Origin of the sequence: Gimesia aquarii (genome assembly GCF_007748175.1) — a bacterium.
In the GTDB taxonomy this organism is placed as follows: Bacteria; Planctomycetota; Planctomycetia; order Planctomycetales; family Planctomycetaceae; genus Gimesia; species Gimesia aquarii_A.
In genome coordinates this window covers 2297916-2355586 of sequence record NZ_CP037422.1, presented here as the reverse complement: position 1 = coordinate 2355586, position 57671 = coordinate 2297916, and the positions used below count along the sequence as shown (strand labels likewise).

Genomic DNA, 57671 nt, shown 5'->3' with positions numbered 1-57671 from the left:
TATTGCGGCCGTACCGCTCACGGAGTTGATCATCTTCAAGGGCGATATCAAACGACTTCGCTGCTTCGGGGCTGGTTAACATTTGGAATGCGATGTTGCGGAACTTTTCGTTGCCTTCCAGATCACCGGAAAGATCGAGATCATTTCGTAGACGATCAAACTGCTCAAGCAGTTGTCGGCGTTCCAATAAGTGTTTCCCGTCCATGCCCGCATTCAGTTTCAGTGAAGGAGGACGATAATTTTTCGAGGAAGGTTCACTCGATTCAAAGGGGCCATGCTGCATGCCGAGGTAAGTCGGCTGAACCATGTAGAACTTCGAAGGAATTGAGACATAAGGAGGTGTGCCAGCTTTCGACAAGCCACGAACTTTACTCGTGATCGATCCGAAATCAGGATGTTCGCTTTTCGATCGGGACGAGGGATCCAGCTTGGAAGGTCGTTTTCCGGTAAGAACAATGATACCCCCGTCACTATGTATTCCTACATCGTGATGCAGTGAGCGAACTAAAGAGAATTTGTCGGCAATTTTGGCCTGCTTCGGAAATAACTCGCAAATATCCATTCCCGGAACATTAGTGGAAATGGGCTGGAATACAGAACGATAGGAGGAAGGAGCATCAGGTTTGAGGTCGTATGTTTCCAGCTGTGAAGGGCCCCCATGCAGAAACAGCAAAATCACAGAAGTATCCTGCTTGGGTTGTCCGGCTTCGCTACGTAGAGACATCAACTGCGAAAGCGTGAGTCCTCCCAAACTGAGAGAACCAATTCGCATAAACTCGCGTCGATTTACTGGTCCGTTACAAACCTTACCTGCCATACGGTTTCTTTCCATTCCGTATTCGTAGGGTACGCTTTCAAGACTGATTACATATCAGTGGTTGATTATATGTTGTAGGTTAAAAAATTGCCAGATGAAATCGCTGCAAAAGGAAAGGCAGACCCCAAACTTTTGCGACTAGTATTTTGAAACTATTGATAGATAGCGTTCAGAACTTGTTTAACCCCTCTCATCCTCAGGTGGAATGGGGCGCCCGTGTGGATCTTGATCAGTGTCTAATGTGTCTTTATTCAATTTTTCGCGCAACTGGCGATCAGTGAAGTGTTCCAGTTGTTCGGCCTGTTTGTGAATGTTTTCAGCAGACATACCTGCGTGTTCAACTAAGTAATGTTCCCATAGTCGATGAGAGCGAACTAATTGTCGTGCGCGATCACGGCCAGTTTCTGTTAACTCGTAGGTTCCATTTGAATCGATAACTTGACCATGTCTGGCCAGGAAGTGGAGACTCCAATCGGTAGGCAGCGGACTCGAAAAAAGAATTTCTCTCAGGTAAGCCGCATCAGGTTTTAGTTGAGGATCACGTTCTTCGATCCGGTACATCAAAGCGATAATGTCTTCAGCAAGAATTTTCCAGGCAAGGATCTGCCTTCGCACAAAGACGACAATGATTCCATGCCGTGGTGCAAATAACGCTGCGATGATAAACAGCAATCCTGCGGCGACTGCCATCATTCCCGCTGTGGATGTGCTCTGAAATCCAAACCAGCGAGGAACTGTCATCGCGCTGATATGGCCGAGGACTGCTGCGATGATTGCCAGAATGACACTGAGAACAATCATGCGTACCAGGCGATCTGTTAACATATAAGCGGCAGCCGGCGGTACGACAAACATTGCCACCACTAGGATATTTCCAACCGTTTCAAAACTGGCGACTGCGGTAACGGCAACGAGTGTCATCAAAGTGTAATGAATGAGTGTGGCATTAAAACCTGTCGTGGTTGCCAGGGCCGGGTCAAATGAGCTGAGTTTCAATTCTTTTAGAAACAGGACCACAAATAAAAGATTGACCAGTAACACAACAGACAGCACCACGACAACACGCGGTATTTCCCAACCGGAAATGAGGATTGTATCAAGGGGGGTCAGTTCGATCGCTCCATATAGAACACACCCCGGATCCAGATCAACATGATCTGCTGCTTGCACGATCATCACCAGACCTAAAGCAAATAGAGAAGTGAAGACTACACCCATCGAGGCCCCTTCGTCTACTTTCCCAAAGCTCCGAATCCATTCTGTAAATAACGCCGTTAAGATACCTGCTAAAACTGCCCCAGCAAACATTGGAATACTGCTGCGGCTATCGCTGAGAAAGAACGCTGCTGCCAGACCAGGCAAAATGGCATGCGTAATAGCATCACCGAGCATGCTCATTTTCCGCAGGACGAGAAAATTTCCCAACAGTGCCGACGAGACAGCACACAAAATACCAGCGGCGATGATCCACCCATCAAGAGACCAGTTCCACTGTTCCAATCCACTCATTAGCGTAACCTTCGAGCATGAGGATTTTGTGAATTGGTTTTGTTTCGATCAATATCTATCGTGTGTGGACTTTGAAGTACCCCTTCAGATGTTTGTTGAATCAGCAACGATTCTAATTCTGAGATCACTTCTGGTTCCAGGACATGTTCGATCGCATCGGCATCCTGATCGACTTTACTCGGAGCAACATCGGCATATGTGATCAAATACAGTTCCCACAAACGATGTTCGTGTACGAGTCGAATTGCTTCTTTGAGCCCTGCTTCCGTGAGTTGCATCTGGTTTTCATGAACTAGTTCGACAAGTTGTTCTAGTTGGGCGCGTTTTATGATTTTTTTGAGTTTCGGTCGAGACCAGCTTCGCATTTGAAAGACTGCGTCAATGGGGACCTGCATGGATTCCAATTTCTGTTTTTCATTGAGAAGTCCACGCGCTTCAAGGTATTCATAAATGCCACGTAGCAGGTGTTGTCGATTGATTTTTGTGTTCAATTCGTGTCGTCGTAGTTTACGGATCAAGATGCCGCGTGGAATACCAAAGACCATGCTGAACAAGAACATCGCCGTCGAGACCAGCACAATCATTGCACCCGAGGGAAGATTGGGAAAGATGGCACTCATGGCTGAGCCGATCATACTACTAAGGGCTCCGAGCACGATGGCCACGATTGTCATGTTGACCATTTTTTCGGTCCAGAAACGTGCTGCAGCGGGAGGAATGACCAGTAGAGAAATCATCAGAATCAATCCCACCGCTTGCAGTCCAATAATGGTAACCACAACCACGAGCCCCATCAGCATCATGTCCAGAAAAACGACGGGGAAGCCACGCGAGTCGGCAAAACCTTCATCAAAACAAAGGAGTGTCAATTCTTTAAACAACAGAATGGAAATCAGCATGCAAGTCATACCAGCACTCCCGATAAGCCAGGCATCGCTGGCGACCATCGAGGCGGTCTTCCCATAAATGAATGATTCCAGGCCAGCAGCATGACCGGTTTCCATTTGTTGTACGATTCCCAGGAGCGCGATTCCAGCGCCAAAAAATACGCTCAACACAATTCCTAATGCGGCATCTTCTTTTAAACGTGTCAGGTTTCGGATGAGGAGAATGGTGGCGATTCCCATTAAGCCACTTAAAGCGGCTCCCACGAGTAAAACTGGCAGTGATTTTCCATCCAGACCCAATGTCGTAGCGACAATAAAGGCAATCGCAATACCGGGAAGAGTGGCGTGACTTAATGCGTCTCCCATCAGTGCTCGTTTGCGTAATAAGGCAAAGCTCCCAACCATACCGGCTGACATTCCCAAGAGTGTAGTGCCCAGGATGACGATCCTTGTGTTATAATCCTGTAAAAATAAAACGCGTTTCCAATCCGACCATGTGGGCATTGTGATGCTACGGTTCGTGATGGACTGTTGTGACTGAATTTCTCTCGCATTATTTTCCGCAATGACTAACGATTGCGGAACAAAACTGGCAAGTAGAAACACCAGAAAGAACGGCCTCATAAAGACTGCTCCCGGCGTCGCATGGTTTCTGTCGCTTCTTCCAATAACGTCAAGCGTCCGCCATAGGTCTTTTGAAGATTCTCTGGGGTGAACACGTCGGCGGTTAAACCGTGATCGATGACTCTCATATTGAGTAAGATCACATAGTCAAAATACTCGGGTACGGTTTGCAGATCATGGTGAATGACCAGTGCCGTTTTTCCTGCCTCTTTCATTTCCTGCAGGATCTGGACAATCGCTTTTTCGGTAGCGGCATCAACGGCCGCGAATGGCTCGTCCATCAAATACAAATCAGCATTCTGAACCAGGGCTCTTGCTAAAAATGTCCGCTGTTGTTGACCACCAGAAAGCTGACTGATTTGCCGCCGAGCATAATCGGCGATACCAACCCGTTCTAACGCATCCATCGCCAGGACGCGGTACTTTTTACGAACGGGAAGACACCAGCCGATCTCTTTGTAAAGCCCCATTGTCACGACATCCAGGGCATCCACGGGAAAATCCCAGTCAACGCTTTCTCTTTGCGGGACATACCCAACGCGTTGTCGATTTTTTTGATAGGGTTTACCAAATATTTGCACTCGTCCGGAAGCTTTGGGGATGAGTTCCATGATGGCTTTGATCAATGTACTTTTCCCGGCACCGTTGGGACCGACTATCCCGACTAATTTGCCCGGCGGAATTTCAAAACTCACATCCCAGATTACGGGCTTTCGATGATAGGCCACTGTCAAGTCATAGACGGAGAGCGGAGTTTCTTCGAGCGGGAGTTCTGGTTTTGTAGTCGTAGTGGAACTCTCTCTAATATTCATAAGGTAGAAATCGATTCATAAAATATTTGAGGTTCTAAATGTTATTTTATCTCTTATGGAAATCAATTCATGGGTGATGAGCCGTGCGGTGCTTGATTTCATTAGTGCGAGAGTTTGTCTTGCATACCTCTTTCCGGAGCCGTTCCACCTAAGGCACGCGTGACAGTTGTGAAATTATGATCCAGCATTCCGATATAAGTACCCTCATAGGTGTCCGGTTCACCCATGGCGTCCGAAAATAATTCACCACCGATGATGATGTCATGTCCTTGTGCTTTCGCCCCATCGATGAGTGCGGTGATATTCTTTTTCGAGACACTGCTTTCTACAAATACCGCTTTGATGTTTTTGTTAACCAGCATATTGACGAGTTCGTTAATTCGCTTGAGCCCCGCTTCTGATTCCGTCGAAATTCCCTGAACGCCTTGCACATTCAAGCCGTAAGCGCGACCAAAATAATTGAAAGCGTCATGTGAAGTAACCAGAATGCGACTTTCCTCAGGAATTGACTTTACGATTTTTAAACCATATTGGTGCAGGTTTTCCAATTGTTGTTTGTATGCTTTCGCGTTTTCTTGATAGTCTTTTGCATGAGTCGGGTTGAAATTACTCAAGGCAGTTTGCACCGCATCAACACATTCTGACCAGGCAGCGACGTCCATCCAGACATGCGGATCGTAGTGACCATCGAAGTCGTCTGGTTCGAGTAATGTTTTTTCATCGATCAATTCTGTGACCGCGTAAACAGGTTTGTTTCGCGAAACTTTAATCAATGTATCCGCCATCTTGCCTTCCAGCATCAAGCCTGAGTAAAAGACGATATCGGCGTTCATTATGGTTTGCACGTCATCCCGGGTTGCCTTATGCATATGAGGATCAACGCCCGAACCCATGATTTGAGTCACATTTACATGATCACCACCAACATTCTTGATGAGGTCTGCAACCATGCCAACGGTTGCTGCCGCCTGAATCGGATAGGTTAGTTCTTTTCCTGAATCTTGTGAGTCTGATGCATTACTAGTTGAGGGATTTTCCCCTGAATTACATCCAACCAGAAAACTCAGTAAAAAAGCGAAAGCAAAAAGCCTTCTCATATATAAACTCCCGTTAGAGCGTTGCTATCGATAAAACTAAAATGTAGCCATGGCTACATTTTTCTCTATTCTATCAGAGGTTGGGTTGCTGTCAACTCCAGCGGGACGGGGTAAATCAGGGTTTCAGGTGGCGATCAAAGAATCCGATGACGGGTGGCCGTAAGTCTTTTTGTTTTGGCTGGAGATGAAAGCTATGAGGTGCTCCCTCGATGATGAGCAATTCTACGGGGATATTTCCCTTTTTCAGAGCGGCCGCTAAAATTTCTGATTGCTCAACAGGAACCAGAGCATCTTTGGTACCATGCAGGATCAGGAATGGAGGATCATCATTCGTAATGTGGGTGACTGCCGAGGCCTGTTGACTGATCTGCTTTTCTTCTTCAGAAAATGAAGAGAGTAAGTCCCTTGATCGGGCCAGTGCAATCAGATCATGCGCACCATACATGGGAACAACGGCTTGAATGCGGGAAGAAAATCCGGCATAGGGTTCATGAGGGTCTAGTTTGGGATCATTACCGGTGACAGCCAGCACGGCGACCAGATGACCGCCGGCAGAGCCACCGATGGCTCCGATATGATTGGCGTCAATCTGATACTGGCTTGCATGTTTTCGCAAAAAACGAACTGCTGTTTTACAATCCTGTAGATGCCCAGGCCAAACTTGTTTCAGGTTGTCTGTAAATTTCGATCGTTTCTTGGCCAGCTGATAATTGATACTGGCACAAACGTAACCCGCTTTGGCGAGTGAGTTGCCAATGTTTTGTTCTCGTCGAGCTGCCTTATCACCGCCGTGCCAGCCACCTCCGTGGATAATGACGATTGCGGGGTAAGGTCCTTTCTGAAACTTGGGGTCTGGTAAATACAGGTCGAGTTTTTCAGTGCGTCCTTTACCCAGATAGCTGACATCTTTATTAACGCGAATTTGAGGCAATTCCTGTTTGACGCGATCGCTTGGTTCAATGAATTGGACTTTTTCTGATCCCGCTAGTTCCACAAGTTGTTTGATGTCGAATGCCTTGAGTAATCCGAAACAGAATAATTCAGGTGCCTGGTTGACGGACTTATTTTCTTCAATGATTTGTTTCAGTGAGCCCATCGAATCTTTTAAACTGATACTAGAAAAGGTCTTTGGTTCGATGGCAGCCGCGACAAGAGTATACAGGCTACTACGAGGTCCTTCTGCTTGAACTTTAACGGAATTTTGGTTTTGTTTCTTTTGTAACCAGCGGGCAATTGCCGTTAACTGACTCGCCTGGATTCCCAGCGGACGTTCTCCAACTGAAGCGACTAACAGGCCATACAGGAAATCGCGTTGACTGATTTTTGACTCCCCAAAATAAAAGGGATCGATGGCCAGAACCGTTTCACCTTGCGCAAGCAGTTTTTCAACCGTTGATGCCAGACTTTTGCGACCTTCATCGGCGACAACGATTGTCGTTGATTTAGAGGGGCCTTTCGAAAACTCTGTAGCTGGAACCGTCCAGTCTTCATTGATCCTTAACTTCCAGAATTTAATGGTTGTATTGTCTATCGCCGCTTGACTGTTTTTTTCTCCCGTCGCCAGTGTTTTTTTGTAATTCACAATCTTTTTGAGCAATTTCCTGGGATTCTTTGTAGAAGATAAAGCCGCTTTTCGGGGGAGATCTTTGCATAGCCTTAACGCCAGTGAATGAAATGTCTCATTATTTTTGGGAAGTTCAATTTTGAGTTCGTCTGCCGATTTTATTTCTGAGCTACATTCGAATTCCTTAGTGGGTAGTGGCTTACCTGGTTCGGAAAAGTAGGCTGAGAACATCCGGTACAGCGCTTCGCGATTATCCTGTAAAAAATTGTGATCACCGGGATCGTCGTTGACATGCGACTGTAAATGGTTTTCTTTGTCATATAGTTTGTAAACGGGGAAGGCTGCCTTCAGAAGTGGGGGCTGTGCATAACCGGATTCAAAACAGCAGTTGTCTTTCGAGTTATTGGTCAACAAAGTAGGCCGCGGGGCACGCATGGCTGTGAGATGGGTGTAGTCTGCATACACCGCCAGATCGTTGGGAGTCTGTTCGGAATCTCCCAGATCTTTTGTATGATAGTTGCGCGTCAAAAAGCTGGAATAGCCGGCAACCGGATTGGAAAGTGTCACGCGTTTATCCAGCGAACTGATGAAGATCGTCTGCCAGCCACCGCCTGAAAGGCCGGCGACAGCAACGCGCTCAGGGTCTGCATTGGGGTGTGAAAGCAGGACGTCAAGTCCGCGTTTCATAGAAAGATAAAATGGCGCGAGTCCACTCGTACCACACAGGTCCAATTGATTCATGCGATAATGCATCAGGCCGGGCACATTTAATTGTCCCATTCCCAACCATTCAATGTTCAATGCGATCATGCCGCGTTTGGCCTGATTGATACAGCGTACCTGTTTGTAGTCGGCTGCTTTGCCATTCCGATCGTGCCCATTGACATTCATGACGACGGGAACTTTTCCACTAAGCTGTTTCGGAACATAAAGTAGAGCGGGAATCCAAAGGCCGGGCACTGCTTCGAATCTCAGTTTCTGAATTTTGTAATCGGGACCACCTGAAATGGTTTCGAGCCAGACAACATTCAGTTTTGAATCGCGCCATTTTGCTGCTTCTCCTCGGAATATGACTTTATTTAAAACATTACTACGTACCTTGGAGATATATTTTTCCCATGCATCCACACTGTCAATTTCAGGCATTCCAGGGACCCTAGGTGCGATATATTTTTGGACTTCCTTCCACGGAAGTTCTTTTTCAATAATTGGTTTTGCGAGCCACGTTTTCAGATTTTGCTCTGCGGCATTGAGGTGGTGGGAGGCAGGAATCAGCAGGCAACAAAAAACGAACAAACGGAAAGCGCATAGGTTAAGCATTGTTGTGTCTCCCGATGTTTTCAGGTGGGAATTAATGGAAGTTCCATTTTATTCTGAGAAAACCAGTCAGGTAACGCAAGTTCGTTAAGAAAATTAATGAAATGGGTATGACAAATAATTCGACAGTGATAGAGAGGCTTCTCCACAAGCCCAACAATGGTTTATTGAGTTTTGGATCATTCAGAGCTTTTACCGAGTTCAATCGATCGGTTTGTAGCAGCGCTAACCGCACTCATCAAAGTGTGTCTTAAACCACCGGCTTCTAATTCGTGGATGCCGGCAATAGTAGTGCCGCCGGGACTGGTGACCGCATCTTTTAGGGTACCAGGATGTTCACCCGTTTCAAGAACCATCTCCGCGGCACCTTTCACCGTTTGAGCAGCCAGTTGTGTAGCGATGTGTCGGGGAAGTCCCATCCTTACGCCTCCATCACTGAGCGCTTCAATCACTTGATAAACGTAAGCAGGACCACTTCCAGATAACCCAGTCACGGCATCCAGTTGGGATTCCGGAACTTCAACTGCAGTGCCAACAGTCGAAAGCAATGACTCCACCAGGCACGCATCTTCATCAGTTGCCTGACCTCCTCGTGAGAAGGCAGAGGCCCCCTGCTGAACCATGCAGGGGGTATTAGGCATAACTCGAATCATTCGTACGCCTTTTCCAAGTTCATCCAGAAAGAACGACAGTGGACAGCCTGCAGCGATGGAGACAATCAGGTGTTGGGTATTGAGAGCGCCTTCAATTTCCTGAACAACGTCAATCATTTGCTGTGGTTTCACCGCCAGAATAATGACTTCAGCTTGTTGAACTACGGTCAGATTTGATTCGACGGCTTGCGCACCCGTTTCTTGAGCAAATCCGGTGAGAGCGGTTTCAAACTTATCACTTGCCAATACATGTTCAGCTGTTGTGAACCCAGATGAAATTAACCCTCCTGCCAGAGCTGTCGCCATACGACCCGCCCCGATGAATCCAACCTTTACGCATCTATTTTCTGACATACCTTTGGTGCTTTCTTATGGAAATATAAGATCACGCAGTCTGAAACATCCCGCTGAATTTCGCTTGTCCTTAAATTTTCAAGGGTATAGTCCCTGATTGAGAGGGCACAAACTGCTAGAATATAATAACGGAGATCAAGTTTTATAACGAATTGTAACACCATCGGTCAGGATGTGCATTAGAGTACGTTCTACCTCTGGTCAACCATAGTAGAGCTGATTGCGAGATGAAGATTGCTGGCTATAATAAGTTGGACAATGCAACTGGAAATGAAAGCCAAACGATAATGTCTGACTTGGTTCCACCCCCGATACGTGTGGGGGCGGTCTCCTATCTCAACTCGAAACCTTTAATTGAAGATCTGGAAGGTCTCGCTGAAAATGCTGAACTAATGTTAGATTATCCCAGCCTGCTGGCTGATGATCTGGCAGCAGGGCGGATTGATGTAGGATTAGTTCCTTCGATTGAGGTTTTTCGTAGTTCGAACTACGAAGTGATTTCGAATGCATGCGTGGCGACTCAAGGACCGGTATTGAGTGTGAAAATGTATAGTCGTGTGCCTCTAGGAAAGATCAGGCGACTGGCATTGGATATGGGCTCAAGGACGAGTGCAACTCTTGTCCGAATAATGTTAGCAGAGCAATATGGCGTGATTCCTGAAGTCGAGCCACTACCCATTGAACAGACAATCGAAGCAACAACCGCGGATGCGATTTTATTGATTGGTGATCGTGCCATTCATACACCGTCAACAAAGTTTGTATCGACCTGGGATTTAGGAGAAGAATGGTTACGCTGGACTGGCTTACCTTTTGTGTTTGCCATGTGGGCCGTTCGCAGAGACCAAGAGACAGGTTCACTAGAGACATCGTTATGCCAGTCACGTGATAAAGGGGTGACTCTGTTAGATGAAATTGCGTGTCGTGAGGCACCTAAGTTAGGAATCGATGTTTCTGTGGCGCAGAGTTATCTGAAAAATAATCTGAGTTTTTATCTGGGACCTGCAGAATGTTGTGGGTTACGTTTATTTCAAGAATTAGCTATTAAAACGGGACTTGCTCCCGAGGGGGTTCCTCTTGTCTTCCGAAATTGCATCTCTGCTGGATAAAGCAGTTGCCGGCGAGCGTTTGAATCGTGAAGAGGGACTCCAGTTATTGGAATCTCATGATCTGATTGCGCTGGGGCGTGCTGCCAATGAAGTGACGAAGCGTTTGCACCCGGAGCCTTATCGTACTTATAACATCGATCGTAATATTAACTATTCGAATTCCTGTTCGGCGGTCTGTGATTTTTGTGCCTTTTATCGAACTCCCAATGATCCCGAAGTCTATGTTCTCAAGCCCGAGCAGCTCTATCAGAAAATCGAAGAGACGATTGCTTTAGGAGGCGACCAGATTCTGCTACAGGGAGGTCTGCATCCGACCTTAAAGCTGGAATGGTATGAGGATCTCTTGCGTGATTTACGTGAAAAATTCCCTTCAGTGAATATACATGGTTTTAGTCCACCCGAGATATATCACTTTACCAAAGTCAATAAACTCTCTTTACAGCAAGTGCTTGAACGATTGAAGGCTGCCGGTTTGGGAAGTCTTCCCGGCGGTGGTGGAGAAATTCTCGTTGATCGTGTGCGTAAAAAAATCACGCGAGGAAAAGTGTTGACCGATGGCTGGTTGGAGGTGAATCGTGTCTGGCATGAACTGGGAGGGATTTCGAGTGCAACGATGATGTTTGGCCATGTCGAAACATTGGCTGAGCGAATTGAGCACCTGGATCGCCTACGCGAACTACAGGATGAAACTGGTGGTTTCTCTGCATTTATTTGCTGGACCCTTCAGCCGGATCATACTGATATGGAGTATGTGCCTCCCGCGGGAGCCTTTGAGTATCTGAAAACACAGGCCGTTAGTCGACTTTATCTCGACAACTTCGCCAATATTCAGTCGTCCTGGGTGACTCAGGGTGAAAAGACAGGGCAGATGGCTTTGTTTTTCGGTGCTAATGATATGGGAAGTTTGATGATTGAAGAAAACGTCGTCTCCCAGGCAGGAACGACACATCATCTGACAGTTGATACAATTCGACACTGTATTACGGAATCGGGATACATCCCTCGACAACGCAATGTCTTTTATGAATATATCGATGATCCTGATTCGAATGGTCCTGCCAAAGGTTCAGGTCGCGTTCCTCTGCCAGTGCTCAACTAAGAGAAATTCATTCAGACTCAGACCTCGAACAAGCCGATTCGCGCCCATAGGGTATGCTTGCTATTAAGAATATCGTATAAGTAAGCCTCTTAAGTCAATGTATTGGTGAAAAGCCAATCGCTCATTTCGTAGGCATCAGGGATAACGGACGGCTATGATTCATGTCGAGCAGCTGAGCAAGAGTTTCGATGATTTGCGTCGTGGGAGTATTGTCGCGCTCGATTCTGTGAGTTTTGATGTCCAAGCTGGTGAAATCTTTGGTTTACTGGGACCAAATGGTGCCGGTAAAACGACCTGTCTTCGTATGTTGAGTACTGTTTTGCAGCCATCCGCAGGTTCTGCGACTGTTGCCGGCTATGATGTGGTGACCCAGGCACAGGATGTGCGGACTCATATTGGCTTTATGTCCTGTAATACTGGCATCTATGATCGAATGACTGCCTGGGAGATGGTCGAGTACTTTGGCCGTCTGTATGACATTGAAGAGAATAAACTTCAAGAGCGACTTGATCGTATTTTTACAACTCTGCAAATGCAGGACATCAAGGATCTACTCGGTTCGAAAATGTCGACTGGGATGAAACAAAAAGTTTCTATAGCCCGTACGATCATTCATGATCCGCCGGTTCTGATTTTTGATGAACCAACTTCGGGACTCGATGTATTGGTAGCACGCGCGGTTCTGAAGACCATCGAAGCATTGCGTGAGGAAGGTAAGTGCATCATCTTTTCGACTCACATCATGCGGGAGGTCGAAAAATTATGCGATCGGGTGGCAGTTATCTATAAAGGAAAGATTCTGGCAATCGGTAGTATTCCGGAACTCGAAGAACAGTACCATGAGTCGGATATGGAAGAACTGTTCTTCAGTTTAATTCAAGAGCATGAAGACCAACTGGCGATGAAGGCTCAATAATTCAGATGATACACTGGAAGAATATTAAGCTTATTTTGCTGCGTGAATTGCGGGACCAGATGCGAGATCGACGCACGCTATTCATGGTGGCTATTCTCCCACTGTTACTCTATCCGGCGATGGGCATCGGCATGGTCCAGATGACCGTTCTGTTTTCCGAGCAACCACGTAATGTAGTCATCCTCGGAGCCGATGATCTGCCAAAGCATCCGCAGTTATTAGACGGTGACCGTTTTGTTTCGAATTGGTTTCGAATTCCCGCTGATGCAGATAAGTTACGCGTCTTTACAGACAGTAAGCAATCTGAGGAATCCGAAAATATTCTTGAAAATGAACAACAACAGGAAATCTTGAAACAAGCCTATGCACTGGAAGTGGTGCTAAAGACTCATCAGAAATTACTCGACGAATTAGAGGAAATCGACAGTAAAACTGAAAAACAGAAAGCTGCGCGGCTGATCGTGGAGTTGGAAGAGACCAATGCCAGACTGAGTGCATTGTTTGCTGAAAGTCAGATTCAAGTTTTGATTTTGATTCCCAAGGGACTTTCTCAGGAGATCGAACGAGTTAGTGAGAAACTGGAGCGGCATGAACCGATTGACTTTGATCCCGCTGATTCTCTGCGGCCTTTAATTTTAGAGAACAACGCAGACGAAAAATCGATGATTGCCTATCGTCGTGTGGATGAAGCAATAGAGGCCTGGGAGAAAGAGATACTAAGAGCGCGATTGCATCGAGCTAATCTTCCCGAGTCATTACCAACACCCATCAACCCGGATGTCATCGATTTGGCTCAGGACGAACAATTGGCGGCGAATCTCTGGAGTAAACTTTTTCCGGCTCTATTAATCATTATGGCAGCCACAGGTGCGTTTTATCCGGCGATTGATTTAGGAGCCGGAGAAAAAGAGCGTGGTACGATGGAAACGTTACTGATTTCTCCTGCCAAACGCACAGAAATTGTGTTAGGAAAGTTTTTAACCGTTCTGATTTTCAGTGTCTCCACAGCTCTGCTGAATCTGGCCAGTATGGGGTTTACCGGGAAACATATGGTCAATCTCGCAGGATCAGGGGCGCTTTCCAAGATCGGAGATCTCTCGTTCCCATCTTTCTCAGCTTTATTTTGGATCGTACTGTTGTTGATTCCCCTGTCGGCATTGTTTAGCGCACTATGTCTCGCGTTTGCCACCTTCGCCCGCAGTAGCAAAGAAGGACAATATTATCTAACACCATTATTGATGGTCACACTGGGGCTGACGGTATTCTGCTTATCACCGGCCGTCGAAATCAATGCGTTTTACAGCTTGATGCCTGTTGTCGGTGTCGCATTGCTCTTGAAAGGTATGCTCCTCTCTTCAGTCAATGCCGGAATTCTTTATGTGTATGCGATTCCTGTTTTAGTCACAAGTATCGGTTACAGTCTGTTGGCACTTTGGTGGGCCATCGATCAATTTCAACGTGAAGATGTTCTATTCCGAGAAGCGGAACGGTTTGAACTCGGTTTGTGGCTACGGCACCTGTTGAAAACCAAGGACTCATTACCCAGTTTTGCCGAAGCTGGATTCTGTTTTGTGATCATCATGTTGTTACAGTTCGGTGTGATGAACAGCATGAGTGCTGCAATTCAGTCTGCAACCGAAGCAGAACGCCCCCTGCGGATGATGCAGCTTTTGATGATTCAACAATTGGCGATCATTGCGACTCCCGCTTTGATCATGGGGATCATGTTGACCACTAGTGTCAGAAAAACATTCCGACTCTATTTGCCTAGTCTTGGATTTTTAGCGGTTGGCATTAGTTTGCCTTTCATATTACACCCTTTGTCGCTCGAGTTGGCGGTGAGCTTGGATTGGTTTTTCCCCGCACTTCCTGAAGGCACGGTGGCAGTTCTCAAGGGAATGTCAGATCCAACCCAACCGATCTGGTTAGTGTTGATGGCGTTTGCATTGGCCCCCGCTATTTGTGAAGAATTGGCGTTCCGTGGGTTCATTTTAAGTGGATTTGGCCGTCGTGGTCGGGCCTGGCTGGCGATTATTTTGTCAAGTGTGACTTTTGGTGCCATGCATATGATTCCACAGCAGGTATTCAACGCCACCTTGCTGGGGTTAGTCTTGGGATTAATGGCCGTTCACAGTCGCAGTCTGTTGCCAGGAGTTGTCTTTCACTTTATTTACAACGGTCTTTCCGTGTTCAGAGAACGAATTCCTGAAAATTGGGTTCCCACAAATGGGTTACAGCATTTTGTGCGAATGGAACCGGAAGGTTTACGATATTCCTGGCCTTTACTCTTGATTTGTGGTCTGATTGCGATTGTGTTGTTACGTTGGATTCAAAATCAGTCAGTGACCCCTGCAAACCTTGATACAACTCAGCCTTTGACATTGGACCGCCGTTTAACTGATTCCAAATCATGACCGGTCTGATACAATGCCGTGATTCTTTTCCCTATCTGTACTCAAATTCCGTCTTATCAAAAGTAGAACTTTGGAACGTCAGATCTTAAAAGCACGTTGGGTCTTCCCCGTGGAAAGACCACCGCTTGAACATGCGGTGGTAGAAGTGGAAGGTTCTCACATTTCCGCCGTTTATGCGGGTGATCATCCCCAGGCTGTTGATTTGGGAAATACTGCCATCGTTCCGGGATTGATAAATGCTCACACACATTTGGAATTCAGCGATCTCGAAAATCCGTTAGGCCCGGTCGCTCCTTTTACTGACTGGATTCAGTCGGTCATGAAGTCGCGCTTTGAAAGTTCTACTTCAATAGAGCCAAAAATTCGAAAAGGCATCCAGGAGTGTTTGGAATCGGGAACGACGTGTATCGGGGAAATTGCGACGAGTGTCGCGAGTCTGCATCTGTTCGCACAGAATCAACAGGTACCCCATGCAGTGGTCTTTCGAGAGTGCCTGGGTTTTTCTGTCGATCGTATTTCAGAACAGGAACGTATCGCAGATCAGTTTTTTGAGGAGATTCCAGATCAGGCTGAGTCTCATTTGATACAGTTAGGATTGAGCCCGCATGCGCCTTACAGCGTTCATCCCGATTTATATCTGAGTCTTGTCAACGAGGCTCGAAATCAGGTGGCACCTGTTGCCGTCCATCTGGCAGAGACACAAGCAGAACTGGATTTCCTGGAGCGGAAACAAGGGCCCTTTGTCAAATTGTTAACAGAACTGGGGCTATGGGATCCAAACATCTTGAGAGAGGATGTGCGGATGTTTGACTATCTGGCCCCTTTGGCAGAATTGACGTCTGCCTTAGCCGTTCATGGCAACTATTTTGGTGAAACTGACATCGAATTTCTGAGACAGGCACCACAGATTTCGGTTGTCTATTGTCCAAGAACACACCATTACTTCGGTCACACCCCTCATCCCTGGCTGAGAATGATCGAGCGAGGCATCAATGTGGCAATTGGGACTGATAGCCGAGCGTCCAACCCGGATTTGAGCCTTTGGAATGAGCTGCAATTTCTACGTGAGAACTTTTCAGAGATTTCTCCCGATTTAATCTTGGAATGTGGCACCCTGGCTGGGGCACGCGCTTTAGGTCTGTCTCAAGAAGTCGGTTCATTAACAATTGGAAAAAGGGCTGATTTGGCTTTGGTTCAATTGCCCGACGGTTCAAAATCCTCTACTGGCAGTGATCTTTTGTTAAATGCACAGTCACATGTTGCGCGTGTTATGTTGAATGGGGGCTGGGTCAATTGATTTCATGGGAAATCTGGTTACCCTATATCTTCTAATTGTCGCAGTCTACGTGCTGGGTTTCCATCCCGGTACCTGCTGAGATACATGGTCAGCGTCGGCTTCACCAATCCAGTCTTAAATCAGTGCTCCGAGCGAAAATCGAAAGTATTGTTGGGGAACAATCAATGGAAGAAACAATGTCAATCGTATTTGGTCAATCGGTACCTCAACAGCTGTTTTCGCTGACTGATGAAGAATTCCTGCTGACGGTGAAATGGAAGTCAAAATCAACCAGGGATTTGAAGAAAGCTGCGCAAGTGGGAGATCTGGACCGATTTTCCAGGGGCTTAGGTTCACAACTCAAAGAAATTTCGAAGCAAAAGAGACGGGGTAAACACTCTGAAGGGATGCTCTGGGCTGCTCTCTGGTCTGAAGATGAGACTGAGAATACATGCCGCACAGCGGATTTAATCAATCTTGTCAAGTCGATTCGAGACGTATCTGAAAAGAACATAAAGGGGACAAAGAAAACAAAGCGTAAAAAAACACCTGAATTGAGCTGGGATGAAGTCAGCCGTTTATTAGTGGGCTGGTTGGATCAGGTTTGCATTTCAGAACCATTATTGCCATATGAGTTATTACTTTTAACTGAAGTCGTGGAGAATGTTGGGTATTGTTTAGCTCCCTCTGCTTTGGTTACGGTTTGGCGCCATTGTCTGTTCGCGGCTGCTTCACTTTGTTTCAATCTTGAAGAGACTGATTTTTCAGATACGACAGAAGATCAAGTGATTCTCATTTCCGGTGAGTTGCCCTGGCGATTAGGGTTTCTCTTCCAGGAGATTTCAGGGGCAAAAAACTTTCGACAGTTAGGGCAGCAGAATCTGCGAGATTGCTTTTTTGATCGAACTGATACAGATGGGACACCACATGCGGACTTCCATGCCCGTCTGGATTACTGGTTGGCCGCATTAACACGAGCGTCGTATATCGGTCATGTCTGGGGAAAGTCAGTATGGGATCAGGAGGCTCAGGAACGATTTCAATGGTCGGTTGAAAATTTGATTATGCTTTGTGACGGTTCAGGAAAAATCGCACTTTGTCCTGTGCATGCTGTCGAGCATTATTTCTTGCTTACGCTCGCGACTTATTACACGGATTTACCTGCCAGAGGAGTTGAGCGTCGATATTTAAAGGCGCTGACTTCCGGAAAAAAGCGTCAAAAGTTTTTCTTTCAGACAGATGAAGAACCTTCCAATCAGTCTGACTGGTCTGCTATTGCCACCATGCGCAATTACTGGTCTGACGCGTCAAACTTGCTGGTCACGACCTGGAATAGCGACTTACCTGAATTGAGTTTATCAACAACAGGTAAGTTATTAATCGAAGGTGACTGGGATTTTTCACTCACCGCTGATGAACGGGCAATTTCGGGAGATGGTGAGTGGAGTTGTATCTGCTGGCATTCGGATGAGGATGCAGATTATCTGGAACTGCAAATGGATCTGGAGTCTGGATACAAGTTGGAGCGACAAATTTTATTACCGCGTAATCAACATTTTGTTTTTCTTTCCGATATTGTCACAGGAACAGAAACAGCAAATCTTGAGTACCGTTCTGTGATTCCCATTTCTCTCGGCATTAAAGGTTCTTTGAAGGAAGGGACTCATGAATTACAACTCAAAACCAAAGGCTTGTCTGCCCGTGTCTTTCCGATCGGTTTGCCACAAGAACGTGACTTCTTTCAGCCTGGCAGCCTGACCCTGGACGACCAAAATCAGCTCGTATTACATCAGGCGTCTCTCGGAAATGCCCTGTATGCGCCGTTAATCATCGATTGGGAGCCGGGGTTGAAACGGAAACCTGCAGACTGGGCTAGTCTGACTGTGAGTGAAGGGGGCAAAATTTCGGCTCGGGATGAAGCTTCGGGACATCGATTACGTATTGGTGCACATCAGTTGTTAGTTTATCGCAGCCTCAAGAAAGGCGAGAATTCACGTGCCGTGTTAGGTCATAACACCAATTACGAATCAGTGATCGGCCGGTTTGATAAGAATGGTGATGTATCCCCACTGTTATTTGTCGAATAGCCTGTATCCAGGTTTATTGTAGCGTCTCCAGGACTGTTTGAACCTCATATCATCACTTTAAAATGCTATGGTTAAATTGGACGCGCTATAGCTCACGCGAAATACAGTGAATCTTCTCTTTCTCGATTGGCAGGGTACTCAGAACGATCGAGAATTCTTACAATGGAGTGTACGAAAGATTTCCTACTCTCGTTTGCAGGCTGCACTGGTTTTGTGCAGTATAGTAGGCGTCCAGAACATAGTTTGCTGAATTCCGTAAAACTGAAACGATTTAAAAATAAGAGAAAAATCATGTCTGAAGATGTATTTACAGTCCTGGAAGAATTACAGCAGCAATCTCCCGAAGCTGTGCTCGAACAGTTGATCGAAACGTTAACTGAGCAAAAAAATTATCATCGCCTGTTTGATGCCTTATTGATGAAAAAGAAGCAGTCGCTGGGAATTGAACTCTTACAACCAACCTCATTTGATACTGTTCCCGAAGCGCACAAAAAAGAATTTGAGCAGGCTTACATTGACGCAGCGCGTGAGATTGGTGCTTTATTCCTTGAAGAAAAACAGTATTCCGATGCCTGGTTGTATTATCAGACGATTCAGGAGCCGGAGTTGGTTGCCTCGGCCTTGAATAAGATTAATCCGCGAACGGTACCCGAAGATAAAGTTGAAGAACTGATTCAGGTTTGTGTGTATGAAGGGGCAAACCCGGAGAAGGGGTTTGAGATCATGCTGAATGTTAATGGGATCTGTAACACAATCACCGTCTTTGATCAAATGAATACCCAGCTCAAACCGGAAAGTCGACAGCAAGTCGCACGCCTGTTGGTCGACCAACTTTATGGAGACCTTGTACAGTCTTTGCAGTATCAGGTCCAGCAAAAAGTTCCGATGGCACAGCCGACGGATAACCTGAGAGAACTGATGGCTGGACGGGACTGGATGTTCGAAGGGGGCAGTTATCATATTGATGTATCGCATTTAAACTCAGTTGTACGCTTCGCCAGACTTTTGTCTGACGATGATTCCAATTTACCCAAAGTCATTGAACTCTGCGAATATGGTTCTCGTTTGGATGAGCAGTTTCAGTATCCTGGGGAAACTCCGTTCGAGGATTTTTATCCTGCTCATCTGCATTTTTTCAAAGCGTTAATCGGTGATGAGAATGATCGTAATCTCGGGATCGCTTATTTTGAAAAGAAGCTGGAGCTCGAACCAGATGCTGATGATAAGCAGATGATTGCCTATGTGTTGATCGATCTGCTCACACGCCTGGGGCAGAATGATCAGGCAATTGAACTGGCTGAAACACATTTGAGCCAGTTTGAAGATCCAAATACATTTTCTTTTACCGACTTATGTCGAGAAACGCAGCGCCTTGATATTTTGCAGAAAGTGGCACGTGGAAAAGGTGATTTGGTGACCTTTGCAGGTTCTTTACTGGATGCACAAGGTAAGGAATAATTTCGAAATCTTAAACGCGATCTATATGGAATCGAGGCCTTTCGTATGTCCCACCTGCCTACCAACCGTGCTGCCTGGAATCGGTTGGCAGAAAATCGCAGCCAGTTTACCAAGGTGGCTACCGATGAAGAATGTCGCGCGCCCTTAAAGGCCTTAGACTCACGTGGCTGGTTGCCTGCATCTGTAGAGGGAAAACAGGTGCTCTGTCTGGCATCGGGAGGTGGCTGGCAGTCTATTCTTTATGCATCCGCGGGCGCGCACGTGACTGTTGTCGATTTAAGTAACAAGATGTTGCAACTGGATGAACAGGAAGCGAGACGGCGAGGGCTTAACGTGCGTATTCTGGAAACATCAATGGATGATTTATCTGAGCTTCACGATGCCTGGTTTGATATTGTACATCAACCTGTGAGTACCTGTTATGTGCCTGATCTCGAAGCTGTTTATCAAGAAGTGGCACGTGTCATGCGGCCCGGGGGACTGTATATCAGCCAGCATAAAACCCCCACCAGTTTGCAGATTACCAATCGGGACCAGCAGAATTCTTATGTGATTGGGTTGGAGTATTACCAGCAAGGTCCGTTGCCGAAAGGAGATGACCGTTCCTATCGTGAAGAAGGGGCAAACGAATACTTACATCGCTGGGATCAGTTAGTAGGGGGGTTGTGCAGACAGGGTTTTGTGATTGAAGATTTACGTGAGCCATGTCGAGCAGATCCGAGTGCACCGGTTGGTCATTTTCGACATCGCGGTCGATTTGTCGCGCCTTATGTGCGAATCAAGGCGCGACGTCTGGAGAGTCAGACGAATGATCAAAACTCTACTGCGATCTGGGTTCCTGAGTAGAACGACTCTTATTCAGAATCATACTGAATGAGAGAAAAAACGTCGCAACCATTCATTTTATGACGTGCCTGTAAGAATAAGAGTTCGATGAGAAAGGCACAACCTACGACTTCCGCGTCGGTGTGTTTCACAAGTTCAATACAAGCTGAGATCGTACCACCTGTTGCCAGAAGATCGTCTACAATCAGCACACGATCATCGGTATGAATCGAATCGGTGTGCATCTCCAACGAATCCGAACCGTATTCCAGTTCATAGTGAAAGGCTCTGGTTTCAAAGGGAAGTTTGCCTGGTTTTCGAATGGGAATAAAACGTGCTCCCAAAGCCAATGCGAGTGGTGCCGCAAAGATGAATCCCCGTGCTTCGGCGGCAAGGACTGCTGTAATTTTTTTATCGCGATAGTAGTCTGTCAAGCGATCAATGACTTCTTGGAATGCAGTCGGTTCAGCAAGTAGGGGCGTAATATCTCGAAAGAGAATTCCTGGTTTGGGGAAGTCGGGAATTTCACGGATATATTCTTTTAAATTGATTTGATTATTCATCAGGTGTGTTAGCTTTCTGAGCTTCTGATTGAGGTTGTTCAGTCTGATCGAATTCTGGTAAATTAGCGAGATTCTCTTTGGCGCGTCTTATGAATTCCTGTGCTGCTTTTGCTTTGTCTTCTTCATATAAAACAATCAAAGCATTCCAGAGGGCGGCTGCTTCTTTGTACTTTTTTTCTTCAGCAAGCGCATCTGCATTTGCCATGGCTTGCGTTAACATGACAAATCGTTCGGCATTTTTACGAGAGTCTTGTCGTAGTTGGTTCAGCATCTGTAAGGCAAGATCTCGCATTTCTTTTTGATCAGGATTTTCATTGAGTACATCAACTAAAGCAGCAAGAATATGTTCTGCTTCAGAATTATTACCGATTTCCAGATAATGTTGTGCGAGCATCATAAATCGCTGTGGTTCATTCTGGGGGGCGGAGCGTGATCTACGTTTGGCTGTGATACCAGCTTTTGTGCTGAGCTCATAGGTTTTGATCCGTTCAAGTCTGTCTTCAACCCGTGTCCCCCATTCATCGGGATGTGATTCCAGAAGTGGCAGCAAATATTTATCGCGAGCAGTATACCATTCCGGATTTTCTGGCTGTTGCAAGATTAACTCGGATTGTTCGAACATTTCCTGAGGAGAGAGTGCGCGTTCCTGGAACCAGAAATAGCCTCCTACCATTACTAATATCAGTAGACCAAGTAAGAAAAAAGTGTTGTCAAATAGTTGGCTCAGGCGCGAGCCAGTGCTTTCCGATTCCAGTTGTGCCCTCATTAATCCTTGCATCAAGGTTCCAGCACCCGCCTCCGGTTCAGAACCCGATTGAACCACGGTGGGTGTCTCTGAAGAGTTATTTGTTTTCGAGAAGGCGTAGGTATCTTCAGAGGTCGACATTTCGAATTTGTTCAACACTTCCTGCAATCGGCGAGAAAGGACATAAGCATCCGGGAATCGTTTCTGGGGATCTTTTTCCAGTAGCTGGCAAACGATCTCTTCGAGCCAGGTGGGCAAGTCATCGACATATCTTCCGGGGAGATCAAACTGTCCATATTTTTGTTTTTGAATAATGGCCAGCATCGTTTTTCCGCTAAACGGAGGCTTTCCGGTCAGCATGACATACATGACCGCACCCAAAGAGTATAAGTCACTCTGTTTAGTAACGCGCTTCCCCTCGGCCTGTTCGGGTGACATATATTCCGCTGTGCCAATAATCCCGCCGGTGACAGTGAGCTTTTCTGTTGCAAACAACTGGGCCACACCAAAATCAGCAAGCTTAACACTGTCATCCTCTTTGAGGATTAAGTTAGAAGGTTTCAGGTCGCGGTGGATGATACCGGCATCATGGGCGGCTTTCAGTGCTGAGCAAATCTGGATGGAAATATTAACCGCGGTTTTCCAGTCGATCCGTTTTTCTCTATGGAGTCGTTTGGTTAATGTTTCTCCTTCGACATATTCCATGACATAGTAGTAGATCTCATTGTCAACACCACTGTCATAAAATTCAATCACATACGGGTTGTGCATTTTTTTCAGCGCTTCAATTTCGCGATGAAATCGCTCGACAAAACCAGGTTCGCGGGCTAGTGCACTCGGGAGTACTTTAATGGCTACTTGTTGATCAGTGTGAATATTCGTTGCCAGATAAACTGACCCCATTCCGCCGGCGCCAATTTTTTTCCCGATCAAATATTCTCCCAGCCTTTCTGGAGTCACTTCGTTTTCATGCTTGTTCAAGATTGCTACTCGATATAGAGATGAATTTGAGACCGTTGAATGATGTCGTTGCTCATGGATTTACAGAATTTAAGTTGTACAGTGTCCAAGAAGAGTGAGAAGTCTATAATCTCATCGATCATTCAGTAATTGTATTATTGTTATCTCTATTATGGTTGAATCTATGTCTGATGCAAGAACGAAGGCGGTTCTCCTGATTGCACATGGCAGTCGTCGTGCTGCTGCCAATCAGGATCTCGTGAAACTGGCTGAAATGTTGCGCGAACGGGAACAATTTCCGGTGATCAAGATTGCCTATCTTGAGTTAACAACACCAACGATCCCAGATGGTGCGGCACAGTGTGTGGCGGCTGGAGTAGATGAGGTCCTAATGTTACCTTATTTTTTGTCGGCAGGAGTGCATGTACAGAACGATTTAGAGCAGTATCGCGAGGAGTTTACTGCTAAATATCCAGGCATCAAATTTCGGCTCTGTTCCCATTTGGGCTTACATCCATTGATGCTGGAAATTGTGGTGGACCGGTTGAATGAGCCCGAAAGCGATCGTCCTGAATGAGAATGATTAAATAAAAAAGGGTACTCTATTGAGTACCCTTTTTTCTCGCAATGAAGAACTGATGTAGGAATCAGTTCGTTTTCGTATCCGAAATTTTACCATACGCTTTAAATGTAATCGGTGTATTACGTCCAGCGATTGTGACAGTAAACTCTTCTGAATAATTTCCGGGTTTATTCGGCGGAGTAATTGTCAATGGTAAAACGTGAACCGGCTGGGCTGCTTTGGGCATGCGAATTTTGAATGCTTCATCATCTGATTCACATTCAATTTTATTGATTTCGAAAGGCTTTTTACCCCTGATCACAACATTCACAGTTTTTTCCTGACCGGGAACCATCATACCCAGTGAAACGACCTGGGGAGTGATGGTAATATCTGGTTCCACTTTTGCTTCAACCAGCAAAGGGACTGTTTTGAAATTCACATCATTCGTTTTGAGAATGAGCTGCTCTCGGATTGGTCCGAGTGGCGTCCCCGGAGCAAGCTTCAGCATCACGTTATAATTCACGCGTCCACCGCCACGGGCGGTCTCGACGGCTTTGGCTGTGACCGAAGGATTTTTAGATTCGATGCCGGTAATAGCCCAGTCATCACGGCCAGCATAGGCTAACCCAACTGTTGTCTCTGCTCCTTTTCCGACTTCCACTGAACCAAAGTTAGCAGCACCGGGAGTAAATACGACGTCGGTACGGATATAGGCTGTAATCGGAATCCGAACTTCAGCATACTGCGGAGCATCAAGGGTGATGATGACGTTTGAATCTTTACGCCTTTGAAAGCGTGTCGTATTCATTTTGACTGCGATATAACCTTCTTCTCCACTTGCCAGAGTGCTTTTGGAAGGTTCTGCGGCAGAGCAACCGCACGTCGTACGTACATTCGAAATATGGACAGTGTTTTCGAGGTTATTTTTAATTTTCAGACGGTATTCCGCATCAGAGCCACGGGCAATGACACCGAAGTCGATTTTGTCCTTGTTGAACAACTTCTTAGCCCATTCCTGGCCATAGGAAGTTGAGCCGCTCAACACAAACAAAATCAAACCCAGAATACCAAATCGGAAACTACTCTTTATAAACATGGTTGAATCTCATTTCTGCAAAAAAAGAATTAACTTTGATGTATGAATAAGTTTGAGATGCTGAGAGCTCTTTTAGTAGGTAGGAAAATTAACCGACTTTCAGCACTTCACTCTTTCATCAATAGTGCAGAATCCATTCACAGAGACGTTTCACACTACGTTATATAATCAGGCTTATACAAACTTTTGGACATTTTCTGAAAATCAGAAGCTTTAAGAGTTTATCAAAGCTCTATTATAGTAAGTTTACGTGTCCGATATCAAATTTGATCTTCAGATCACGAAGATATCAGAGTGTGTGACAAATACATCAGTCGGCATCGACACTTTGGAGATGGCAATTTAGTTGCCATACGGTGAATTGTCAATGTTGTCTGTTTCTCTTCCAAACTGCTAGTGCTCACCGGACTAAGCGGACTAATCCGACTCGATTCAGGTCCTTTCAGGGGTATGTTAGGAATGTCACAAATAGTTTCCATAACTGGTTTTGGGTGAATAGTGATTGCATATGGATTTACCATCAAAACTAGTGAAGATTGATTCAATCGTTGTGTCTTTTCAGTTTGAAATGACATATTTTGACAGGTTTATCTAAATTGATTGAAGTGGATCTTTTACCAGTTCGGAAGGACTCCTAAAAGAATGCATCTCAAATCAAAAAGAATCGACTTTCTTCAATTTCATTCCCGCACCATTTTCCCGAAGTGATACGCTTGGAATTAGAGTGTGCTTCGTAACAAGCCACTCTGGCAAATACAGCAATTGAATGATTAGGGAGATGGGATGTCTCTCGATATCAAGCCAGTCTGATTTTTATTGCATGAGTCAACTGGTGCGTTTCATACAATATCTAAAGAGTTTTGATTTTGCGTTAATGATTATGAGAAACATCACTGTGCTTACAGTGAGCATTAAGAACTTCAGTTCGGTCTCATTGAAACAGGGAGCATTAGGTTAAGATGATAAAAATAAAAACTGCCAAGGCAGGTCTTACCGGACTGTTGGTTCTGGGAATGGCCTGGATGTCAATGGCAAGCCCGTTAGAAGCGGGGCATAAATGTAATTCAGGCCATTGTAAACATCGAGGCATGAAACTTTTTGGTTCAGGGAAATGTTGTAGTCCCTGGAAACTCGGCCATAAACATAAACACAAATGTAAATCTGGATGCCTGGATTCCGTCTATGGTGTCGGGGCAATAGCAGATTACTATTATCAAGGAGCCATCTATGGTGGAATGGGATACAATTCGCGCAGTAGTTGCCAGTCGTGCCAGGCTGGAAGTGGTATTGCTGGTCCTTATGGGATGCCAGCCGGTGGTGTCGTACCGCCGCCATTAGCGAGACGAGGGATCCAGATCCATCCCACTATTTTGCATTATCCCGGGACGATGGGGACCGCGTATTCTCGTCCAACCCGTATGATGCCTGTAGAGGGACCAGATAGCCATCCCCGTCAAGCGGGTTTGGATATCTATGCACCTGGTGCGACGGATATTCGAGTTGTTGCGCTGAATGTTCAACGCGACGAGATGATTGGTTACCGTGATCCTGAAAACGATGACATCTGGGAGTTTGTTACAAAACGACCTTTAATTCCCGGAGTGCAACATGTTTATCAGGTTTACGCAATTTTTCCTGAGACCGGAGACGTTCCGCAAACTCGACGAGTCCGTTTGATTATGGGACGAATCGTTGAACTGAGTTACAAGAAATATAAGAAGAATTATAAATAGTGCTGATCACACTTGCTTGTAGCATTTTAGAGCCTTTCGACCCTGTAATGCCCGAATACAGGCTGCGAATGCTCTAACTGGTTTCGATTCGTTCCACAGCACCCACGCCCTGTTTTGATCGTGCTAGTTTTTTGAGATGTGAATACTGGCTATTGATTAGCCAGATTGATTGCACTCAGCTATCATGTTCTGAACAGGGCGTGTTTTTTATGTTAACACCGCCCACATCATTTCACCCTGTCGAGAATTGAAGCAGGCCGATTCGTGAACGAAGTGGAATATTTGAGAATCATCTCAGGCCAAAAAACGGACTTGAGAGCCCAAATTCTCAAACCCTGCCTCTGGCTTTTAAGTTTACCTTACTACATTACCGTTTTGATTCGAAATTGGATGTTCGATAGACATTGGCGTTCAGTAAAGGACGTGGCCGTTCCCGTGATCAGTTTAGGGAATCTTACAACGGGAGGTACAGGTAAGACGCCGTTAGTTGCGTATCTGACTCAATGGTTTCAAAAACAGAATATCAATGTGGCTCTATTGAGCCGCGGGTATCGTTCTTTGCCTGGCGAGGTAAACGATGAAAAATTATTACTAGATCGTCTTTGTCCCGGAGTTCCACATTATCAAAACCCGAATCGGCTTGCTTCCGCTGTGAAAGCCGTTGAAGCAGGCGCGCAACTAATGATTTTAGACGATGGATTTCAGCACCGTAAAATTGCGAGAAATCTGAATATTGTTTTGATCGATTCCCTTTGTCCGTGGGGACATGGTTATTTATTACCACGTGGTTTGTTGCGCGAACCAAAGTCGGCGTTAAAGCGGGCGGATTTAGTGATTCTCACGCGTACTGATCAATGTTCGCAAGCAGAACTGGAGAACTTGACAAGTGAAATTGAGAAACAGGTTCCTTGCAATTTGATTGTGCATGCTGAGTTTCGGCCGCAGTATTTAGTGAATGCGCATGGAGAAACACAATTACTGGAATCTGTAGCGAGCAAAACAGTAGTCTCATTCTGTGCAATCGGAAACCCTGAGGGCTTTAAGCAGACTTTGAAACGCGCTGGTTTTCAGGTTGCCCGAATGAAGGTATTCCCCGATCATCACCACTATTCCCAAGCAGAGCTAAATACAATCGGAACTCACGCTACGGCTGCTTCAGCAGATCTGATCCTGACGACATGCAAAGACCTTGTAAAAATCAGTGAACACAAGTTGGCTGGAGTACCAGTCTGGGCTGTCGAAATAGGAGTCGAAATCACAGTAGGTCGCGAAGCCTTTCAAGAGATCCTGCAGAATCTTGCAAATCAAGTGTCCTCCTGTTGATATTACAACACGTGCATGATTCATTGAAAATGGGCTAATTCAAACATAAAGACCAGCTTATATAGTCTTTAGTTCCTTCAAAGATCCGGGAAATTGCAGTAATCCTATTTCATAAATGCTTGATTTTGGGTCTTTATTCTGTCATCCTGAAGGTAGAGAATATCTCACAGAGTGCAGGTGGTTTGTAGAGCATACAGATCATACCCAACTTATAACCCACCTACAGTACGGATTATTTAAGAATGCAGATTCCGTGCACCTACCTCCACAATAGTCAATCCAATCAATATTTAAATAAACGAGGTATTTAGATTATGCAAAAAATGAATTTTAGCCAAATAATTATTGGCGTTCTTTTGGTTTCGATTACAAGCTTTCTTGCACCAGCAAACGTTTCTGCAGCTGGTTGGGGATCGGTAACAGGGCAATTCGTATTTGATGGTCCCGTGCCGAAACCGACAGTTCAACGGAAAAAGGGAGATCCTGCTGTGAAAGACGCAGCGGTCTGTGCGAGTATGGAGCATTTAAATAACGATCTGGTAGTGAATCCAGAGAACAAAGGGATTCAAAATGTTTTCATGTATATGAGACGGGCAAAGAAAATTCATCCCGATCTGAAGTCTTCCAAAGAAAAGAAAGTGGTTTTTGACCAAAAGGGATGTACCTTTGCCCCACATGCCTTGATCGTGCGGACCGACCAGGTGGTAAACGTGAAGTCAGATGACGGTGTAGCACACAACACGCATACCTATCCGATTAAGAATCAAGCCGTGAATTTTATTCTGGCCCCCAATGATCGTACCGGAAAAGATGTTGCCAACGTCATTCCTGAAATTCTACCGATGCAGGTTAAGTGTGATATTCATCCCTGGATGACCGCTTACTGGTTTGTTGTTGATCACCCTTATGCGGTTGTGTCTGACAAAGATGGAAAATTTACGATTGAAAATCTTCCCGAAGGGAAAAATGATTTTCGTATCTGGCATGAAAAAGTCGGTTATGTTGAACGAAAATTTACGGTTGATATCAAACCGGGAGAAACGATTGATTTAGGACAGATTAAAATCAGTCCTGCTAAGTTTAAATAACGGATCTTATTTGTCTACGAGATTTCAAATTAGGGACACGTCTACTAAGGCGTGTCCTTTTTAGTGTCAATCTGCTGATAATGTTGAGGTTGCCAAAACCATGCATAGGCTACGCGGTTCCATCGCTCTGATCATGTTGGGAACCCTGAGTCTCTCAACTGAGATCAGTTTTGCTCAACAGGAACGGGTAACCAATCCACCAAAATTTCGCGAGTCTGTCTCATTAGACGTGAATAATGCAGTTCTCAAAAAAATGGGTTCTGTTCGTGATTATTTAGCTTCGCAACAGTGGGAAGATGCTGTCAACACTTTACGTCAGATATCTGATGAATATGGTAACTCGCTTTACCCGGAATCGACGGGTCGTTATGTGCGGGTCTCAGAGTATTGTCAGATTTTCCTTTCTCAGTTTCCGCCTGAGGCGATTGCCATCTATCGTGAAAAAGTAGATCCTCGTGCGAAGCGCTGGTGGGAAGAAGCAATTGCAGAATCGTCCCAAAAGCCGCTCCTGAATATTGTCGAACAGGCGCTAATGAGCAGTTATGGTGATGATGCTTTATATCGCCTGGGTAATATCTCCTGGGAACGGGGGGATCTTTCGCAGGCACGCGCCCATTGGAGAAAGTTGATCCCGGTTTCTAATGCCGAAAAACAGGGTTCAAATCCAGGCGTGTTTCTGTATCCCGATACTGATTTATCAGTGCCTGAAATTTTGGCTCGATTAATTCTGGTCAGTTTTTTTGAGGGCAATTTCAAACGCGCGGAATTTGAGTTGAATGTGTTTCGTAAACGTTACCCACAGGCTGCAGGATCTCTTGCCGGGAAAGGGGGAAATTTTGTTGCGTTGCTCTCTGACATTCTCTCAAACCGAGCATTGGTTTCTCTGCCGGATTCTACGACAGAAATGCTGACGTTTGCCGGTCACCAGACTCGAAATTATCGTGCAGAAAAAAAAGTAGATGTGGGTGCTGTCGCGTGGTCTTTTCGGATTCCGAGAACTGGAAATCAAGAGTTTACTCGTAAACCAGCATTTAAACAGGCAGTTGCTCCCGGAATCTTTCCGGTTGTGCACCGCGATCATGTTTTTTTCAATGACGCCGAACGGATTTATGCATTGAACTGGAAGAGTGGACTACCCGCCTGGTCTACGGATCAAAATGCCAGTCCTGTTATTTATCCCTCTGTGTTAGGAGGCTTTTTCAGGAAGCCATTTCGTCCCGTGGTGGGTGTGCCTCGTTTCACTATGACAATTTCCGAAGGCCGGCTCTATGCACGGATGGGACCTCCGGTGACTTCTGTTGCGAAAGATGAACGATTAGGTCTCTTTTCAGATTTAGTCTGCCTCGATCTTGACCAGGGGCAAGGGAAATTGCTTTGGAAAATTTCCTCTTCGCAATTGCGCGAACAGAATTTTATCTGGTCTTTCGAAGGGACACCTGTCATTTCAGGCAGCAAGTTGTTTGTCGTGTTGCATCGTGGATTTCCTCAAGTACAAACGAACGTAGCCTGTTTTTCGACTGAAACAGGGGAGTTAATCTGGAATCAAAAAGTTTGTATGGCGTTAAGAAACATTGAAGAGGGAGTGAATTATATCAGCCACTTGCTGCTGACACTCGCGGAAGGTCAACTTTACCTTTCAACAGATATGGGAGCGATTGCTTCACTAGATTCAGATGATGGCAAGATCAACTGGGTTGTAACCTATCCGACACAAGAAGAATCTACGCATACTGAATTAAGCGATCACATGAAAACCGGAATAGTTCCTTGTTTGTATGATCGAGGAATTTTATACGCGGCACCTCAAGATTCCTCTCTGTTGATGGCCTTTGATGCTGATTCTGGTTTGTTACTTTGGGAGCGAGAATTTCCTGAACCAATCCGCGATTTACTGGGCGTGAATCAATCAACCTTGTATGTGAGCGGCAATCAGTTATTCGGTTTAAACAAAAGAACGGGAACTGTTAGCTGGAAAGTCGGTTATCAAGACCCTGAAGGGTTTGGATATGGGCGAGGAATATTGGCAGGAAAATATGTATATTGGCCTTTAAGGGAAGAGATTCTTGTGGTTGATGCAGAACAAGGATTTCTAACCCAAAAAATTGCCTTGGGGTCAATTCATGGTGAATCAGGTGGCAATCTGGTTATGGTTGGTGGACGATTATTAATTGCGCAACCTGGCAAATTAACTGCATTTGATAATTATGGCAGGATACAAGCTGATGATTCACGGAGTGTTCCTACAGGATTGATAAAATAGTGAAATAAGATGTTTTTTTGGACAATCAGGTGACTGATTTATTGTCGGTTTACAATCAATGATCTGTAACTTTTGAAATAAGGTAAATGAAATGACAGGTTTGTATCGTAAAACTTTCTCTTCGTTGTGCGGTGTTTTGTGTTTATGTGGTTTTTCAGCGAATGGGTTTGGTCAGGTTTCAGGTCCTCCTGGAAAAGTGGATGTCGGCGATTCTGCGCCTGCTTTCACTGCGACAGATGATCAAGGCAAAGGCTGGAAATCGACAGACTATGTTGGCAAAAAAGTACTGGTTGTTTATTTCTATCCTGCAGACTTAACTGGTGGCTGCACAAAGCAGGCATGCGGATTTCGAGATGATATGAAAAAGCTTCAAGGTAAAGATGTAGAGGTGGTTGGAGTCAGTGGCGACTCTGCAAGAAATCACCGGCTCTTTAAAAAGGAGCATGACCTCAATTTCACTCTGCTGGCTGATGAAGATGGAAAGGTGGCTAAGAAGTTTGGTGTTCCCTTAAGACCTGGTGGCACTATTAAGCGAACAATTGATGGCAAAGAAGAATCATTGACCCGAGGTGTGACGGCTGCCCGTTGGACTTTTGTGATTGACAAGAATGGTAAAGTTGTCATGAAAAATACCAAAGTGAAAGCAGCAGACGACAGTAAAGCGATTCTGAAGCTCGTCAACAACTTGAAATAGTGATGTCCGAATGTCTGGTTTGTTTATGAGAAACTTATCAGTATCAGGCTGCCAACTCACCCGCAAAATTCCTCTTTCGTACTCGACAGTCGATGCGTTGACGGCATACAATTGATTTTGCGGGTGAGATTTCAGTTTGTGTTTGATGATGGCGGAGAAATACCATGCAGGGAATTAGACTTAACAAGATTCTGGCAACCTCGGTTGTAGCTCCTTTGATTGTAGTCACTCTTTTCTCTGGCTGTGGGCAAACTGAAGTTTCTGAACCCGTTAAGCCAGATTCTGAACTGGGAGTGGCTGCTGAAATTCCAGAGATAGAAGCAGACATTGAAGAGCTGGAAATGAATGAAACGCAGGAAGTGGCTTTTAGATCTGGTATGGAAATTGGCGAAGTGCCTCCTGCCTTTCATGTGGTTGATGTGACTGGAGCTCATAGAGGGAAGCATCTCTGCTACCGCTGTTTGTATGGAGACCGACCTGTCGTTGGTATTTTTGTACGTGATTTTGATGACAATACGAAAACACTGATTAAGAAAATTGATCAGGAAGTGAAGTTACATCAAGATAAAAAGATGGCGGCTTTTGTTGTTGTACTAACCGATGAGCCGGAGTCAGCGAAGTCCGATCTGGAAAAGATCGCCACAGAAAATGAGATTAAAAACGTTCCCTTGACGGTATATCTGGGGACCGATGGCCCTGTGGGGTATAATGTCGCAAAAGGTGCTGAAGTGAACGTGATGATGTGGCAGGGTGATGTAAAAGCAAATCGCGCGTTCCAAAAGGGGCAGTTAAATGATCAAGGAATAGAGGAAGTTATTGCCGACACCGAATTGATCATCAATTAATTCTCAATCCTACCAGTTCAGATAATGTCAAGGGTTTCGATGCTCGCTCGAGCCCTGTTTATTGTTGTGTTTCTTTTAGCAGGAAGTTGAAGTTCTTCATTCGCCTATGGTTTCTCGAGTTCAGCAAGACAGGTCTAGCAGACTGAGTTATCACCATGTTTGTTTCGTAGTGATTCTCCTGTTTCATTTGGCTACATTTTCCGTTCCTTGTAGCGCCCAACCGTTACGTAATCTGGATCAGTCAGAACTGCAAAATTTCTTTCCGACGAGCCGTACGTACTCAAAAAGTTATCAAGAAGCTTTAAAGTTAATTGGAGAGGAAAAGTATGCGATCTCAATTCCTGAGTTGCAGAAGGTATTAGAAGCACCGGAAGATTACATTTTCAGTAAAAAAGATTCTGGGTTTGTCAGCCTAAAACATTTGGCACAACAGTCGATGGCTGAATTGCCACCTGAAGGAAAACGAATTTATTCGCAGCAGTATGGAGCTACAGCAGAACAACTCTTGATTCAGGCAAAAGAACAACATGATGTGAATCTGTTACAAGACGTTGTTCGACGTTATTTCTTTACGATAGCAGGTGCGAATGCAGCTTACTCCCTAGGGGCTTATTATTTTGAGCGGGGAGATTTCTGGGCAGCGATCCAGCAGTGGGATGCTTTGCGTAATCAGCATGATTTAGCGGGAACGAAGGAGCCACATCTCACCTTCAAACTAGCCGTCTGCTGGTATCATATCGGTAATTTGGGAAAATCCCGTCAAGCATTGATGCGGTTAGCACGCTTGACTCAGGGAGAAGCATATCAATTTCCGAATGGAAAAAGAGTGCCATTGTTTACAGCTGATGAAAATCCCGTGGAATGGTTGTCCCGTCTGGTTGGTAATCCCGACTTGAAAGCAGCACAGGAACAAAAAAGTTGGGCCATGTATCGTGGTGGTCCTTCACGTTTGGCATCGGCCCGGTTTGCTGTTCCTTCGACGAAACCGTTTTGGCGTTTTTCTACAATCAATCATTCGAGTCGTAATGATCTACAAGCAGCACCTTTGTTAGAAGAGCTAGTTCAGAAACTGAGGAAACATCGCCGCAAACACTTTGAAGGAGTACTACCTGCGGCTAGCCCTATAATTGTGAATGATAAGGTTATTTTCAGAACACATCGCAATTTGAAGGCTGTCTCTCTTTCGACGGGCGAATTGAGTTGGGAAACTACATTAACCGATGCACTCTATCATGAATTGCTAAAAGATGCAGAGAATTCAGATCAGGAATTTTCTGGCGCCCCTCAGACTCCATTAGAAAAATATCTGGCACAACGCGCCTGGCAGGATTATACCGCCGGGCATTTGAGTTCGGATGGGAAGCTGGTCTTTAGCGTCGAAAATGTAGGATTTATTGGAGGGTTTTATCACTTCACGATGCGGGATAAGGAAAATATACGAGTCCCAAAATCTTTCAATCGCCTTATTGCTTTTGAAGTCGATTCTGGAAAGTTTATGTGGGAGGTCGGTGGTCCCCGTCTACAAAATGCGATTGATTACTCAGGCCATTATTTCTTAGGCCCCCCATTACCGTTAGATGGAAAACTTTACTGTCTGGCAGAGGAAGGACGGGAATTTCGACTTTTAGTTTTGGATTCTCAAACAGGGAAAACACTCTGGACACAATCGTTGTATCGTAGTAACAACTCGATTGCGAATGACTATACCACAGATCGTCGATCCGTAGATCACGTGCGTCGCAGACTGGGCCTGAGCCCCTCTTATGCACATGGCGTGATTGTCTGTCAGACTGGAAGCAGTTGTACAATCGGCATCGATGCCGTCAATCGCAGATTGCTGTGGAGAAAACTTGAGGAAGATGGCGAAATAGACCCTAGGCTAGCGGTTTACTCAAGTATGACCTACAAAAATGTAGAAGGTTGGGCAGAATTTGCTCCGATCATTGTGGGGGATCGAGTTTTGATTCATTCCCGCAAACAGCAAAGTATTCAATGCCTGAATCTTTTCGATGGAAGATTATTATGGTCACGTCCTCGTAAGGATAACCTTTTCGTGGCTGCCATTCATGAAGGGAAAATATTATTAGTTGGTAATGATCAAATTGAAGCGATTAAAGTGAGTGATGGTTCACTCGCCTGGCCAAAATCGGCTCTGATTGGCGCACCAAGTGGGCGAGGAGTTGTTGTCAAAGATACCTATTATCAACCAGTTGAAACTGGTGAGATCTTGTGCATACGTCTCTCTGATGGTTTTGTACTCGTACGATCACAAATCAAAACAGCGACAGCAATTGGAAATCTCGTCGCCGCAAAGGGAATGATTGTCTCTCAGAATGAGACAGAAGTTGTTGGCTTTCAGTCTGTGGAATCAATCTGGCAACAAATTCGTCTTGCCAGTCAATCTAATCGGCCGGATGATTTAGCATTGGCCCAGCTGTTGCGCGGCGAGCTTGAATTATATGCCGGTGATGTTGATCAGGCGATGCAGAAAATAGAGAAATCGATTCAAATTAAGCCTACTTTACGAGCAAAACGGCTTTATGCAGAACTGTTACTAAGTAAGTTGGAGTACAACTTCAATCAGCATCAAAATCAAAAAGCGAAAATAGAGAAATTCCTGGTTAACGATAAGCAAAAGCAGCAATTTTTTAAAATTCTGGCGATCAATTACCAAAGGCAAGGCAATATTGAAGGCGCATTTCAAAATTATTTCCGACTTTCAGAGCTCAAGAATGTTTTCCATGCGGAAAAAACGCATGCCGGTTCATTTGTACGTATGGATCGTTGGATTCGAGCTCAAATCGAATTTATCGCCGGGCGTGCATCTTCAAGGCAACGAGCTCTGATTAGGTCTCTCTTTTCCGAATATTATACGAATTATCTTGTGAACGCAGAACGGTCTGACTTGGAACGTTTTATTTATTGTTGTGGTAATCTACCAGAATCACAGCAAGTCCGGGTTGCGCTGATTCGATTATTTGAGCAAGCCATCAATGAGAGTTCAGAAACACAACAACAGCAGCTTCATCGAAAATTGATGCTACACCTTGAGCATCTGAGAACTTCAAAGCAACCACTCATGACTGCGTTTGCTACTGCAAAGCTAGCGGAAATTTATCTTCAGTTGAATCGTTATTCGCAGGCTGCCGAGTTATTGAAGGAATTGGAGACACGTTGGCCGGATCTGATTTGTATGGATGGAAAAACTGCGGCGCAGTTAGTTCGGGAATGGCGTTCTGAGTCAGATTTTCAGAAATGGGAGCAGGCTCATTCCAGTTGGCCAGAAGATGCAGCTCAAGTTTATCAGGGTGAACATCCAAAGGGGCAGAATTTATCTTTGCCGGTTGAGTTGATTGGCCTCTCGAATTCACTCTTTGATAATTACCGAATTGAGATTGGTCCCGCAAAAGAATTTCTTTTCGCGTTTGACGGTCAGGGAAAACAACAATGGGCTTTTCCGTTGATTGAAGCAGAAATTGAAGTGCCAGGCCAACCTTATTTTTCTGCGCGAGTCTATCAACAATATCTGATTGTTAATTTTGGCTCTCATTTTTTTGTGCTTGATACTTTGAATGCAAGTTCCACGCATCCACCTGAATTATTATGGAAGCAAAGGATGATTGCAGGCCCACCAAGTGTACGTGATTATATTTCCATAGAACGCAACGGGCAAACTCCCGTGTTACGCGATTTTTTAGTGCGAAACATGGATCGTGAGTTATTAGGAAAAATCGGTGCAGTTAACGAAGAGTTTATCACATATCAGATCGGCAATGAATTGATTGCAGCAGAATTGCTGACAGGAAAAATATTATGGAAGCGACAGGGAATTGTAAACGGCAGCAGGCATTTTGGCGATGCAGATCATGTCATCGTGGTTGCTTCTGAATCGTTTTCATCTCATTCACGCTATGTCTTATTTAGTGGTCAGAATGGTGAGGTACTACGTTCATTCAAACTTGACGAAGGTGAGTCTCCCAAATTTGCTTTTAACCGGTTCTTGCTCACAGAAACAAAAGAGCCCCGTCGACTGCAATTACGAGATTTAACAACTGGCAAAGCGATCTGGAGTCAAGAGTTAAGTGAGTCTTCGATTTACACTCTTGGACAAAATTATGAAGTTGTACTGATCGATGATGAGAGAACCATTTCATTTCTGGATTTGAGAACGGGTGAAAAGCAGTTTAATGTCAAAGAAAAAGTTTCCGCTCAACATACAAGTGTGTTTATGCTGCAAAATTCACGGCAGTATTTGCTGTTTGCCAGTCAGCCGTTTCGTAGGAAAAAAGGCGTTTCGTATCGTTTATTAAGTGCGACTTCAATCGGCTTTAATGGGGGGATAGTCTATTCTATAGACCGTAAGACTGGCGAATTAATGTGGTCATGCCCATTGGAATCTCAAGGAGTGGATCTCTCACTGTTTCTCGATCTTCCGGTGATAGTCTTTGGAAGACAAACAAGTAATGGGCATCCCTCAAGAGAGGGGCCGCAGATTGATTTGCAGTTAGTTGATTTACGTAGTGGAAAAGTAATTTTGAATGAAACGACTCGAAGCAATCGGTCGCGTATCTGGATTGTGCCTGATGTAGACCGAAAAAACATTCTAGTTGAACCATTCCAGATCAGGCTCAGCTATGAAGAGCCACCTGTTGCTGCGCAGAAACCGTAGTAAGTTTTGTTGGCGGTTGCTGTATCTTTTGATCTTGTGGAGTAAGTGATGACTAGATTCGGGTATGTAATCAGCTAATACTTTTCCGGCTCATCATCAAAGTCCAATTCATCATCATCATCTTCATCGCGGTCTGGGTGTAATGGGTTGTCGGGTGAGAAAAAGAAATCTCCCAGTCCCATGGGCATCATATTTCCACCCAGGCTTTGTGTTCGTTTTTCGGACAATGACTCCAAATCTAAAGCATCCTCACCCAGACAGCTTTTGAGTGATTCCAGCCAGATCACATCTTTGCTGAGAGGGTGATCTTTATCTTGAGCGGCCCGCTTCAATGCCAGTCTTAAAACATTAATTCCATCGCGGGTTGAAAAATCGAGCTTTAAACTATGAGACTGTTGTAAAAAATCGACCGTCAAGTCGAGCATGTGCTCGTCTGCAAAGGGGATATGATAATGCAAGATCATCTTTTCATCTTCCCGATTAGGGTGTTCCAGAGTAATGCTGGGTTGCAGACGGCTGAGGATATAATCGGGAATTTCAAACGTGGATTCATCTTCATTCATGGTCACGGCACATCGAAATTCGGGATGAGCCGGAATTGTCAGACCGGCAACAATTGATTCAATATAACGGCGGTGGTCAAGAAGTGGTGCGAGGCTGGCCCATGATTTTTCATTCATCCGGTTGCCTTCATCAAGTACACATATACCACCACGAATCATTGCAGTTACCAGTGGGGAAGCATGGTAGGCAATCTTGCCACTCTCGGCGAGAACAGGGGTGACTAACAGATCTTCCGGTCGTGTGTCAGCGGTACATTGATAAATGAAGAGCTCTTGATCTCTGGTTCGCGCACCTGCGATGGCGAGCGAAGTTTTGCCAATTCCCGGTGTTCCAACCAGACGCGGTGTGAGTGGCATGTCTTTCTCATCAATCACGAGCCAGCAGGCAAGCAGCTGTTTTAATGCTTCATGTTGACCGATCCATTCACTGCTTGTCTGGTCAGCACGGCCCAGGTGTAAACCAACCCCATCTATTTCCACTCTATTTGACATTGAATCTATTTTCTATTATTTGGTCAGCTGGCAGCATTTCCGTTTTAGCTGGAGAATTTCTGAAGAAGTTTCTCTTAATCATCATAAGCTCAGATTATAGGCACCTGAGCAGACTTCTCATAGATCTGACATTCTATCTCTTGCTGTATGATTCAGAAAACTGATAAAAAACGTCGTTCGTGCCGTTTTTTTATGAATTCATTAAGTTGTTGTTTTAGAAGAAGATAGTGTGTTTGATAATCAGTATCTTCATACTTGGTTTTCAGAATTCTTTTTGAGATTACATTAAATTCCTGTTAGAATACACAGGTTTCCCACATTCGATTTTTCAATAACGCAATTTGGCGTTATTTCATTTCTAAAAGTGAGATCACACGTTCTCAGTCGTTTGGAATTCATTTCTTTAGTAGTGTGTCTCATTTTCATGTGTGATTAAAATCATTTTTACAGGGAGTGTCGCGATGAACAAACCAATGCTTGCAAAAGACATTATGGTAACGAAGTTAATCACTTTAACTCCGGACATGGATGTTCTCGAAGCAATCGGGTTGTTATTGAGCCATCGTATTTCAGGAGCTCCCGTAGTTGATGCAGAAAATAGAGTGTTGGGAGTGTTCTCTGAACGCTGTTGCATGGAAGTTTTGATTAAAGCGAATTACGAACAGCTTCCCTCTTCGCAGATTTTTCCTTTCGTGGATACCGAAGCAAGAGTTATTACAGAAGATACTGATTTACTAACAATTGCCCAAATCTTTCTCAGCACTGCAACGCGCCGGCTGCCTGTGGTACGCGATGATCGCTATCTGGTAGGCCAAATCAGTCGTCGTGATCTGTTACAGGCTGAAAACAAAAATTTACGATTTGAATCAACTGAGTCTGCTGAAATTAATCTGCTTTACCTAAGTGGAATTATTGAGCGGGCCGAGTCTCCCATTTCCTGATGTCACATTCATGGAGATGGTGATTTTCCAGTAAGAATTGAGCAAAATACTCTTAAAAACCAGTCGGACCCGTTTCGGCTGGTTTTTCTCGTTCCTGACGGTTTGATTTTATCTCCTGTTTAACTAAAATCGGGCCGGTACCTGTTCTCGTACAGAGAACTCAGGACCCTTTTTGAATTAAGCGTGGTGTTTAATGATATCTTAGTTAATTGGGAAATACCGTTATTTTTTAAGGCTAAGATAAAACATCACCTGAAAATTTAACTCAGAAATGCTGGCTCTACGAAGGATTTGTGGCATGGACCAAGACGAAATTTTACTCGATGCTGAAGAGAGAATGGACAAAGCGGTTCACGTTTTGCAAGGTCAGTTACAAGGCATTCGAACAGGTCGTGCGACACCAGGGCTTGTGGATTCGATTCGTGTAGATTATTACGGTTCACCGACTCCATTAAAGCAAATGGCGAACGTCAGTGTTCCAGAGCCTCAACAGATTCTGATTCGTCCTTTCGACGCGCAAATGGTGGGAGAGATTTCCAAAGCCATTCAAGCCAGCAACATCGGATTGGCACCAAATAGTGACGGGCGTGTGGTTCGATTAAATATTCCCCCACTCTCTACTGAACGTCGCCGTCAGCTTGTCTCGCGTGTGAAAGAATTAGCAGAAGAGGCCCGTGTTTCGATCAGAAACATCCGTCGCGATGCGAATAAGCATGCTGACCAGGCAGAAAAAGATAAGTTGATGGGTGAAGACGAACGCGATAATACGAAGTCCGATGTGCAGGACCTGACCAAAAAATACGAAGGCAAGGTCAACAGCATCGCAGGTGCAAAAGAAAAAGACGTTATGGACGACTAGTCTATTAACGGTTTACTGTGAGTCGTCGCAGAAATGGCCTGATTCTGTCGTTCGTAAAAAAACATCATCAGGAATGCTTTTAGAACAAAAGTATTCAGAACAAGATCGTTATCTCTCTAACTCTGTATTGAAAGAGACTGGTTCAAGTTTCCATGGCAAAGAAGACAATCGAAAATGTAGACGTTGCAGGTAAGGCTGTATTAATGCGAGTGGACTTTAATGTTCCACTGGATGATAATCTGAAAATTACGGATGATCGTCGTGTCCGGATGGCACTCCCATCTATAAAATCGGTCGTTGATCGTGGGGGACGTGTGATATTAATGAGTCATCTTGGTCGTCCGAAAGGTGATGGTGGAGATGCGAAGTTCAGTTTGAAACCGACTGCCTCCTGCCTGGGTGAGTTATTGGGTCAGGATGTGGCATTTGCTACTGATACGATAGGTGATGATGCGAAAGCCAAAGTGGCAGGTTTGGAATCAGGACAGGTGTTGATTCTGGAAAATCTGCGTTTCAATCCCGGTGAGAAAAAAGGCGATGCCGCATTCGCAAGCGAGTTAGCGGCCTTTGCTGATATTTATTGCAACGACGCCTTCGGGACTTGCCACCGCACAGATGCTTCGATGGTCGCTGTGCCGGAAGCGATGGCAGGCAAACCGAAAGTCGTTGGTTTTCTGGTTGCCAAAGAGATTCAGTATCTGACGGATGTGATTGCAAATCCGGAACGTCCCTTTGTCGCCATATTGGGTGGGGCTAAAGTTTCTGATAAAATCAAAGTTATCGATAATTTGCTGGGAATTTGTGACAAAGTGCTGATCGGTGGAGCCATGGCTTATACCTTTGCGCTTGCAGAGGGGGGGCAGGTCGGTGACAGTCTGGTCGAAAAAGACAAAGTCGATTTGGCCAGCGAATTAATTCAGAAGGGGGGCGATAAATTAATGCTGCCCGTTGATACCCATTGTGGCGACGACTTCAGCGGCGACTGTAATAAACAGGTTGTAAAAGCAGGTGCGATTCCCGATGGTTTTGAAGGACTAGATATCGGACCGGAAACTGCAAAGCTGTATGCAGAAACCGTCAAATCTGCCAAGACCGTTGTCTGGAATGGCCCGATGGGAGTCTTCGAAATGGCACCCTTCGATGAAGGGACAAAAGCAGTCGCGCAGGCAATCGCCGATAGCAATTCGACTAGTATTATTGGTGGCGGTGATAGTGCCGCTGCGGTACAGCAACTCGGGTTTGCCGATCAGGTTTCTCACGTCAGTACCGGTGGGGGGGCTAGTCTGGCAATGCTGGAAGGCCAGGAATTCGCGGCTGTCAATCTTCTGGATGAGGCATAAAGTCTGTTCGGAATGACAATATAGAAACGAAATCAAAAACACAGCCCCTCACAAGTCGGCTGTGTTTTTGTTTTGAATCGTGTTGATACTCGAAACAAATCCTCAAATACGTTAAACTAGGTGTCAGGTTTCAACTCATTATTAAATTGAGATGGGAATTAGATCATGACCACCGCTTTATTCACCGTAGAGCAAATCACTCAGTTTCAGCAGAATGGTTTTCTGGTTGTTGAAGGACTCTTTAGTGAGGAAGAGGTCACTTTATTAGGTCAGATTGGACGCGCCGATTTAGCAATTCAGCAATCGACATACAGTCGGGCTGACGGCGAAGGGGGCGCGGTTAAGCTGAATATTGAGAATGAAGTTCATGATGATATTTATGGTGCCATCGCCAGTAGTGAGCGCGTCGTAAACCGAATGGAAGAGTTACTGGATGACGAGGTCTATCATTACCATCATAAAATGATTCAAAAGGAAGCAAAGGTAGGGGGGGCCTGGGCCTGGCATCAGGACTATGGCTACTGGTACAACAATGGTTGCCTGTTACCCGATATGGCAAGCTGTATGATTGCCGTTGATCGTGCGACGGTCGAAAATGGTTGTTTGCAGGTGCTGAAGGGAAGTCATTTGATGGGACGTATCGAGCATGGACCGGTAGGTGATCAGACAGGCGCTGATCCGGAACGGGTAGAAGCAGCTCTGGAACGATTTAAACTAGTCTATTGTACTTTGGAACCAGGGTCGGTCATCTTTTTTCATTCAAACCTTTTACATCGTTCTGATCAAAACAAAAGCGAGCTGCCGCGCTGGGGTTTTATATGCTGTTATAATACACGGCACAATGATCCTTACAAAGAATCGCGCCATCCCCGTTATACACCTTTAGTGAAACGCAATGATGCGGATGTTTTGAAAGTCGGTCGTGTTCAATGGGAACAGATGCAGTCGCATCCGTCGATATGATTTGAATCATCTGTATTAGGGAATTATGGCCGAAGAATCAGCCCCCCTGGAACGGGATCAGAGCCAACAGAGCACACTAATCAAGCAAATGGCTTATGAAGTGGGTTTCGATCTGGCGGGCATTGCGCCGGCTGTGTCTCCGGAAGGCTATCATCGATTCCTGGATTGGCTTGATCAAGGTTATGCGGGTGAGATGAGCTATCTGGAGCGTCGTAAAGACGTCTATGAACATCCCCGAACTGTAATGGGTTCCGTCAGGAGTGTCTTGATGCTGGCACTCAACTATCGGACTGACGAGCCACCATCGCTTTCCGGCACGCAGGCCCGGATTTCGCGTTATGCCTGGGGCAATGACGATTATCACAATGTCATTCGCAAAAAATTGAAAGAACTTTCAAAGCGAATACGTGAGCATTTGCCAGACTGCGAAACTCGGGGTGTTGTAGACACTGCGCCATTATTAGAACGGGATTTTGCGCAACTCGCAGGCATGGGTTGGATTGGCAAAAATACTTTGCTCCTGAGCAAATCAGAAGGAAGCTGGTTTTTTCTGGCGGGGATGTTACTGAGTTACGAATTGGAATACGATGCCCCACATCAAACGTCACATTGTGGGACTTGCACACGTTGTCTGGATGCATGTCCCACGGATGCGTTTATTGAAGCGGGGACTTTAGATGCGCGGAAGTGTATTTCCTATTTGACGATAGAACTCCGTGATCAGCCGATCCCAGGTGAGTTACGGGCAGGTATGCAGGAATGGATGTTTGGTTGCGATGTGTGTCAGGATGTTTGCCCCTGGAACCATAAAGCCCCCCTCAGTCACGAACCCGCCTTTCGACCTGATGAACGGTTTACTCCCGTGGACGCAGTCGAGTTGTTGTCTTTGGATAAAACAGCCTTCGAAGAACGATTTCGGAGCACACCCATGTCGAGACCTCGACGAGCCGGGTTATTACGGAATGCGGCAATTGTCTTGGGAAATTTGGGAGATTCCTCAGCAGTTCCTGCTTTATTAAAGGCTTTGCATGATTCTGAAGCCCTGATTCGTGGAGCCGCAGCCTGGGCACTCGGTAATCTGGGAGATGAAGCAGTCTTTGCGTTACTCAATCAGCGACTTGCTGTCGAGGTGGAGCCTGATGTAATTCAGGAATTAAAGCAGGCGATGACCGAAATCAAAAACCGAAGTGAATAATGTCAAAAATGCAGCTAGATTGTCGCAGGCACTTATGGAAAAGTGGTAGTGAGTGTATTACGATCAAAGAGAGCGGTGGATCCGCGACAATTCAATCGTATGAATGCAATAAGATTCAGCAAGTGGGAGTGAGAGATGGGTGATCAACTTCTCGTTGGGGTGAATGGTGCCGCTGGCCGTATGGGACAGCGCGTGGTTGTTCTGGTGTGTCAAGATCCGGATTTGAAGCTGGGTTCGGCACTCGATTCAGAGAATTCTCCTGCGCTGGGTAAAGACGCTGGAGAAGTGGCTGGTACTGGTTCAGTAGGAGTGGAGATTCAATCGGAATTGACGGACCGTGTTGATGTCATGATCGATTTCTCCATGCCATCGGGGCTATTGAGCGTTGCCAAGGTCTGTGCGGAGCGACAGATTGGTTTAGTGGCGGCGACGACCGGTTTAACACCGGAACAACGTGACGAAGTGCTCTCTGCTTCACAAACTACGCCATTAATTCTGGCACCAAATATGAGTCTGGCCGTTAATTTGATGATGAAGCTGGTGCGTGAAGCAGCTCATTCGTTGAAAAATTCTCCCAGTGGTGTGGATGTAGAAGTGATCGAACGCCATCACCGTTTTAAGGAAGATGCTCCCAGTGGAACGGCGCTGCATTTTGGCGAAATCATTGCTGAAGAAATGGGACAGACCGATCATGTTCACGGTCGGCAAGGTCGGCCGGGAGCTAGATCGATCAGTGAGATTGGCTATCACGCATTGCGAACTGGTGATAATGTCGGGGAACATACAATCGTGTTCGGTATGATGGGGGAAACCATTGATTTAACGGTTCGCGGCCATACCAGGGATAGTTATGTCTACGGTGCTCTGGCTGCTGCTAAATATTTGGCTGCACAACGCCCCGGGCTGTATTCTATGGCCGACGTTTTGGGCTTAAATTAGACGACGTATTCTTGCAGGTTTTCCTGTTTTACCAAGCCTGTGAAATAGTCAAGATTCATACACCCGGAAACCGATAATTGAAAAGCGCTTGTTGTCTATCGACAAAGTGGGTTTCTCTTTGGAAGGCAGTGGTGTTTTCTGCTACGAACAATTCAGGGATTGAACTCGTATTTTGGTGTCAAAAAATATTCACCCCTCGAAGGAACGAGAGATGAGTTGGCTCAAGACTTTCATTTACAAACGCTTTTCGAAACGAGTCAAACCAGATTTTACTCTAGCTAAAAATGGCTTTTTGTTAGTTTTTCGCTGGAATCAGACCCAGAAGATTTTGGTGGGGGTGGTAGCAAGCGTTGTTTCCATGGTGATTCTCATTTCTTTTTTTGAGTCATTGGAAGAATCATCTGTCGATCAGTCGCCATCCAAAGCAGAAAATCTGGAACCACAATTAGGCGCCAGCGATGACTTGTTCAAGGAATTTGGTCTGGATGCCTCGTTGCCGATCCACGAACCTGAATTTCAGACGACGGATGTTCCAAACCAGGATTCCACAAATGCAAAAGCTGTCATTAGAACAGTTTCAGTGGAACAGAAGACAGGCACTGATCGGAATGATGGGAGTGTCTATCACGCTGTCGGCCTCGAGATTGGTCAGCAGAGAAATCAAGGTCGGGTTCAACACATCACAGGTGAAAGTCCCGTTTATGTTTCGAAATCGGGGCAACAGAATCATCAAATCAGGACCAAAGACAAACAGGCCGCGGTCTGGTTGACTGGAGAAATCGAAGAGGTGCACGACCTGCCCGTGGATGGCTCATATCGTCGTTATAGGAATCAAAGATAATACATGTTAGTTAGGATGCCGTCCGTTTAACAATTCCCGGGAATGAGAGTTTATGTATCAGAGTTACTGGAATTTACAGAGTGGTCCTTTCGAAGAAAAAATGGAAGCCACTTTTTTTTACGAAAGTCACCCACATCAGGCAGGGTTGTTGAAGCTTCAATACCTCATTGAGAACAGCAAAGGCGCAGGTCTTCTTGTCGGTGGTTCCGGGATTGGTAAGTCTTATCTGTGTCATGTGTTGAAAAGTCAATTGGCTGATGTCAATCAGCCTTTTGTGCATCTGGTGTTTCCGCAACTATCGCCGATTGAATTGATTTCGTATCTCGCTGTCGAGTTAGGCGCAGAAGAAGCCAATATTGAGCCAAGTGCGCCCGGGAAAGATCGAATTATCCGGGCATTACACAGACAGCTTCTGTTACTTTGTGAACAGGGCCGCAAGCCTGTGATCGTCATTGATGAAGCACATTTGATTGTCGATCAGCGAATTTTTGAGACACTACATCAGCTCTTGAATTTTCAACAGACTTCTGAAATCGACTTTACTTTACTGCTGGTAGGCGATCAACTCCTCTTAAGCCATCTACAACGATCCGCACAACTTGATGATCGGATCGCTGTTCGCTGTCTTCTAAAACCATTTTCGATTGAAGATACGCGTGGTTATGTCGAGCACCGATTGGAAGTGGCCGGTCGAAATGAACCCATTTTTGAAGAGGATGGCTTTCAGACTCTGTTCGAGCTGACGCAAGGGAATCCACGCAAAATCAACCGTCTTTGTGATTTAGCACTGCTGGTCGGCTATGCAGATGAATTACCTCTGATTTCTTCAGATATACTTGGAGCAGTGGCAGAAGAGTTGGTGACTTCGATTCCTGACTAACCAACTCTTTGTAGTAACTCTTGTTTTATGGAAACAAATTGATTTCGGAAAAATTTCTGAAACTAATTCTATTCTGTGTATCTGACTTCCAACAAGTTCTTCAACGGTTGATGGAACTGAAGCGACAACGGTACTCTGTAATGCAGACATGGCGCTGCCAGGTGTGGTTACAATAGTGATTACCTGATGCCTGCCCCTCGGTCTGAAGATTCAGACCGAGGGTGTTTGTATTTATAGATATCCAGGTGATTTGTTGGGCTGAGTCGGCGAGGGGTAACGTGATCTTTGGTGTGATTGCATCTCTTTTCATTTGCACTCGAATTCTGTAAAGCGGTAGAATGAGGAGTTGTCACCTCCGATTACTCGACCGTACAAGGAATCAGAATCATGCTGAGAACTGTTTTCATATTTACTTTACTCTTGATGACGTCAACAACTTTTTCTTTCGCACAAACTCGTGAAGAAAAAGTTCGACAGGATCGAGAAAAGGTGGAGTCAAGTGGATATTGGATTTACAACGATCTCCAGAAAGGTTTTGAGCAAGCACGACAGACGAAGAAACCGATGTTGATCGTTTTGCGTTGCATTCCTTGCGAAGAGTGTGTGAAACTGGATGAGGATTTGATGGAGAAAGATGAGCATCTCAAGCCACTGATGGATCAGTTCGTTCGAGTGCGACTCATTTCGACAAATGGCCTGGACCTGTCTCTTTTTCAATACGATTACGACCAGTCGTTTGCCGTATTCATGCTGAATGCAGATCGAACCGTTTACGGGCGATTTGGTACCCGCTCGCATCATACCCTTTGGGCCGAAGATGTTTCGATTGAAGCTCTGAATAAAGCGATGCAAGGTGCTTTGAATTTACATGCAGATTACACTGCGATTAAATCATCACTCAAAGGAAAACAAGGAAAACAGCCTGATGTGGCTTCTCCTGAGCGGTATCCCTTACTTGCCGGAAAGTACAGATCAACGATTAACAAGAAAAAGAATGTCGTCAAGAGTTGTATTCACTGCCACCAGATTGGAGATGCACAGCGCGACTTTTTTCTGAGAAATCAAAAATCAATTCCTGAGCGAATCTTGTTTCAGTATCCACATCCGAAAATTTTGGGGCTGATATTAGACCCAAAAGAAAAAGCGGTAGTAAAAGAGATTATTCCTGATTCGATCGCCGCTCAATCCGGCTTTCAGAAAGGGGATCAGATTTTAACGCTGGAGGGTCAACCGATGCTCTCGATTGCAGACGTTCAATGGGTACTCCATCATGCGCAACCTCAAGATCGTCTGACAGCTGAAATTGATCGAAAGGGACAAAAACGCGACCTGACACTCTCACTCCCCACAGGCTGGAAACGAAAAGATGATCTTTCCTGGCGGGTCAGCAGTTGGCCTCTTCGTAGAATGGTTCTGGGGGGAGCCGTTTTAGAAGAATTAACTCCAGATGAACGTAAAGAGGTTGGACTTCCTCCAGATGGAAAGTCGATGGCACTTAGGATACGCCATCTTGGTCAGTATGGATTGCACGCGACTGCAAAGCGGGCAGGCTTCCAAAAAGGCGATATTATCATTTCGTTCAATGGGAAAAATGATTTATACCGTGAAACCGACATTCTCGCGTATGGAGTGAATGAATTAAAGCCGGGACAAAAATTTGACGTCACTGTTCTTCGGGGAAAAAAACGAATTGACCTGCCACTACCACGGCAAAAATAGTGGATCAGTTTCATTCGAGAGAACTGGTTCTCGTATCGGTCTGCCTTAACTAAATTTCTGAAGAATGAGTTGTGATCATCTTACTCAGCTTAGACTGCTCCAGTGTTCTCTGACACGCACCCACTCATCCTCCTTAGCCGATTAGACAACCCTTCCTACTCCCTCTATTCCATTGTTGTGCGCACTACGGAATCAAATAGATTGTTGCGCGAGATTTCAGCGAACTGAGGTAGAATTTCTCACAACTCAGATGATGTCTGATAGTGATATATTTCGGTCCGAATTGGAATCTGTTGCGTTTCATTTAGTTTGTAACATAACTAAATAAAGATCAGAAATCGAAACGACCGTAATCTATGGGCGTATCATCATTCTATCGATTTTCTTTCGAATCTTGGCAACATTAGTTCGCCATATTGTCATAAAAAATTTCGATAAACAGCGCTTGCTATTTCTTATTGCAGGTGCTTCTTCGATTTGAATTTCGGTCAACGAACGCTGTGAGTTGATGGGATCGACTTGCGTCTCTTCTCTGGGATGAGCTTTTGTTGCAACTCGTATTTTTCATACATTTTTTTATGAAGGAGAAGAAACATGAATTGGGGCCATATGCGGAGGCGCGGATTTACACTCATCGAATTATTAGTAGTCATTGCAATTATCGCAATTTTGATTGCATTATTGCTTCCCGCAGTTCAGCAGGCGCGGGAAGCGGCGCGGCGTTCTACGTGTAAAAATAATCTGAAACAGTTGGGATTGGCACTACACAACTACCTTGACATACATCGAGTCTTTCCTCCCGGTAACATTGGTCGTTGTACCACACCAGATTTGAACAGCTCGGGGTTGGTGATGTTACTGCCTTTTATTGATCAGGCGCCACTTTACAACCAGTTCAATTTCAACGGAACGATGTATACATGGGAAGTCTCTGGATGTAATAGTGGTTTAATCGGTACGCATGCCGATGACCCCTCAACAAACGGCAATCTGGCTCCAGTACAAGAAGTATTGCCGGCGTTTCTGTGTCCCACAGACCCGAATCCTACTCGAATTCCACCTGGGCAAAGTTGTTATGCTCCCACATCCCTCGATACCACCCACAGTGGTGCGGGTAGAACTAACTATGATTTCATTTCGAATATTACGAATTGGCAAAATTGCGCTGAGTGGAATTCAATCGGACTTTCTACACGTGCTATGTTCGGTGACAACAGTTTTTGCAGTGTGCGTGATGTTGTAGACGGCACCAGCAACACGATTGCCATGGCTGAAACAACGCGGTCTGTACGAAATGGTAATTCGACTGCCTGGGGTTATCGAGGGCACGTGATGCTGGGAATCAGCCTCCAGCATCGAGGCATAAACATCTTTGCTGCTGGTGAAGCTAGTACAGGAAAATTGGACAGCTGGGGATATGCAGGAAGCCTTCACACAGGAGGGATCCATATTCTGATGGGAGATGGTGCAGTCCGTTTCCTTAGTGAGAACATCGATACAACGACCAGGATTAATTTATCAAGAATGGCTGACGGTCAAGTCTTAGGTGAATTCTAATTTATTGAGATGTGTTCAGCGATACTGAGTTGATGAGGTGAGGGTTATCTGTTGTATTCCCTTTCCTCATCAACGGTTCAACTCTGATGGGAGCCCCGAAGTATGTTACGTTCCATTTTAGGTACAATTCTCGTTGTAATGACCACTGGTTGTGGTGGAGGCGTCGAAGCAAAACCATTGCCCAAAACAGTTCCTGTTTCTGGTGTCGTGACTTTGAATGGTCAACCTCTGGCATCTGCCACAGTAACGTTTATTCCCGATGGACAGACAAAGGGGATTGAGTGTCAGGGGACGACCGATGAATCAGGGCAGTACACACTCAAACAACAGCATGGGACAGAGGGAGCGCCTCCCGGGAATTACAAAGTAGTCGTCAGCCGTCTATTACGGGGGGATGGAACGCCACTTCCTAAGGAAGGTGCGGGAGCAGGGGGAATCGCAACGGAAACTCTTTCACGCCGTTATAGTGACGTAACCAAAACAAAATTGACAGCCGTCGTACCTCAAGAGGGGGGCGAGTTCAAGTTCGACCTCAAGAGCAAAAAATAGAGACTGGCTGAAATGTGCATCGGATGGAGTGCTATTTAATGTTACCAGCCTGACGTTTTTGGTTCGTTCTATAATGCTTAACTCCTGTCCCACAATGGTTGCTTACCGTTGATCAAACTTGCAGACTGCTGCTGAATATTCAGCTACGCTGCTTTATACAACATCCGGTAAAATAAACGAGTCTCACATTGCGCGGCTTTCCTTTAGCAGTACCAGGGCGGGATCATATTTTAGTTCCACCTGGGTTTGTGACAGGTGTTTTTCTGCAGATTGAGAGAGACACATATCAATTTCAATTAAGATCTTGAGTGCTCTATAAGCACATCTCCTGAGACTTATGATTTTGTTGATCGGCGTGAGAGTGTCAAGCGGTGATAGCGTGAAATGCTTTGATAGTAAAGCGATCTGTTTTGATAACGGAATGAACATGTCGCGAACTTGTTTGACAGGCGTGAAATGAGCGTAAACATCGAGAACTACCAGAGTGGTATTTTTTGTAAAATCATAAAAAAGGGCTCGTTTTTCGTAGTGAATAAGAAGTAGAGGGAGTAATCGATTCACTGGAGGAAAACATCTTTCGCGCGCGCGACGCAGATTGCGCAGTTTAAGAGAGGGCAGTTCTGTGTCAAGCAGAATAAAAAACCTTTAATTCATGGAGAAAAATGAATTTACAAAGTTATTGTATTTGTCCAGAGGATTTTGTTCAGCAGGAATTGCGACATGGTTTATTCAATCAAATATTGAAGTTGTGAGGTAAATGTTATTTGTAAATAAGGTGTAAGCAGTCTGAGAGGCATTCGATTTCTTTTCTGTTCTCATGAACTCTTGATGAAAATGAGGGGCAGCCCTTGCAGATTAACCAGGGTCAGGTTCAAAATAGGCGAATTCTTTTTTGTTTTCATCAGGGTGGATGTAACGATGTGGTCTTCGCGATTGTTCTGGAAGCTGTTTCTGGTTTATGCCGGTTTAAATATTGCGTCTGCGATCGTGTTTGCTTTGATTGTTTCCGGGCGTCAGCAAACTCAGGTTGATGAGCAGGTTCGACAACGCCTGCATGATTCAGCTGTCATTATGGGGAGCAGCTTGGAGGGTGTTTTCCAACAGGGGCCTACGGAAAGTCTGCAAAAAAAAGTCAAAAAACTTGGGAAGGAGACAGGGACGCGGCTGACTTTGATTGATATGGATGGTGTTGTCATTGCCGACTCTGACCAGGATACCTTGAAGTTGGTTCAAGACATGGAAAATCACAAAAACCGCGTTGAAATTATTCAGGCGATTTCTACCGGCTCTGGTAGTTCTAAACGAATGAGTCCGACTTTGAGTGAGCCGATGCTGTATTATGCTGTTCTATTTAAAGAAGAGGAGCAGCCCGAAGGTGTGGTGCGCGTTGCGATTACGATGGCGAAAATCCAGGAAGAAGTTTCTGCCGTTGAAAAGCTGATTTGGGGCATTGCTTTAGTAGTCAGTTTTACGGTGATGCTACTGACTTACTGGGTTGTAGCGCGAATGATTCGACCTTTGACCATTTTGACAAACGCTGCCGAATCGATTGCCGGGGGAGAATATGATCAAAAGCTCTATTTTCCACAACATGATGAACTGGGGATTCTGGCGCAGTCTTTCAATCATATGAGCCAGGAGATGGCAGAACGAGTGAGACAGCTGCAGGCGAGTGGGGACCGTTTGGGAACTGTGCTGGAAGGTATGGTAGAGGGAGTGATCGCGATCAATGAACGTCAGCATGTATTATTTGCGAACGAATCTGCCGGTCGACTTCTGTTTTTCTCTCCAGAAGAGGCTGAGGGAAAGCCATTATTTGAATCGGTTCGCAATCATCAACTGCAAAAAGCGGTGACGGAAGTACTGAATACTTTAGAACCTCAACGCATGGAAGTCGAACTGGAGAGTACCAGTGATCGAATTTTAGGGGTGACGACGACACCTTTGCCGGGAGAACCTTGTCCTGGCTTAGTCATTGTATTGTTCGATATGACCGAGCTACGGAGGTTGGAGTCATTAAGACAAGAGTTTGTGGCGAATGTCTCGCATGAATTGAAAACTCCCTTAAGCTCCATCAAAGCCTATACGGAAACGCTTATTCGAGGGGCGAAGGACGATCCGGAAATCAGTCAGACATTTTTAATGCGAATTGAAGAACAGGCTGAGCGTCTACATGAATTAATCATGGACCTGATTAGCTTAGCGAGTATTGAATCAGGAAATCAGGTCTTTGACATTGTTGACATCGAATTAAGGCCCTTTGTTGAAATATGCCTCGTTGACCAGCAGAAAGTTGCCGAAGCTAAAAACATCGAATTGATAGTCGAAGAAAAAGAGCATGGCATTAAAGTGAAAGCGGATGAAGAAGGCTTGCATCAAATTTTAGGCAACTTGATTAATAATGCGATTAAATACACTCCCGATCAGGGGCGGATTACGATTCGCTGGGAATGGGATGATCCCAATATGGTACTTCTGGAAGTGGAAGACACAGGAATCGGGATTGAGGAAAAACACCAGGCGCGACTGTTCGAACGGTTCTTCCGCGTTGATAAAGCTCGTTCGCGTGAACTTGGTGGAACCGGGCTCGGGCTTTCCATTGTTAAGCATCTGGTTCAGTCCTTCAATGGTACTATTGGCGTGACCAGTAAAGTTGGTGAAGGCACCACCTTTACCGTTCGGCTTCCCAGAGGCTAAAAACAGTGTGTTTTGTTTTAAGTTGTTATTTATAAAAGGCTTACGATGTTTTTGGTCTTTGATTCAATGTTCCAAAAAGATTAAGCACTTCATCGTTTCTTAATATTGTCTTAATAATTAATGGGTATGGTAGCCAGCATCTGAAAAAGGTGTTTTGGCATTGGGTCGCTCTGATCTGGTTTCTTAAAAGCCCTCAATCAACTCAAATTTCAAACTTGTTTATTAACGTACCAAATTGGGAGAGACACGCGAAATGATCACAACAAATATAGGGAAAGTATTGGGACTGCTCTGCTTGGCGGTTAGTGTTTCCCTGGTTGGGGCTGGCTGTAATGGGAAAAGTGAGACTGGAACTGAGCCCGCTGCAAAAAAAGCAGGTACAGAAACTGAGCCTGCCGGTGGTACAGGTGAAGCACTCTCTGGTAGTGTAAAAATTGACGGTTCCAGTACTGTGTACCCTATTAGTGAAGCGGTCGCTGAAGAGTTCCGTAATGTGCATCCCAAAGTGCGTCCGATTGTTGGTATTTCGGGTACCGGTGGCGGGATGAAAAAGTTTATTGCCGGCGAAATCGACATCTGTGATGCCTCACGTGGAATGAAAGAGAAAGAAGCTGCCGCCTGTAAAGAAAAAGGGATTGAATTTATAGAACTCTCTGTTGCATTCGATGGTTTGGCTGTGATTGCAAATCCTAAAAATACCTGGTGTGACTGTTTAACAGTTGGTCAACTTAAAGAATTATGGCGACCTGAAAGTGGAGTAAAGCAGTGGAAAGACCTTGATCCCAAATGGCCTGCAAAAGAGATCAAGTTATATGGACCAGGTACTGATTCCGGAACTTTTGATTACTTTACAGAAGCAATCGTAGGCGAAGAAAAAGCGAGTCGTGCAGATTATACCGCTAGCGAAGATGATAACGTCCTGGTGACTGGAGTTCAGTCAGATGAAAATGCTCTAGGTTATTTTGGATACGCTTATTACGAAGAGAACAAAGACAAGCTGAAATTATTAGCCGTGGATGGTGGAAAAGGTTGCACAAAGCCCTCTTTGGAAACTGTGCGTGATAACTCTTACGCTCCTCTTTCTCGCCCTTTGTTTATCTATGTTCGAAAGTCTGCTTTAGAACGACCTGAAGTTGTAGCTTTCGTGAAATTTTATCTTGAAAACGCAGCGCAACTTGCCAAAGAAGTAGGTTATGTACCTGTGTCTGATGAAGTTGAAAAACAGAACCAGGATGCCCTTAAGGGAGCATTGTCTAAGTGACAGAAAAACGTTCCAACGAAGAACAACCAATAGAGATGGAACTCAGCGAGGTAGCTGCAATCAAGCTACCTCGCTCTACTTCTTTAGAAAGCGCTGGCGGTTTATGGGGTCGCCTGCGTCCTTTCTATGAAGGTTTCATTCATTTCAGCCTATTTGTTTGCGCCAGTGTCTCTGTGCTGGTGACCGTAGGTATTGTAGTTGTCTTATTATATGAATCGGTTCAATTTTTCTTTGATGTGTCGATTATTGAATTTTTGACTGGAACGAAATGGACGCCTCTCTTAAAGCCCCAACATTTTGGAATTTTACCTTTATTGTGTGGGACGATGTTGGTTGCCGGTGGAGCAGCAATTGTTGCTGTACCGATTGGCTTGGGAACCGCCATCTATCTCAGTGAATATGCGTCTCCCCGTTTTCGTGATATCGTCAAGCCACTTTTAGAAGTTCTCGCAGGTATTCCTTCTGTTGTTTACGGATATTTGGCGATTGTCTTTGTTTCACCAATCATACGCTACTTGTTTCCCAGTGCCGGGGTCTTTAATGCTGCTAGCGCCTGTATTGTTGTGGGTATAATGATTTTGCCTATGATCATTTCTCTAAGTGAAGATATTTTGCAGTCCGTTCCCTTATCGCTGCGAGGTGCTGCATTTGCTTTGGGGGCTAACAAGTTTGAAGTGACTGTGCGTGTGGTTGTTCCTGCTGCTTTATCTGGAATCATTGCCAGTTTTCTATTAGCAATTTCACGTGCGATTGGAGAAACAATGGCTGTGACTCTGGCTGCCGGAGCAACTCCTAAACTGACGTTAAACCCTTTGGAAAGTATTCAGACGATGACTGCTTATATCGTACAAGTCAGTCTGGGAGATACCCCTACGGGAACGGTTGAATATCGGACCATTTTTGCCGTGGGGTTAATGTTGTTTATCACCACAATGACGATGAATATTATGGCTCAATACATTCTCTCCCGTGTAGGGGAAAAATACGAATGAGTACAAAACTGGATATCTACACAACCAAACGTCGTGGCCGGATCGCTAACTTTTTATTCACTTCGATCTGCTTTCTGGCAACGATTACCTGTGTGCTCATGTTGTTGGTATTGATATGGAATATCATTATCCAGGGGAAGGGTTGGTTGAGCTGGGACTTTATCGAACGGCTTCCTTCCCGTTTTCCTCAGAAAGCGGGGATTAAGACTGCTTTATATGGAAGTATCTGGCTGATCAGCCTGACTGCTTTGTTTTCTGTTCCTCTGGGAGTGGGGGCAGCAGTTTATCTTGAAGAATATGCACCCAAAAGTCGCTGGCGCAAATTAATTCAATTGAATATTTCTAATCTGGCAGGTGTGCCTTCTATTGTCTATGGAATTCTCGGGCTGGGTTTGTTTGTACGGGCCCTGGCTTTTGAACGGAGTATTCTCTCTGGGGCGTTGACTCTGACACTGGTTGTTCTACCGATTATCATTATGGCTTCTCAGGAAGCACTAAGGGCAGTACCAGATTCAATTCGTCGCTCTGCTTATGCTTTAGGGGCCACACGTTGGCAAACAGTCTGGTATCAGGTTTTACCGGCTTCTCTACCGGGAATTATGACCGGCGTCATTTTGTCACTTTCCCGTGCCTTAGGAGAGGCGGCACCTTTACTTATAGTAGGGGCGGCGGCTTACGTGCCATTCGTACCTGAAAAACTTTCAGATGAATTTACAGCGCTACCGATACAAATATTCAATTGGTCTGCACGGCCACAAGAAGATTTTCATCACCTTGCTGCTGCAGGGATTTTGGTGCTTCTCATAGTATTAGTCAGCATGAATGCTGTGGCAATTTTTGTCCGCCACAAATATGGGAAAAAGATTCGCTGGTAATGCTTTGAGTTTTTAATAGTAGTAATAAATTCGAAAAATGTTCGACATATATTTGATGACAAACATCTATAATTGGACTCAGCAAGGATTTTCAATCCATGGCTTCTACACCTTCGGTTAAAAAAATTATGCAACCATCCGAAAAGGCGACATCTGGTTATTCCTCGGCTCCAATGGTCCGTCCTTCAATACCAGAAGGAAAGAGTATGCGGACTGCCGATGAATTAGCGCAGGCTACTGAAAAAATCAGTGTGCGCGATTTATCATTTTATTACTCGGACAACCGTGCTTTAACAGATATTTCGCTTTCCATTCCTGAACGTTGTGTTACCGCATTTATTGGTCCTTCTGGTTGCGGTAAGTCAACATTTTTGCGATGTCTCAATCGTATGAATGATATGATTGAAGGAACACGGGTCGAGGGAAAAATATTGTTGGAAGGGCAGGATATTTACTCATCCAAAACTGATATTGTTACTCTGCGAAAGCGAATTGGAATGGTGTTTCAGAAGTCAACGCCGTTTCCCAAGTCGATCTTTGATAATGTTTCCTTCGGGCCTAAAATTGCGGGTATCAAGAAAAAGAAAGATTTATACGAAATTGTAGAACGGTCATTACAGCGGTCGGCCCTCTGGGACGAAGTGAAAGACCGTTTAAGTGAATCAGCTCTGAATTTATCTGGTGGACAACAGCAGCGATTATGTATTGCTCGTGCTTTAGCGAATGATCCAGACATCCTGTTAATGGATGAGCCGGCATCTGCTTTAGATCCTGCTTCCACAGCTCGCATTGAAGATTTGATTTTTGAGCTGAAAGAACAATATACCATTGTAATTGTGACGCATAATATGCAACAGGCAGCACGGGTTTCAGATCAGGCTGCGTTTTTCTATCAAGGTTTGTTGGTGGAATCTGGAGCGACGGAAGAGCTTTTTACAAATCCCAAAAAGCAGCAAACCGAAGACTATATTACTGGCAGGTTTGGATAAACCATGACGAAACACTTACAGCGTGACATGGAATCGCTTGAAAGGGAGATTATTACCCAATCTTCGCTTGTGGAAGAAATGATCTCTAAGGCAAGCCGCGCACTATTTGAGGTACAAGTTGATCTGGCGAATGAAGTCATTGAAAAAGAGCATGCCATCAACGAAAGTGAAGTCAAAATTGAAGAGGACTGCTTGAAAATATTGGCGCTGCATCAACCTGTGGCTGTCGATTTGCGCGAAACAGCTACTGTGCTTAAAATTAACAATGATCTGGAGCGGATCGCAGACTTAGCTGTGAATATTGCAGAACGTACTATCGGGCTCTCGCATTATCCAAATTTTCGCATTCCTCCTGCACTTGAGCCAATGACAAAAGTGACCGTTTCCATGCTTCGTGATGCAATTGATGCGTTTATCGATTTTGATACAGATAAAGCACGCGATGTTTGTAAACGAGATGATATCGTTGATGAGTATAATCGGGAAATTATCAATGAGATTTATGTGTTGATGCAATCCGATTCTGAAATCATCAAGCCAGCATTACATTTTTTCTCTTCAGCTCGCCACATCGAACGTATTGCCGACCATACTACTAATATTGCCGAAGATGTGATTTATTTAACGGAAGGCGAAATTATTCGTCATCGTCACAAAGAA

44 protein-coding genes (2 of these 44 cut by a window edge) are annotated in these 57671 nt (G+C 45.1%); 33 read left to right on the top strand and 11 right to left on the bottom strand.

What is annotated here, in order from left to right; all coding sequences use genetic code 11:
* From V202x_RS09320 to proC, 7 genes are all read right to left on the bottom strand, one after another.
* Window positions 1–832, bottom strand: partial view of a DUF1501 domain-containing protein gene (locus V202x_RS09320; RefSeq protein ID WP_232098924.1) — the 5' portion only. 548 nt of this gene lie to the left of the window's left edge; 832 of the gene's 1380 nt are visible here — the first part of the coding sequence; its start codon is at window positions 830–832; the stop codon falls past the left edge of the window.
* Window positions 833–997: 165 nt separating this feature from the next.
* Complete coding sequence (locus tag V202x_RS09315) at window positions 998–2326, bottom strand: metal ABC transporter permease (RefSeq protein ID WP_145173425.1); 1329 nt, start codon at window positions 2324–2326, stop codon at window positions 998–1000.
* Window positions 2326–3837, bottom strand: a complete 1512-nt coding sequence (locus tag V202x_RS09310) for an iron chelate uptake ABC transporter family permease subunit (RefSeq protein ID WP_145173422.1) — start codon at window positions 3835–3837, stop codon at window positions 2326–2328. Before V202x_RS09310 ends, V202x_RS09315 begins: the two co-directional genes overlap by 1 nt.
* Window positions 3834–4649 carry a metal ABC transporter ATP-binding protein gene (locus V202x_RS09305; protein ID WP_145173419.1) on the bottom strand — a complete coding sequence of 272 codons (816 nt, stop codon included), beginning with the start codon at window positions 4647–4649 and terminating at the stop codon, window positions 3834–3836. The genes V202x_RS09310 and V202x_RS09305 overlap by 4 nt, the downstream gene beginning before the upstream one ends.
* 101 nt (window positions 4650–4750) lie before the next feature.
* The gene (locus V202x_RS09300; protein ID WP_145173416.1) at window positions 4751–5746 is read right to left on the bottom strand and encodes a metal ABC transporter solute-binding protein, Zn/Mn family; all 996 of its coding nucleotides are present in this window, start codon (window positions 5744–5746) and stop codon (window positions 4751–4753) included.
* 115 nt (window positions 5747–5861) lie between these two features.
* Window positions 5862–8630, bottom strand: coding sequence for a prolyl oligopeptidase family serine peptidase (locus tag V202x_RS09295; protein ID WP_145173413.1), 2769 nt, complete (start codon window positions 8628–8630; stop codon window positions 5862–5864).
* A 176-nt stretch (window positions 8631–8806) separates the two neighbouring features.
* Window positions 8807–9634, bottom strand: coding sequence for a pyrroline-5-carboxylate reductase (gene proC / locus V202x_RS09290; RefSeq protein WP_145173410.1), 828 nt, complete (start codon window positions 9632–9634; stop codon window positions 8807–8809).
* A 287-nt stretch (window positions 9635–9921) separates the two neighbouring features.
* Between proC and V202x_RS09285 the strand changes: the two genes are divergently transcribed.
* From V202x_RS09285 to V202x_RS09250, 8 genes are all read left to right on the top strand, one after another.
* Window positions 9922–10743 (top strand): menaquinone biosynthetic enzyme MqnA/MqnD family protein, encoded by an 822-nt coding sequence (locus tag V202x_RS09285; protein WP_232098922.1) that lies wholly within the window; start codon window positions 9922–9924, stop codon window positions 10741–10743.
* Entirely contained in the window at window positions 10712–11842 is a 1131-nt protein-coding gene (gene mqnC / locus V202x_RS09280; RefSeq protein WP_145173404.1) for a cyclic dehypoxanthinyl futalosine synthase, read from the top strand. The genes V202x_RS09285 and mqnC overlap by 32 nt, the downstream gene beginning before the upstream one ends.
* A gap of 154 nt (window positions 11843–11996) precedes the next feature.
* Window positions 11997–12758: an ATP-binding cassette domain-containing protein gene (locus tag V202x_RS09275; RefSeq protein WP_145173401.1), complete on the top strand. Its 762-nt coding sequence runs from the start codon at window positions 11997–11999 to the stop codon at window positions 12756–12758.
* Window positions 12759–12763: 5 nt separating this feature from the next.
* Window positions 12764–15172, top strand: a complete 2409-nt coding sequence (locus V202x_RS09270) for an ABC transporter permease subunit/CPBP intramembrane protease (protein WP_145173398.1) — start codon at window positions 12764–12766, stop codon at window positions 15170–15172.
* A 70-nt stretch (window positions 15173–15242) separates the two neighbouring features.
* Window positions 15243–16469, top strand: a complete 1227-nt coding sequence (locus tag V202x_RS09265; RefSeq protein WP_197993308.1) for an amidohydrolase family protein — start codon at window positions 15243–15245, stop codon at window positions 16467–16469.
* Window positions 16470–16645: 176 nt separating this feature from the next.
* Window positions 16646–18535: a hypothetical protein gene (locus V202x_RS09260; protein ID WP_145173392.1), complete on the top strand. Its 1890-nt coding sequence runs from the start codon at window positions 16646–16648 to the stop codon at window positions 18533–18535.
* Between the two features lie 291 nt (window positions 18536–18826).
* Window positions 18827–19993, top strand: a complete 1167-nt coding sequence (locus tag V202x_RS09255) for a hypothetical protein (protein WP_145173389.1) — start codon at window positions 18827–18829, stop codon at window positions 19991–19993.
* A gap of 45 nt (window positions 19994–20038) precedes the next feature.
* A complete protein-coding gene (locus tag V202x_RS09250) occupies window positions 20039–20839 on the top strand; it encodes a class I SAM-dependent methyltransferase (protein ID WP_145173386.1) in 801 nt (266 codons plus the stop codon).
* 8 nt (window positions 20840–20847) lie between these two features.
* Here V202x_RS09250 and V202x_RS09245 read toward each other — a convergent pair whose 3' ends face one another.
* Window positions 20848–21381 (bottom strand): adenine phosphoribosyltransferase, encoded by a 534-nt coding sequence (locus V202x_RS09245; RefSeq protein WP_145173383.1) that lies wholly within the window; start codon window positions 21379–21381, stop codon window positions 20848–20850.
* Window positions 21374–23107, bottom strand: a complete 1734-nt coding sequence (locus tag V202x_RS09240) for a serine/threonine protein kinase (protein ID WP_145173380.1) — start codon at window positions 23105–23107, stop codon at window positions 21374–21376. The genes V202x_RS09245 and V202x_RS09240 overlap by 8 nt, the downstream gene beginning before the upstream one ends.
* A 151-nt stretch (window positions 23108–23258) precedes the next feature.
* Here V202x_RS09240 and V202x_RS09235 point away from each other — a divergent pair, with 151 nt between their 5' ends.
* Window positions 23259–23663 carry a sirohydrochlorin chelatase gene (locus tag V202x_RS09235; protein WP_145173377.1) on the top strand — a complete coding sequence of 135 codons (405 nt, stop codon included), beginning with the start codon at window positions 23259–23261 and terminating at the stop codon, window positions 23661–23663.
* Window positions 23664–23733: 70 nt separating this feature from the next.
* Here the strand turns inward: V202x_RS09235 and V202x_RS09230 are convergent, their stop codons facing one another.
* Entirely contained in the window at window positions 23734–24747 is a 1014-nt protein-coding gene (locus V202x_RS09230) for a DUF1573 domain-containing protein (protein WP_145173374.1), read from the bottom strand.
* 959 nt (window positions 24748–25706) lie between these two features.
* Here V202x_RS09230 and V202x_RS09225 point away from each other — a divergent pair.
* The 7 genes from V202x_RS09225 (at window position 25707) to V202x_RS09195 (ending at window position 37359) form a co-directional block, all read left to right on the top strand.
* A complete protein-coding gene (locus V202x_RS09225) occupies window positions 25707–26480 on the top strand; it encodes a hypothetical protein (protein ID WP_145173372.1) in 774 nt (257 codons plus the stop codon).
* A gap of 264 nt (window positions 26481–26744) precedes the next feature.
* Window positions 26745–27803 carry a tetraacyldisaccharide 4'-kinase gene (lpxK, locus tag V202x_RS09220; protein ID WP_197993307.1) on the top strand — a complete coding sequence of 353 codons (1059 nt, stop codon included), beginning with the start codon at window positions 26745–26747 and terminating at the stop codon, window positions 27801–27803.
* Window positions 27804–28117: 314 nt separating this feature from the next.
* On the top strand, window positions 28118–28891 hold the full coding sequence (locus tag V202x_RS09215) for a hypothetical protein (RefSeq protein ID WP_145173365.1): 774 nt from the start codon (window positions 28118–28120) through the stop codon (window positions 28889–28891).
* Between the two features lie 100 nt (window positions 28892–28991).
* Window positions 28992–31151 carry a PQQ-binding-like beta-propeller repeat protein gene (locus V202x_RS09210; protein ID WP_145173362.1) on the top strand — a complete coding sequence of 720 codons (2160 nt, stop codon included), beginning with the start codon at window positions 28992–28994 and terminating at the stop codon, window positions 31149–31151.
* A gap of 91 nt (window positions 31152–31242) precedes the next feature.
* A complete protein-coding gene (locus V202x_RS09205) occupies window positions 31243–31845 on the top strand; it encodes a peroxiredoxin (RefSeq protein WP_145173359.1) in 603 nt (200 codons plus the stop codon).
* Between the two features lie 164 nt (window positions 31846–32009).
* Window positions 32010–32690 (top strand): hypothetical protein, encoded by a 681-nt coding sequence (locus V202x_RS09200; protein WP_145173356.1) that lies wholly within the window; start codon window positions 32010–32012, stop codon window positions 32688–32690.
* A 187-nt stretch (window positions 32691–32877) separates the two neighbouring features.
* Window positions 32878–37359 carry a PQQ-binding-like beta-propeller repeat protein gene (locus V202x_RS09195; protein WP_197993306.1) on the top strand — a complete coding sequence of 1494 codons (4482 nt, stop codon included), beginning with the start codon at window positions 32878–32880 and terminating at the stop codon, window positions 37357–37359.
* 74 nt (window positions 37360–37433) lie between these two features.
* Here the strand turns inward: V202x_RS09195 and V202x_RS09190 are convergent, their stop codons facing one another.
* Window positions 37434–38414, bottom strand: coding sequence for an AAA family ATPase (locus V202x_RS09190; RefSeq protein WP_145173350.1), 981 nt, complete (start codon window positions 38412–38414; stop codon window positions 37434–37436).
* Between the two features lie 461 nt (window positions 38415–38875).
* Between V202x_RS09190 and V202x_RS09185 the strand changes: the two genes are divergently transcribed.
* The 17 genes from V202x_RS09185 to phoU all read left to right on the top strand — a co-directional run.
* Window positions 38876–39355: a CBS domain-containing protein gene (locus tag V202x_RS09185; protein ID WP_145173347.1), complete on the top strand. Its 480-nt coding sequence runs from the start codon at window positions 38876–38878 to the stop codon at window positions 39353–39355.
* 298 nt (window positions 39356–39653) lie between these two features.
* Entirely contained in the window at window positions 39654–40214 is a 561-nt protein-coding gene (gene frr / locus V202x_RS09180) for a ribosome recycling factor (RefSeq protein ID WP_144989508.1), read from the top strand.
* A 152-nt stretch (window positions 40215–40366) separates the two neighbouring features.
* Entirely contained in the window at window positions 40367–41554 is a 1188-nt protein-coding gene (locus V202x_RS09175; RefSeq protein ID WP_145173346.1) for a phosphoglycerate kinase, read from the top strand.
* A 165-nt stretch (window positions 41555–41719) separates the two neighbouring features.
* Window positions 41720–42517 carry a phytanoyl-CoA dioxygenase family protein gene (locus V202x_RS09170; RefSeq protein WP_145173343.1) on the top strand — a complete coding sequence of 266 codons (798 nt, stop codon included), beginning with the start codon at window positions 41720–41722 and terminating at the stop codon, window positions 42515–42517.
* A 25-nt stretch (window positions 42518–42542) separates the two neighbouring features.
* On the top strand, window positions 42543–43712 hold the full coding sequence (gene queG, locus V202x_RS09165; RefSeq protein ID WP_145173340.1) for a tRNA epoxyqueuosine(34) reductase QueG: 1170 nt from the start codon (window positions 42543–42545) through the stop codon (window positions 43710–43712).
* A gap of 135 nt (window positions 43713–43847) precedes the next feature.
* The gene (dapB, locus tag V202x_RS09160) at window positions 43848–44651 is read left to right on the top strand and encodes a 4-hydroxy-tetrahydrodipicolinate reductase (protein ID WP_144989498.1); all 804 of its coding nucleotides are present in this window, start codon (window positions 43848–43850) and stop codon (window positions 44649–44651) included.
* Window positions 44652–44862: 211 nt separating this feature from the next.
* Entirely contained in the window at window positions 44863–45492 is a 630-nt protein-coding gene (locus V202x_RS09155; RefSeq protein WP_145173338.1) for a hypothetical protein, read from the top strand.
* Between the two features lie 52 nt (window positions 45493–45544).
* Window positions 45545–46372, top strand: a complete 828-nt coding sequence (locus tag V202x_RS09150) for an ExeA family protein (RefSeq protein WP_145173334.1) — start codon at window positions 45545–45547, stop codon at window positions 46370–46372.
* 387 nt (window positions 46373–46759) lie between these two features.
* A complete protein-coding gene (locus tag V202x_RS09145) occupies window positions 46760–48091 on the top strand; it encodes a Trx7/PDZ domain-containing (seleno)protein (RefSeq protein WP_145173330.1) in 1332 nt (443 codons plus the stop codon).
* Between the two features lie 594 nt (window positions 48092–48685).
* Window positions 48686–49648, top strand: a complete 963-nt coding sequence (locus V202x_RS09140) for a DUF1559 domain-containing protein (protein WP_145173327.1) — start codon at window positions 48686–48688, stop codon at window positions 49646–49648.
* A gap of 102 nt (window positions 49649–49750) precedes the next feature.
* A complete protein-coding gene (locus V202x_RS09135; RefSeq protein ID WP_145173326.1) occupies window positions 49751–50197 on the top strand; it encodes a carboxypeptidase-like regulatory domain-containing protein in 447 nt (148 codons plus the stop codon).
* Window positions 50198–51115: 918 nt separating this feature from the next.
* A complete protein-coding gene (gene pnpS / locus V202x_RS09130; protein WP_197993305.1) occupies window positions 51116–52894 on the top strand; it encodes a two-component system histidine kinase PnpS in 1779 nt (592 codons plus the stop codon).
* Between the two features lie 253 nt (window positions 52895–53147).
* Window positions 53148–54155: a PstS family phosphate ABC transporter substrate-binding protein gene (locus tag V202x_RS09125; RefSeq protein ID WP_145173321.1), complete on the top strand. Its 1008-nt coding sequence runs from the start codon at window positions 53148–53150 to the stop codon at window positions 54153–54155.
* Window positions 54152–55147 carry a phosphate ABC transporter permease subunit PstC gene (gene pstC, locus V202x_RS09120; RefSeq protein WP_232098920.1) on the top strand — a complete coding sequence of 332 codons (996 nt, stop codon included), beginning with the start codon at window positions 54152–54154 and terminating at the stop codon, window positions 55145–55147. Before V202x_RS09125 ends, pstC begins: the two co-directional genes overlap by 4 nt.
* Window positions 55144–56022: a phosphate ABC transporter permease PstA gene (pstA, locus tag V202x_RS09115; protein ID WP_145173318.1), complete on the top strand. Its 879-nt coding sequence runs from the start codon at window positions 55144–55146 to the stop codon at window positions 56020–56022. Before pstC ends, pstA begins: the two co-directional genes overlap by 4 nt.
* 206 nt (window positions 56023–56228) lie before the next feature.
* On the top strand, window positions 56229–57011 hold the full coding sequence (gene pstB, locus V202x_RS09110; protein WP_144991149.1) for a phosphate ABC transporter ATP-binding protein PstB: 783 nt from the start codon (window positions 56229–56231) through the stop codon (window positions 57009–57011).
* Between the two features lie 3 nt (window positions 57012–57014).
* Window positions 57015–57671 carry the 5' portion of a phosphate signaling complex protein PhoU gene (gene phoU, locus V202x_RS09105; RefSeq protein ID WP_144989479.1) on the top strand. It continues 15 nt past the right edge of the window, so only the first 657 of its 672 coding nucleotides appear in the window; the start codon lies at window positions 57015–57017; the stop codon falls past the right edge of the window.

Coding starts and splice junctions, on each gene's coding strand:
- V202x_RS09225 (WP_145173372.1), top strand. CDS start 25,707: ATGATAAAAATAAAAACTGCCAAGGCAGGTCTTACCGGACTGTTGGTT.
- V202x_RS09270 (WP_145173398.1), top strand. CDS start 12,764: ATGATACACTGGAAGAATATTAAGCTTATTTTGCTGCGTGAATTGCGG.
- V202x_RS09200 (WP_145173356.1), top strand. CDS start 32,010: ATGCAGGGAATTAGACTTAACAAGATTCTGGCAACCTCGGTTGTAGCT.
- V202x_RS09315 (WP_145173425.1), bottom strand. CDS start 2,326: ATGAGTGGATTGGAACAGTGGAACTGGTCTCTTGATGGGTGGATCATC.
- V202x_RS09295 (WP_145173413.1), bottom strand. CDS start 8,630: ATGCTTAACCTATGCGCTTTCCGTTTGTTCGTTTTTTGTTGCCTGCTG.
- V202x_RS09305 (WP_145173419.1), bottom strand. CDS start 4,649: ATGAATATTAGAGAGAGTTCCACTACGACTACAAAACCAGAACTCCCG.
- V202x_RS09255 (WP_145173389.1), top strand. CDS start 18,827: ATGTCTGAAGATGTATTTACAGTCCTGGAAGAATTACAGCAGCAATCT.
- frr (WP_144989508.1), top strand. CDS start 39,654: ATGGACCAAGACGAAATTTTACTCGATGCTGAAGAGAGAATGGACAAA.
- V202x_RS09175 (WP_145173346.1), top strand. CDS start 40,367: ATGGCAAAGAAGACAATCGAAAATGTAGACGTTGCAGGTAAGGCTGTA.
- V202x_RS09215 (WP_145173365.1), top strand. CDS start 28,118: ATGCAAAAAATGAATTTTAGCCAAATAATTATTGGCGTTCTTTTGGTT.
- V202x_RS09140 (WP_145173327.1), top strand. CDS start 48,686: ATGAATTGGGGCCATATGCGGAGGCGCGGATTTACACTCATCGAATTA.
- V202x_RS09185 (WP_145173347.1), top strand. CDS start 38,876: ATGAACAAACCAATGCTTGCAAAAGACATTATGGTAACGAAGTTAATC.
- V202x_RS09210 (WP_145173362.1), top strand. CDS start 28,992: ATGCATAGGCTACGCGGTTCCATCGCTCTGATCATGTTGGGAACCCTG.
- V202x_RS09230 (WP_145173374.1), bottom strand. CDS start 24,747: ATGTTTATAAAGAGTAGTTTCCGATTTGGTATTCTGGGTTTGATTTTG.
- dapB (WP_144989498.1), top strand. CDS start 43,848: ATGGGTGATCAACTTCTCGTTGGGGTGAATGGTGCCGCTGGCCGTATG.
- queG (WP_145173340.1), top strand. CDS start 42,543: ATGGCCGAAGAATCAGCCCCCCTGGAACGGGATCAGAGCCAACAGAGC.
- pstB (WP_144991149.1), top strand. CDS start 56,229: ATGCGGACTGCCGATGAATTAGCGCAGGCTACTGAAAAAATCAGTGTG.
- pstA (WP_145173318.1), top strand. CDS start 55,144: ATGAGTACAAAACTGGATATCTACACAACCAAACGTCGTGGCCGGATC.
- V202x_RS09245 (WP_145173383.1), bottom strand. CDS start 21,381: ATGAATAATCAAATCAATTTAAAAGAATATATCCGTGAAATTCCCGAC.
- V202x_RS09285 (WP_232098922.1), top strand. CDS start 9,922: ATGTCTGACTTGGTTCCACCCCCGATACGTGTGGGGGCGGTCTCCTAT.
- pnpS (WP_197993305.1), top strand. CDS start 51,116: ATGTGGTCTTCGCGATTGTTCTGGAAGCTGTTTCTGGTTTATGCCGGT.
- V202x_RS09310 (WP_145173422.1), bottom strand. CDS start 3,837: ATGAGGCCGTTCTTTCTGGTGTTTCTACTTGCCAGTTTTGTTCCGCAA.
- V202x_RS09170 (WP_145173343.1), top strand. CDS start 41,720: ATGACCACCGCTTTATTCACCGTAGAGCAAATCACTCAGTTTCAGCAG.
- V202x_RS09190 (WP_145173350.1), bottom strand. CDS start 38,414: ATGTCAAATAGAGTGGAAATAGATGGGGTTGGTTTACACCTGGGCCGT.
- proC (WP_145173410.1), bottom strand. CDS start 9,634: ATGTCAGAAAATAGATGCGTAAAGGTTGGATTCATCGGGGCGGGTCGT.
- V202x_RS09275 (WP_145173401.1), top strand. CDS start 11,997: ATGATTCATGTCGAGCAGCTGAGCAAGAGTTTCGATGATTTGCGTCGT.
- V202x_RS09155 (WP_145173338.1), top strand. CDS start 44,863: ATGAGTTGGCTCAAGACTTTCATTTACAAACGCTTTTCGAAACGAGTC.
- V202x_RS09250 (WP_145173386.1), top strand. CDS start 20,039: ATGTCCCACCTGCCTACCAACCGTGCTGCCTGGAATCGGTTGGCAGAA.
- V202x_RS09145 (WP_145173330.1), top strand. CDS start 46,760: ATGCTGAGAACTGTTTTCATATTTACTTTACTCTTGATGACGTCAACA.
- V202x_RS09300 (WP_145173416.1), bottom strand. CDS start 5,746: ATGAGAAGGCTTTTTGCTTTCGCTTTTTTACTGAGTTTTCTGGTTGGA.
- V202x_RS09205 (WP_145173359.1), top strand. CDS start 31,243: ATGACAGGTTTGTATCGTAAAACTTTCTCTTCGTTGTGCGGTGTTTTG.
- V202x_RS09235 (WP_145173377.1), top strand. CDS start 23,259: ATGGTTGAATCTATGTCTGATGCAAGAACGAAGGCGGTTCTCCTGATT.
- V202x_RS09150 (WP_145173334.1), top strand. CDS start 45,545: ATGTATCAGAGTTACTGGAATTTACAGAGTGGTCCTTTCGAAGAAAAA.
- V202x_RS09135 (WP_145173326.1), top strand. CDS start 49,751: ATGTTACGTTCCATTTTAGGTACAATTCTCGTTGTAATGACCACTGGT.
- V202x_RS09260 (WP_145173392.1), top strand. CDS start 16,646: ATGTCAATCGTATTTGGTCAATCGGTACCTCAACAGCTGTTTTCGCTG.
- V202x_RS09125 (WP_145173321.1), top strand. CDS start 53,148: ATGATCACAACAAATATAGGGAAAGTATTGGGACTGCTCTGCTTGGCG.